The organism is Sphingopyxis sp. GW821-FHT02C12 (assembly GCF_059421785.1).
This window is the reverse complement of the sequence record NZ_JBWKVQ010000001.1, coordinates 1,425,855-1,477,838: the sequence shown is the minus strand read 5'-3', so window position 1 is coordinate 1,477,838 and position 51,984 is coordinate 1,425,855. Positions and strand designations below refer to the sequence as shown.

68 protein-coding genes and 1 riboswitch (2 of these 69 running past the window's edge) are annotated in these 51,984 nt (G+C 66.1%); of the genes, 25 read left to right on the top strand and 43 right to left on the bottom strand.

The window, feature by feature from the left end:
* The 11 genes from AC07U1_RS06970 to AC07U1_RS06920 all read right to left on the bottom strand — a co-directional run.
* A protein-coding gene (locus AC07U1_RS06970) for a putative bifunctional diguanylate cyclase/phosphodiesterase (protein WP_495197670.1) crosses the window boundary here: on the bottom strand, positions 1-943 show its 5' portion. Its footprint begins 1,082 nt before the window's first position; the window shows 943 of its 2,025 coding nt (coding positions 1-943); its start codon is at positions 941-943; its stop codon lies beyond the left edge, outside the window.
* Between the two features lie 136 nt (positions 944-1,079).
* Entirely contained in the window at positions 1,080-1,745 is a 666-nt protein-coding gene (locus AC07U1_RS06965; RefSeq protein WP_495177032.1) for an aquaporin, read from the bottom strand.
* Positions 1,742-2,248, bottom strand: a complete 507-nt coding sequence (locus AC07U1_RS06960) for an arsenate reductase ArsC (RefSeq protein WP_495177033.1) — start codon at positions 2,246-2,248, stop codon at positions 1,742-1,744. The genes AC07U1_RS06965 and AC07U1_RS06960 overlap by 4 nt, the downstream gene beginning before the upstream one ends.
* 4 nt (positions 2,249-2,252) lie before the next feature.
* Positions 2,253-2,729 (bottom strand): ArsI/CadI family heavy metal resistance metalloenzyme, encoded by a 477-nt coding sequence (locus tag AC07U1_RS06955; RefSeq protein ID WP_495177034.1) that lies wholly within the window; start codon positions 2,727-2,729, stop codon positions 2,253-2,255.
* Positions 2,726-3,067: an ArsR/SmtB family transcription factor gene (locus AC07U1_RS06950; protein ID WP_495177035.1), complete on the bottom strand. Its 342-nt coding sequence runs from the start codon at positions 3,065-3,067 to the stop codon at positions 2,726-2,728. The genes AC07U1_RS06955 and AC07U1_RS06950 overlap by 4 nt, the downstream gene beginning before the upstream one ends.
* Before the next feature lie 94 nt (positions 3,068-3,161).
* On the bottom strand, positions 3,162-4,976 hold the full coding sequence (locus tag AC07U1_RS06945) for an ABCB family ABC transporter ATP-binding protein/permease (protein WP_495177036.1): 1,815 nt from the start codon (positions 4,974-4,976) through the stop codon (positions 3,162-3,164).
* A 286-nt stretch (positions 4,977-5,262) separates the two neighbouring features.
* The gene (locus tag AC07U1_RS06940) at positions 5,263-5,415 is read right to left on the bottom strand and encodes a hypothetical protein (protein WP_187139628.1); all 153 of its coding nucleotides are present in this window, start codon (positions 5,413-5,415) and stop codon (positions 5,263-5,265) included.
* A gap of 143 nt (positions 5,416-5,558) precedes the next feature.
* Positions 5,559-6,356: a M15 family metallopeptidase gene (locus AC07U1_RS06935; protein ID WP_495177037.1), complete on the bottom strand. Its 798-nt coding sequence runs from the start codon at positions 6,354-6,356 to the stop codon at positions 5,559-5,561.
* A gap of 130 nt (positions 6,357-6,486) precedes the next feature.
* Positions 6,487-7,071, bottom strand: a complete 585-nt coding sequence (locus tag AC07U1_RS06930; protein ID WP_495177038.1) for an LptA/OstA family protein — start codon at positions 7,069-7,071, stop codon at positions 6,487-6,489.
* On the bottom strand, positions 7,068-7,706 hold the full coding sequence (gene lptC / locus AC07U1_RS06925) for an LPS export ABC transporter periplasmic protein LptC (RefSeq protein WP_056342527.1): 639 nt from the start codon (positions 7,704-7,706) through the stop codon (positions 7,068-7,070). The genes AC07U1_RS06930 and lptC overlap by 4 nt, the downstream gene beginning before the upstream one ends.
* Before the next feature lie 13 nt (positions 7,707-7,719).
* Positions 7,720-8,337, bottom strand: a complete 618-nt coding sequence (locus tag AC07U1_RS06920; RefSeq protein WP_056342525.1) for a ribonuclease D — start codon at positions 8,335-8,337, stop codon at positions 7,720-7,722.
* A 261-nt stretch (positions 8,338-8,598) separates the two neighbouring features.
* Here AC07U1_RS06920 and AC07U1_RS06915 point away from each other — a divergent pair, with 261 nt between their 5' ends.
* Positions 8,599-9,408 carry a cold-shock protein gene (locus tag AC07U1_RS06915; protein ID WP_056342523.1) on the top strand — a complete coding sequence of 270 codons (810 nt, stop codon included), beginning with the start codon at positions 8,599-8,601 and terminating at the stop codon, positions 9,406-9,408.
* A gap of 217 nt (positions 9,409-9,625) precedes the next feature.
* On the opposite strand, the gene AC07U1_RS06910 is transcribed toward AC07U1_RS06915, so the two are convergent.
* The 4 genes from AC07U1_RS06910 to AC07U1_RS06895 form a co-directional block, all read right to left on the bottom strand.
* Positions 9,626-10,081 carry a Dps family protein gene (locus AC07U1_RS06910; RefSeq protein WP_495177039.1) on the bottom strand — a complete coding sequence of 152 codons (456 nt, stop codon included), beginning with the start codon at positions 10,079-10,081 and terminating at the stop codon, positions 9,626-9,628.
* 89 nt (positions 10,082-10,170) lie between these two features.
* Complete coding sequence (locus tag AC07U1_RS06905; protein WP_495177040.1) at positions 10,171-10,743, bottom strand: hypothetical protein; 573 nt, start codon at positions 10,741-10,743, stop codon at positions 10,171-10,173.
* Between the two features lie 25 nt (positions 10,744-10,768).
* Positions 10,769-11,098 carry a hypothetical protein gene (locus AC07U1_RS06900; RefSeq protein ID WP_056342514.1) on the bottom strand — a complete coding sequence of 110 codons (330 nt, stop codon included), beginning with the start codon at positions 11,096-11,098 and terminating at the stop codon, positions 10,769-10,771.
* A gap of 56 nt (positions 11,099-11,154) precedes the next feature.
* On the bottom strand, positions 11,155-11,799 hold the full coding sequence (locus tag AC07U1_RS06895) for a GGDEF domain-containing protein (protein WP_056342511.1): 645 nt from the start codon (positions 11,797-11,799) through the stop codon (positions 11,155-11,157).
* A gap of 188 nt (positions 11,800-11,987) precedes the next feature.
* Between AC07U1_RS06895 and purE the strand changes: the two genes are divergently transcribed.
* From purE to AC07U1_RS06855, 8 genes are all read left to right on the top strand, one after another.
* Positions 11,988-12,485, top strand: coding sequence for a 5-(carboxyamino)imidazole ribonucleotide mutase (purE, locus tag AC07U1_RS06890; RefSeq protein ID WP_492737672.1), 498 nt, complete (start codon positions 11,988-11,990; stop codon positions 12,483-12,485).
* 4 nt (positions 12,486-12,489) lie between these two features.
* Complete coding sequence (locus AC07U1_RS06885) at positions 12,490-13,563, top strand: 5-(carboxyamino)imidazole ribonucleotide synthase (RefSeq protein ID WP_495177041.1); 1,074 nt, start codon at positions 12,490-12,492, stop codon at positions 13,561-13,563.
* Positions 13,560-14,054, top strand: a complete 495-nt coding sequence (locus AC07U1_RS06880; protein WP_492737676.1) for a dihydrofolate reductase — start codon at positions 13,560-13,562, stop codon at positions 14,052-14,054. The genes AC07U1_RS06885 and AC07U1_RS06880 overlap by 4 nt, the downstream gene beginning before the upstream one ends.
* Positions 14,054-15,256 carry a dipeptidase gene (locus tag AC07U1_RS06875; protein WP_492737677.1) on the top strand — a complete coding sequence of 401 codons (1,203 nt, stop codon included), beginning with the start codon at positions 14,054-14,056 and terminating at the stop codon, positions 15,254-15,256. Before AC07U1_RS06880 ends, AC07U1_RS06875 begins: the two co-directional genes overlap by 1 nt.
* Entirely contained in the window at positions 15,253-16,182 is a 930-nt protein-coding gene (locus tag AC07U1_RS06870; protein WP_495177042.1) for a bifunctional riboflavin kinase/FAD synthetase, read from the top strand. Before AC07U1_RS06875 ends, AC07U1_RS06870 begins: the two co-directional genes overlap by 4 nt.
* Before the next feature lie 246 nt (positions 16,183-16,428).
* Complete coding sequence (gene ileS / locus AC07U1_RS06865; RefSeq protein ID WP_495177043.1) at positions 16,429-19,428, top strand: isoleucine--tRNA ligase; 3,000 nt, start codon at positions 16,429-16,431, stop codon at positions 19,426-19,428.
* 3 nt (positions 19,429-19,431) lie between these two features.
* Positions 19,432-19,953, top strand: coding sequence for a signal peptidase II (gene lspA, locus AC07U1_RS06860; protein WP_187139643.1), 522 nt, complete (start codon positions 19,432-19,434; stop codon positions 19,951-19,953).
* 26 nt (positions 19,954-19,979) lie between these two features.
* Entirely contained in the window at positions 19,980-20,399 is a 420-nt protein-coding gene (locus AC07U1_RS06855; protein ID WP_187139644.1) for a DUF3035 domain-containing protein, read from the top strand.
* A 192-nt stretch (positions 20,400-20,591) separates the two neighbouring features.
* Here the strand turns inward: AC07U1_RS06855 and AC07U1_RS06850 are convergent, their stop codons facing one another.
* From AC07U1_RS06850 to dxs, 3 genes are read right to left on the bottom strand one after another with little or no spacing between them, the layout of a single operon-like run.
* Positions 20,592-21,260: a hypothetical protein gene (locus AC07U1_RS06850; protein ID WP_495177044.1), complete on the bottom strand. Its 669-nt coding sequence runs from the start codon at positions 21,258-21,260 to the stop codon at positions 20,592-20,594.
* Complete coding sequence (locus AC07U1_RS06845; protein WP_187139646.1) at positions 21,257-21,685, bottom strand: hypothetical protein; 429 nt, start codon at positions 21,683-21,685, stop codon at positions 21,257-21,259. Before AC07U1_RS06845 ends, AC07U1_RS06850 begins: the two co-directional genes overlap by 4 nt.
* Positions 21,682-23,610 carry a 1-deoxy-D-xylulose-5-phosphate synthase gene (gene dxs / locus AC07U1_RS06840; RefSeq protein WP_187139647.1) on the bottom strand — a complete coding sequence of 643 codons (1,929 nt, stop codon included), beginning with the start codon at positions 23,608-23,610 and terminating at the stop codon, positions 21,682-21,684. Before dxs ends, AC07U1_RS06845 begins: the two co-directional genes overlap by 4 nt.
* A gap of 175 nt (positions 23,611-23,785) precedes the next feature.
* Here dxs and AC07U1_RS06835 point away from each other — a divergent pair, with 175 nt between their 5' ends.
* A complete protein-coding gene (locus tag AC07U1_RS06835) occupies positions 23,786-24,733 on the top strand; it encodes a hypothetical protein (RefSeq protein WP_495177045.1) in 948 nt (315 codons plus the stop codon).
* Positions 24,734-24,838: 105 nt separating this feature from the next.
* On the opposite strand, the gene AC07U1_RS06830 is transcribed toward AC07U1_RS06835, so the two are convergent.
* Complete coding sequence (locus AC07U1_RS06830; protein WP_495177046.1) at positions 24,839-25,090, bottom strand: hypothetical protein; 252 nt, start codon at positions 25,088-25,090, stop codon at positions 24,839-24,841.
* 223 nt (positions 25,091-25,313) lie between these two features.
* On the opposite strand from AC07U1_RS06830, the gene AC07U1_RS06825 reads away from it, so the two are divergent.
* Entirely contained in the window at positions 25,314-26,318 is a 1,005-nt protein-coding gene (locus AC07U1_RS06825) for a MipA/OmpV family protein (protein WP_495177047.1), read from the top strand.
* Between the two features lie 44 nt (positions 26,319-26,362).
* Complete coding sequence (locus AC07U1_RS06820) at positions 26,363-26,794, top strand: DUF3592 domain-containing protein (RefSeq protein WP_162248525.1); 432 nt, start codon at positions 26,363-26,365, stop codon at positions 26,792-26,794.
* Between the two features lie 4 nt (positions 26,795-26,798).
* On the opposite strand, the gene AC07U1_RS06815 is transcribed toward AC07U1_RS06820, so the two are convergent.
* Positions 26,799-27,689 carry a LysR substrate-binding domain-containing protein gene (locus AC07U1_RS06815; RefSeq protein ID WP_056342464.1) on the bottom strand — a complete coding sequence of 297 codons (891 nt, stop codon included), beginning with the start codon at positions 27,687-27,689 and terminating at the stop codon, positions 26,799-26,801.
* Positions 27,690-27,785: 96 nt separating this feature from the next.
* Here AC07U1_RS06815 and AC07U1_RS06810 point away from each other — a divergent pair, with 96 nt between their 5' ends.
* Genes AC07U1_RS06810 through AC07U1_RS06795 form a run of 4 tightly spaced genes read left to right on the top strand, consistent with a single transcriptional unit; the run spans position 27,786 to position 29,520 of the window.
* Positions 27,786-28,412, top strand: a complete 627-nt coding sequence (locus tag AC07U1_RS06810; protein ID WP_492737699.1) for a pyridoxamine 5'-phosphate oxidase family protein — start codon at positions 27,786-27,788, stop codon at positions 28,410-28,412.
* Positions 28,409-28,831 (top strand): VOC family protein, encoded by a 423-nt coding sequence (locus tag AC07U1_RS06805; protein ID WP_495177048.1) that lies wholly within the window; start codon positions 28,409-28,411, stop codon positions 28,829-28,831. The genes AC07U1_RS06810 and AC07U1_RS06805 overlap by 4 nt, the downstream gene beginning before the upstream one ends.
* Before the next feature lie 12 nt (positions 28,832-28,843).
* Positions 28,844-29,065 carry a tautomerase family protein gene (locus AC07U1_RS06800; protein ID WP_495177049.1) on the top strand — a complete coding sequence of 74 codons (222 nt, stop codon included), beginning with the start codon at positions 28,844-28,846 and terminating at the stop codon, positions 29,063-29,065.
* Complete coding sequence (locus tag AC07U1_RS06795) at positions 29,062-29,520, top strand: DMT family transporter (protein ID WP_495177050.1); 459 nt, start codon at positions 29,062-29,064, stop codon at positions 29,518-29,520. Before AC07U1_RS06800 ends, AC07U1_RS06795 begins: the two co-directional genes overlap by 4 nt.
* Before the next feature lie 140 nt (positions 29,521-29,660).
* Here the strand turns inward: AC07U1_RS06795 and AC07U1_RS06790 are convergent, their stop codons facing one another.
* Positions 29,661-30,116, bottom strand: a complete 456-nt coding sequence (locus tag AC07U1_RS06790; RefSeq protein WP_495197669.1) for a DUF6265 family protein — start codon at positions 30,114-30,116, stop codon at positions 29,661-29,663.
* Positions 30,117-30,214: 98 nt separating this feature from the next.
* On the opposite strand from AC07U1_RS06790, the gene AC07U1_RS06785 reads away from it, so the two are divergent.
* On the top strand, positions 30,215-30,901 hold the full coding sequence (locus tag AC07U1_RS06785) for a helix-turn-helix domain-containing protein (RefSeq protein ID WP_495177052.1): 687 nt from the start codon (positions 30,215-30,217) through the stop codon (positions 30,899-30,901).
* Here the strand turns inward: AC07U1_RS06785 and AC07U1_RS06780 are convergent.
* Both AC07U1_RS06780 and AC07U1_RS06775 read right to left on the bottom strand, forming a co-directional pair.
* Positions 30,898-31,176: a hypothetical protein gene (locus tag AC07U1_RS06780; RefSeq protein ID WP_495177053.1), complete on the bottom strand. Its 279-nt coding sequence runs from the start codon at positions 31,174-31,176 to the stop codon at positions 30,898-30,900. The genes AC07U1_RS06785 and AC07U1_RS06780 overlap by 4 nt on opposite strands.
* A complete protein-coding gene (locus AC07U1_RS06775; protein ID WP_187139659.1) occupies positions 31,173-31,562 on the bottom strand; it encodes a winged helix-turn-helix transcriptional regulator in 390 nt (129 codons plus the stop codon). Before AC07U1_RS06775 ends, AC07U1_RS06780 begins: the two co-directional genes overlap by 4 nt.
* 107 nt (positions 31,563-31,669) lie before the next feature.
* Between AC07U1_RS06775 and AC07U1_RS06770 the strand changes: the two genes are divergently transcribed.
* Positions 31,670-32,272 (top strand): flavodoxin family protein, encoded by a 603-nt coding sequence (locus AC07U1_RS06770; protein WP_492737718.1) that lies wholly within the window; start codon positions 31,670-31,672, stop codon positions 32,270-32,272.
* A 48-nt stretch (positions 32,273-32,320) separates the two neighbouring features.
* Here the strand turns inward: AC07U1_RS06770 and AC07U1_RS06765 are convergent, their stop codons facing one another.
* The 5 genes from AC07U1_RS06765 to AC07U1_RS06745 form a co-directional block, all read right to left on the bottom strand.
* Positions 32,321-32,650 (bottom strand): hypothetical protein, encoded by a 330-nt coding sequence (locus tag AC07U1_RS06765; RefSeq protein ID WP_495177054.1) that lies wholly within the window; start codon positions 32,648-32,650, stop codon positions 32,321-32,323.
* Between the two features lie 104 nt (positions 32,651-32,754).
* Positions 32,755-33,054: a transcriptional regulator gene (locus AC07U1_RS06760; protein ID WP_056342434.1), complete on the bottom strand. Its 300-nt coding sequence runs from the start codon at positions 33,052-33,054 to the stop codon at positions 32,755-32,757.
* Between the two features lie 2 nt (positions 33,055-33,056).
* Positions 33,057-33,503: a hypothetical protein gene (locus AC07U1_RS06755; RefSeq protein ID WP_495177055.1), complete on the bottom strand. Its 447-nt coding sequence runs from the start codon at positions 33,501-33,503 to the stop codon at positions 33,057-33,059.
* A 91-nt stretch (positions 33,504-33,594) separates the two neighbouring features.
* The gene (locus AC07U1_RS06750; protein WP_495177056.1) at positions 33,595-34,827 is read right to left on the bottom strand and encodes a cytochrome P450; all 1,233 of its coding nucleotides are present in this window, start codon (positions 34,825-34,827) and stop codon (positions 33,595-33,597) included.
* A 12-nt stretch (positions 34,828-34,839) separates the two neighbouring features.
* On the bottom strand, positions 34,840-35,559 hold the full coding sequence (locus AC07U1_RS06745) for a hypothetical protein (protein WP_495177057.1): 720 nt from the start codon (positions 35,557-35,559) through the stop codon (positions 34,840-34,842).
* Between the two features lie 199 nt (positions 35,560-35,758).
* On the opposite strand from AC07U1_RS06745, the gene AC07U1_RS06740 reads away from it, so the two are divergent.
* Positions 35,759-36,187 (top strand): cupin domain-containing protein, encoded by a 429-nt coding sequence (locus tag AC07U1_RS06740; protein WP_495177476.1) that lies wholly within the window; start codon positions 35,759-35,761, stop codon positions 36,185-36,187.
* Between the two features lie 4 nt (positions 36,188-36,191).
* Here AC07U1_RS06740 and AC07U1_RS06735 read toward each other — a convergent pair whose 3' ends face one another.
* On the bottom strand, positions 36,192-37,943 hold the full coding sequence (locus AC07U1_RS06735) for a hypothetical protein (protein WP_495197668.1): 1,752 nt from the start codon (positions 37,941-37,943) through the stop codon (positions 36,192-36,194).
* A 113-nt stretch (positions 37,944-38,056) separates the two neighbouring features.
* Positions 38,057-38,167: riboswitch (TPP riboswitch) on the top strand.
* Positions 38,168-38,209: 42 nt separating this feature from the next.
* Between AC07U1_RS06735 and thiC the strand changes: the two genes are divergently transcribed.
* The gene (gene thiC / locus AC07U1_RS06730) at positions 38,210-40,096 is read left to right on the top strand and encodes a phosphomethylpyrimidine synthase ThiC (RefSeq protein ID WP_495177059.1); all 1,887 of its coding nucleotides are present in this window, start codon (positions 38,210-38,212) and stop codon (positions 40,094-40,096) included.
* Positions 40,097-40,129: 33 nt separating this feature from the next.
* Here the strand turns inward: thiC and AC07U1_RS06725 are convergent, their stop codons facing one another.
* Complete coding sequence (locus tag AC07U1_RS06725; RefSeq protein ID WP_495177060.1) at positions 40,130-40,546, bottom strand: hypothetical protein; 417 nt, start codon at positions 40,544-40,546, stop codon at positions 40,130-40,132.
* Between the two features lie 282 nt (positions 40,547-40,828).
* A complete protein-coding gene (locus tag AC07U1_RS06720) occupies positions 40,829-41,389 on the bottom strand; it encodes a hypothetical protein (RefSeq protein WP_495177061.1) in 561 nt (186 codons plus the stop codon).
* A 137-nt stretch (positions 41,390-41,526) separates the two neighbouring features.
* Here AC07U1_RS06720 and AC07U1_RS06715 point away from each other — a divergent pair, with 137 nt between their 5' ends.
* Both AC07U1_RS06715 and AC07U1_RS06710 read left to right on the top strand, forming a co-directional pair.
* On the top strand, positions 41,527-42,465 hold the full coding sequence (locus AC07U1_RS06715; protein ID WP_495177062.1) for a hypothetical protein: 939 nt from the start codon (positions 41,527-41,529) through the stop codon (positions 42,463-42,465).
* 27 nt (positions 42,466-42,492) lie between these two features.
* Entirely contained in the window at positions 42,493-43,020 is a 528-nt protein-coding gene (locus tag AC07U1_RS06710) for a 2'-5' RNA ligase family protein (RefSeq protein ID WP_495197667.1), read from the top strand.
* Positions 43,021-43,121: 101 nt separating this feature from the next.
* Here AC07U1_RS06710 and AC07U1_RS06705 read toward each other — a convergent pair whose 3' ends face one another.
* The gene (locus tag AC07U1_RS06705; RefSeq protein ID WP_187139671.1) at positions 43,122-43,538 is read right to left on the bottom strand and encodes a hypothetical protein; all 417 of its coding nucleotides are present in this window, start codon (positions 43,536-43,538) and stop codon (positions 43,122-43,124) included.
* Between the two features lie 203 nt (positions 43,539-43,741).
* Between AC07U1_RS06705 and AC07U1_RS06700 the strand changes: the two genes are divergently transcribed.
* Positions 43,742-44,050 (top strand): hypothetical protein, encoded by a 309-nt coding sequence (locus tag AC07U1_RS06700; protein WP_495177064.1) that lies wholly within the window; start codon positions 43,742-43,744, stop codon positions 44,048-44,050.
* A 6-nt stretch (positions 44,051-44,056) separates the two neighbouring features.
* Here AC07U1_RS06700 and AC07U1_RS06695 read toward each other — a convergent pair whose 3' ends face one another.
* The gene (locus AC07U1_RS06695) at positions 44,057-44,473 is read right to left on the bottom strand and encodes a hypothetical protein (RefSeq protein WP_187139673.1); all 417 of its coding nucleotides are present in this window, start codon (positions 44,471-44,473) and stop codon (positions 44,057-44,059) included.
* A gap of 188 nt (positions 44,474-44,661) precedes the next feature.
* On the opposite strand from AC07U1_RS06695, the gene AC07U1_RS06690 reads away from it, so the two are divergent.
* The gene (locus AC07U1_RS06690) at positions 44,662-45,477 is read left to right on the top strand and encodes a ThuA domain-containing protein (RefSeq protein ID WP_495177065.1); all 816 of its coding nucleotides are present in this window, start codon (positions 44,662-44,664) and stop codon (positions 45,475-45,477) included.
* On the opposite strand, the gene AC07U1_RS06685 is transcribed toward AC07U1_RS06690, so the two are convergent.
* From AC07U1_RS06685 to AC07U1_RS06675, 3 genes are all read right to left on the bottom strand, one after another.
* Positions 45,474-46,316 carry an arylamine N-acetyltransferase family protein gene (locus AC07U1_RS06685; RefSeq protein ID WP_495177066.1) on the bottom strand — a complete coding sequence of 281 codons (843 nt, stop codon included), beginning with the start codon at positions 46,314-46,316 and terminating at the stop codon, positions 45,474-45,476. The two genes, AC07U1_RS06690 and AC07U1_RS06685, sit on opposite strands and share 4 nt — an antisense overlap.
* A gap of 80 nt (positions 46,317-46,396) precedes the next feature.
* A complete protein-coding gene (locus tag AC07U1_RS06680) occupies positions 46,397-47,179 on the bottom strand; it encodes a hypothetical protein (protein WP_495177067.1) in 783 nt (260 codons plus the stop codon).
* Between the two features lie 71 nt (positions 47,180-47,250).
* The gene (locus AC07U1_RS06675) at positions 47,251-47,793 is read right to left on the bottom strand and encodes a hypothetical protein (RefSeq protein WP_200937967.1); all 543 of its coding nucleotides are present in this window, start codon (positions 47,791-47,793) and stop codon (positions 47,251-47,253) included.
* Between the two features lie 130 nt (positions 47,794-47,923).
* Between AC07U1_RS06675 and AC07U1_RS06670 the strand changes: the two genes are divergently transcribed.
* Positions 47,924-48,505 carry a hypothetical protein gene (locus tag AC07U1_RS06670; RefSeq protein WP_495177069.1) on the top strand — a complete coding sequence of 194 codons (582 nt, stop codon included), beginning with the start codon at positions 47,924-47,926 and terminating at the stop codon, positions 48,503-48,505.
* Here AC07U1_RS06670 and AC07U1_RS06665 read toward each other — a convergent pair.
* From AC07U1_RS06665 to AC07U1_RS06635, 7 genes are all read right to left on the bottom strand, one after another.
* A complete protein-coding gene (locus AC07U1_RS06665; RefSeq protein ID WP_056342393.1) occupies positions 48,502-48,930 on the bottom strand; it encodes an OsmC family protein in 429 nt (142 codons plus the stop codon). The genes AC07U1_RS06670 and AC07U1_RS06665 overlap by 4 nt on opposite strands.
* A 132-nt stretch (positions 48,931-49,062) precedes the next feature.
* A complete protein-coding gene (locus AC07U1_RS06660) occupies positions 49,063-49,623 on the bottom strand; it encodes a hypothetical protein (RefSeq protein ID WP_056342390.1) in 561 nt (186 codons plus the stop codon).
* A gap of 96 nt (positions 49,624-49,719) precedes the next feature.
* The gene (locus tag AC07U1_RS06655) at positions 49,720-50,061 is read right to left on the bottom strand and encodes an Mpo1-like protein (protein ID WP_056342387.1); all 342 of its coding nucleotides are present in this window, start codon (positions 50,059-50,061) and stop codon (positions 49,720-49,722) included.
* A gap of 550 nt (positions 50,062-50,611) precedes the next feature.
* Positions 50,612-50,803: a hypothetical protein gene (locus tag AC07U1_RS06650; RefSeq protein ID WP_056342384.1), complete on the bottom strand. Its 192-nt coding sequence runs from the start codon at positions 50,801-50,803 to the stop codon at positions 50,612-50,614.
* 202 nt (positions 50,804-51,005) lie between these two features.
* A complete protein-coding gene (locus AC07U1_RS06645) occupies positions 51,006-51,464 on the bottom strand; it encodes a YaiI/YqxD family protein (protein ID WP_495177070.1) in 459 nt (152 codons plus the stop codon).
* A gap of 31 nt (positions 51,465-51,495) precedes the next feature.
* Positions 51,496-51,627: a hypothetical protein gene (locus AC07U1_RS06640; RefSeq protein WP_262407904.1), complete on the bottom strand. Its 132-nt coding sequence runs from the start codon at positions 51,625-51,627 to the stop codon at positions 51,496-51,498.
* Between the two features lie 93 nt (positions 51,628-51,720).
* Positions 51,721-51,984: the 3' portion of a sulfite exporter TauE/SafE family protein gene (locus AC07U1_RS06635; RefSeq protein ID WP_495177071.1), read on the bottom strand. Its footprint extends 495 nt past the window's final position; the window shows 264 of its 759 coding nt (coding positions 496-759); the start codon falls outside the window, past its right edge; it ends in the stop codon at positions 51,721-51,723.

Sequence of the window (51,984 nt, the reverse complement as noted above, 5' to 3'; positions counted from 1 at the left end):
GCATCCGCTGCGCGATGCGCGCGAGCACCTCGTCGCCGGCCTTGTGGCCGTGGACGTCGTTGATTTCCTTGAAGCGGTCGAGGTCGATCGCGCAGAGACCGACGCGCTCGCCATTGACGATCGCGGCGCCGATCTGCCGCGCCAGTTCGGCACGAAAGGCGGTGCGGTTGGGCAGGCCGGTCAGCGCGTCGTTCATCGCCATATGGGTCAGCTCGCGCATCGCCTCCGAGCGCGTCTGCCGGTCGAGCATCGCGGCGAACACGCCCGCGGCGATGACGATGCCGCCGACGAGCACTGTCGCGAGCGCCAGCGCATTGAACTCGGCCGGACGCAGCGGTGTTTGGTCGAGCGCCATCGGGGTGATGCGCATCGCCGTCATCGCGAGGAAATGCAGCGAGGCGATCGCGAGCACGATCAGCGTCGTGGCGAGCAGGACCCGATGGCGCATCGCGCGCCGCGTGCGCAGCACGGTCAGCGCGGCCGCGGCGAAGACCATGCCGCTGATCACCGCGGCGGCGATATAATTCCGGTCCCAGGCGACGATGCCGTCGACGCGATAGGCGGTCATGCCGGTAAAGTGCATCGCGGCGATCGCGCCGCCGAACAGCGCGCCGCCGATCGCGCCAAAAATATCGTCGCGGCCCCACGCGGCGACCGCGAAACCGATGAACGAGCCGACTATTGCGACCATCAGCGAGGCGATCGTCAACACCGGATCGAGAGTGACGGGGGCTTTCGCTTCAAAGGCGAGCATCGCGACAAAATGGGTGCACCAGATCGTCGCGCTGGCGGCGACGGCGACGAGGAACGCCCATGCGATCCCCTGCGCCCGCTCCGCATCGCGCGCGCGTTCGAACATCTGCACGATGGCAAAGGCACCGACGCCGCAGATCGCGACGGCGAGCGCGACGAGCCACGGATCGTGCTCGATCGCGATGCACATGGCCAGCCTGATCAAAATCCCCACCTCTTGACGCAAAACGGCCCGCGGACAGGGCGGGACGATTGCTGCCGAAATGGCGGTAATTGCTTACAAATTTGTAAATATTGTTGACGGTGGGGGGCTGATCGGGCCGCCCTCAGCTTCCGACCGTCGCGTCGGCTCCGAAAAGCCAGCGACCCAACAACCATCCCGCGAGCGCGCCCGCCAGTTGCGCCGCCACGAACCCCGGGACATCGACCGGTGCGATGCCAGCAAAACTGTCAGAAAGGCTGCGCGCGACGGTAATGGCGGGATTGGCAAAGCTGGTCGACGAGGTGAACCAATAGGCGGCGGTGATATAGAGCGCCACCGCCGGCGCGATCCACCCGGGCCGGTGCCGCACCGTCCCCATGATCGTCAGGATCAGTCCGAAAGTCGCAACAAGCTCCCCCGTCCATTGCCCCGCTCCGGTGCGGGAATGCTGCGAAATTTGCATGATCGGCAGGTCGAACATCAGATGCGCCGACCACACACCCGCGACGCCGCCGGCGAGTTGCGCTCCGACAAAAAGCAGCGCGGTTCGAGGCGCGGTCGCACGATCGAGCATCCTCACCAGCGTGACGGCGGGATTGAAATGCGCTCCCGAAACGGGCCCGAGCGTCGCGATTAGCACGAACAATATCGCCCCAGTCGCGAGCGCATTGGCGAGCAAGGCAATCCCCATGTTCCCAGCCGACAGCGCCTCGGCCATTATTCCCGACCCGACCACGGTCGCGAACAGGAAGAAGCTGCCGACCGCTTCGGCCGCGACGGCGCGCCTCACGCCGCGCCTTCCATCCGGCCGATGTCGTTCAACGCGCCGCGCAGCGCCGCCGCGTCCATCGTTTCGAGCGGCAGCGCGAGCAGCGCGCGCACGCGCATGTCGAGCAGCCGCCAGGTCTCGGCAAAGGCGGCATCCTCGGCCGCTTCACCGCCCTCGACGTCGGCGGGATCGGCCAGCCCCCAATGCGCCCGCACCGGCGCGCCGATGAACAAGGGACAGACCTCGCCCGCGGCATTGCCGCACACGGTGATTGCGACGTCGATGCGCGGCGCGCTCGGCGCGGCGAATTCGTCCCAGCTCTTCGAGCGAAAGGCCGCCACGTCGAAGCCCTCTGCCGCGAGCAACCGCAGCGCTGCCGGATACGGCGCGCCCTTGGGTCGGCTGCCCGCGCTAAAAGCGCGAAGCCGTCCTGCGCCGCGCCGGCCGATCAGCGCCTCGCCCAAGATGCTCCGCGCCGAATTGCCAGTGCACAGCACGAGCACCGCCAGCCCTTCCCCCGCCATGGCGTCAGCAGCAGCCGCTGGCCGCAGGCGCTTTAGTCGCTGCGGGGACGCAGCAAGCGCCTTCGGCGGCAGCGGGCGACGCCAGCGGCGCGAAATCAGGGCTGTCGCCGTAGATGGTCGCCGCGCCATTGGTCAGAAAGGCTTCCCACACCACCCCGTCCGGGTCGGCGATCCAGCTCTTTTCGGATTTGGCGTAGCAGCAGGTCGTCGCGCCCTCTTCGAGCACCGGCGCGCCCGCGTCCTTCAGCCGCCCATAGACCACCGCCAGTTCGGCTTCGTCTTCAACCTGCAGCCCGACATGCTCGATCCCGCGATGCGCGCCATCGCGCACCGAGATCGCGAAATTGATCCGCGGATCGTCGAGCATCCACTTCGCATAATCGGGCTTGCTCACGCTCGGCGCCGCGCCGAACAGTCCCGAATAAAAGGCGATCGACTTGCCCAGATCGGCGACCCCGACATGCATGTGAAACCGGCTCATGCGCTTTTCCTTTCGTCTTGCGGCTGCACGTCGCGCGCGGGCGCGCAGACCGCCCCGCCGCCGCAGCAATTTTCGGTGAGAAAGCCGACGAGCGCGTTCATCGCGACATAATCGGCGGTGTAGATCAGCGAGCGCCCCGCGCGCCGCTGTCCGATCAGCCCGGCGTTCGACAGTTGCGCGAGGTGAAAGGAGAGCGACGACGCGGGCACCCCCAGCGCCTCGGCGATCGCGCCCGCCGCGAGCCCCTCGGGACCAGCCTGCACGAGCAGGCGAAACAGCGCGAGCCGATGCTCCTGCGCCAGCGCGCCGAGCGCGCGAACAACATTGTCCGATTCCATCCCGGCCTCCATGATTCGATAATCGTCGAAATATGGAAACGATCGATGGGCGTCAAGCTATATTTCGAACATCGTCGAAATGTTGGGATGCGGCCTAAACCGTCCCCTCCTCCTTCTCCGCCTGCTGCCGCGCCCACATATCGGCATAGAGCCCGCGCATGCGCAGCAATTGCTCGTGCGTCCCCGTCTCCGCCACCCGTCCCTTGTCGAGCACGATGATCCGGTCCGCCCCCGTCACCGTCGACAGGCGGTGCGCGATCACCAGCGTCGTGCGGCGTTCGGCGATGCGGTCGAGTGTGTCCTGGATCGCCGCCTCGGTGCGGCTGTCGAGCGCGCTGGTCGCTTCGTCGAGGATCAGCACGGGCGGGTTCTTGAGCAGCGTGCGCGCGATCGCGACGCGCTGTTTCTCGCCGCCCGACAGCTTCAGCCCGCGCTCGCCGACCTCGGTGTCATAACCCTGCGGCAGGATGCCGATGAAGGTGTCGATCGCCGCGCCCTCGGCCGCCGCCGTGATGTCGTCGGCGCTCGCATCCTCGCGGCCATAGGCGATGTTATAGCCGATGCTGTCGTTGAACAGCACCGTATCCTGCGGGACGATGCCGATCTCGGCGCGCAGGCTTTTCTGCGTGACCTTGGCGATATCCTGATCGTCGATGGTGATCCGCCCGCCCTGCGGGTCATAGAAACGGAAGAGCAGCCGCGCGATCGTCGACTTGCCCGCGCCCGACGGCCCGACGATCGCCAGCGTCTCGCCCGCGCCGACCGCGAAGCTGACGCCGTTCAATATCGTGCGGTCGGGTTCGTAACCGAACACCACATTCTCGAACGCCACCGCGCCGCCGTTCACCACCAGCGGCCAGGCGCCCTCGGCGTCGCGGACCTCGCTCGGCGTATCGATCAGGCGGAACATCGCCTCCATGTCGATCAGCCCCTGGCGGATAACCCGGTAAACCATGCCCAGCATGTCGAGCGGGCGGAACAGCTGCGCGAGCAAGGTGTTGACCAGCACCACGTCGCCGACCTGATATTGCCCCTTCGACCAGCCCCAGACGGTGTACGCCATCGCCCCCGCCATCGCGGCGTTGGTGACAAAACTCTGCCCGATGTTGAGCCAGGCGAGGCTGTTCTCGCTCTTCACCGCGGCCTTGGCATATTGGTCGGCGACGTCGCGATAGCGCGCCGCCTCGCGCTCCTCGGCGCCGAAATATTTGACCGTCTCGTAATTGAGCAGGCTGTCGACGCTGCGCCCGACGGTGAGGGTATCGAGGTCGTTCATCCGGACGCGCAGCGCGTTACGCCAGTCGGTCACCCGCCGCGTGAAGATGATGTAGACGATCACCATCAGCGCGGTCGCGCTGGCGAGACCAAAGCTGAACTTGGTCCAGAAGATGATCAGCACCGCGAGCAGCTCGACGATCGTCGGCGCGATGTTGAACAACAGGAAATAGAGCATCGTGTCGATGCTCTTGGTCCCACGCTCGATCACCTTGGTGACCTCGCCGGTGCGCCGCGCGAGGTGGAAGCGCAGGCTCAGCGCGTGGAGATGGGTGAAGGTCGCGATCGCCAGCTCGCGCGTCGCATCCTGCCCGACGCGTTCGAACACGACGTTGCGCATATTGTCGAACAACACCCCGGCAAAACGCGCCCCGGCATAAGCAAGCACCAGCCCAATCGCGAGCGCGACGCCCTGCTCCATCCCCGGCGCCATCTTGTCGATCGCGGCGCCATAGAGGAAGCCCATCGACAGCTGGACGCCCTTCGACGCGAGCACGATGAGCCCCGCGGCGATGATGCGGACCTTATGCTCGGTGTGCCCGGCGGGCCACAGATAGGGCAGGAAGCGCCGCAGCGTGTCCAGCACCGGCGGTTCCTTGGCCGCATCGGCGGAAGTTTGCGTATCGGGCGGCATCGGCGCCCCATGTAGGGTGGACGCCGCCCAACGCCAAGCGGGGTTGGTGACGACAGGCTGACTTATGCCTCCGCGCGCTGCGCCATGAATATCTCACGCGAAGGCGCAAAGGCGCGAAGAGGGCAGCGCACGCCACGGGCGCGGCGCGAGGATCGCGCGAAGCGCCTTTGAAAATGTCGCCTGCGGCGACGAGCCGACGCCAGCCGACCAGGCGCGACATCTTTGTGTCTTTGTGTGAGACCCTTTTTCTTTGCGCCTTTGCGCCTTTGCGTGAGATTTTCTTCTTCTACCGCGAATCGCGATATCCCGCCCGCCGCAGCAGGCGGTCGATCAGCCGCCGTTCCTCGCTGGTCGGGCCGGCAAGTTCGGGGGTTTCGATGGTGGTCAGCCGCCGGCCGAACAGCGGGCGGCGCGGCGTGACAATCGGGGAGAACCGCATGGGCGGGGCGCCTTTTACTGCGCGGCGTCGCACCCCCCGGTGCCGCATATGGTCTGGTCCCGCCGCCACCTTGCCGCGCCATGGTATCGGCCGCGTTGACGGAAAAGGTTAGCGCGCCCTTTCCCGTGAATCGCGGCCGCGGATCAGAGCTGGTGCTTGCCCGCCGCGCGCGCCGTCGCCGCCGCCGCGGGACGATGCTCCCAATGCCAGGCCTCGCTCGGCACGGTGCGGATGAAACCGAAGCGCGTCGCATGCTTCGCCAGCCAGTCATAGGTCGGGCTGCCGAGTCCCCCGGCGGTGTCGATGTCGAGCGCGATGCCGTGCTGGTGGTTCGACGACCCGGGCTTAGCGGCCTTGTTGAACCCCGGCCGTCCCGCGACATAGCCCTCATAGAGATATTTCTGGTTGGCATAGGTGCGAAAGCCCGAATTCAGCAGGATCGCGATGCCGTCCGCCGCCGCCGCCGCGACCATCTTCTGATAGGGCTCGACGATCGCCTCCGACAGATATTCGATCTCAAGCGTCCGGTCGACGATCTGGACCAGCGTGATCTGGCCCTGATAGGCGCCGCCCTTCCACGCCGCATTGGGTCCGAACTGCCCCGCTCCCGGCGCGGGAGCGATCTTGCCCAGCGTGACGTTGCGAAAACTGCCGCTGAAATTGCGCGTCGAGGTCCACCCCAGCGCCGCGCCGCCCGCCGCCGGCACGACCAGCGCGAAGACGATCTTCGACTGGCTCCCCGACGGTTCGATCTTGATCTGCTCGACCTTCACCTTGCTGTTCTTGGGGATCGTCTTGAACCCGCCGACCGCGGCGCCGGCGGGCAGCGCGTCGCCCGCCCGCCATGTTTCGAACTCGAACAGCGCGCCCGGCTTGCGCAACCGCGCATCGGGATCGGTCACGGTGAATATCGTATCAAGAAAGCTTTCGGAAATCGACACGACTCGCCTCCCCCACTTCTGAAAAATTACAGGGGAATAGTGACACGAAACCGGGATATCGCAAGTAACGGGCGAAAGTGATGAGCCGCGCTCGCCGCGCGGGTCGGAATTCGTCTTGACTTAGAGGCCGTTACTGCTTGCGTTCGGGAACGGTGAAGGTGCCGGTCACGCGCCCGCCCGCACCCGGGACGACATTGCCGTCGGGTCCGCGCGTCGCGCCGCGCCCATCGACCGTCGCGCGCCCCGAATTGAGGTCGATCACCAGCCGCCCGCCGTTCAGGCGGTTGCCGCGCTGGGTCAGCTGGACATTGCCGACCATCGTGATCAGCCGCTTGTCGAGGTCGTAGATCGCGACATTGCCTGTTGCGCGCTCGTCGCCCTTGGTCACCACGACGCCGCCGGTCGCGTCGAGCCGGTTGACGTCGGTGCCGCCCTGCCGCGAATAAGCGACGGTCATGCGCTGCGAGGTCACGGTCATGCCCGCCTGCGTCACCCGCACCCCACCCGACAGCACGACGCGGTCGGACCGGTCCTGCACCTCGATGCTGCCGGCGCTGAAATCGACGGGGGCGTTGCTGTTGTGGTTGGCGAGCGCCTGGGCCTGCGCGGCCGAGCCGCCGCTGCCGCCCGACAGGATCGCGAGGCTGGTCAGCGCGAAGCTCGCGCCCGCCAAGATCAGGCTGCGCAATCCCCCCAGGCGCGGCGTTGCGGTCATTTCAGCACTCCCTGATTGATCCTCAGCCGGGCATTGCCCGACAGGCGGACGACGCGCGTGTCGAGATCGGCCGACAGCGCGTTGGCCGAAAAATTGCCGATGTTCAATGTGCCATTGACCCCGCCGCGGCCCGTCAGGCTGCGCGACTTCAAATCGATCGCGACATTGCTCGCGTCGATCCGGTATCCGTCGGCGCTGCGCACGCGCACCGCGCCGGGCACCGCGACCTGTTCGGTGTCCATATTATATTGCCCTGCCGCCGCCGCGATCGTCGCAGGCCCGTCGGCGAGGTTGATCGCGCCCGACAATTGCTCCATCCGCACGATCGGTTCGGCCGAGCTTTTCTGGACCGCGCTGCCCGCGACGAGCGCGAAGGGCTGGCCCTTGGTGTCCTGCCCGCGATATTCGGCGCGGGTCACCTTCATCCGCTCCTGCGCCACCTCGACCTTGTCCTTGGCGAGCAGGAAGCTGACCTCGGTCCGCTGGGTGAAGGGCGAAAAAATCATCACCGCGGCGACGACGCCGATCACCAGCGGCAGGCCGAAGCGCAGGATGCGCACGACACGGTCGTGGCTCGACCCGCTGGTCGCCCACAACTGGCGCATCGTGCGATCATGATCGGCGCGGGCGGACATGCGAATCGCCCCCTCAGCTGTGCGCGAAAATATCGGCCTCGGGCCAACCCGCGAGGTCGAGCGCCGCGCGCGTCGGCAGGAAGTCGAAACAGGATTGCGCCAGTTCCATGCGTCCCTCGCGGACCAGCCGCGCGTCGAGGATCTCCTTCATCGCGTGGAGGAAGCGCACGTCGCTCGCGGCATAGTCGCGCTGCGCGTCGCTCAGCGTTGCGGCACCCCAGTCGCTCGACTGCTGCTGTTTCGACACCTCCTGGCCCAGCAATTCGCGGACCAGCTCCTTCAGCCCGTGGCGGTCGGTGTAGGTGCGGATCAGCCGCGAGGCGATCTTGGTGCAATAGACCGGCGCGGTCACGACGCCGAGCGCCTGCTGCAGCGCGGCGATGTCGAAACGCGCGAAATGGAACAATTTCAACCGGTTGGTATCGGTCAATATCGCCTTCAGCACCGGCGCGTCATAGGCGCTGCCGGGACCGAAGCGGACGAGATGCTCGTCGCCCGAACCGTCGCTGATCTGAACCAGGCACAGCCGGTCGCGCAGCGGGTTGAGCCCCATCGTCTCGGTATCGATCGCAACCGCACCTGGACCCAGCACGCCCTCGGGCAGATCCTCTTCATGGAAATAGACTGTCATGGCCTCGCCTTAGGCCAAGCCGCCTTGCGGCTCAATGACTGGTTTTGCCCGCGCCGCGGGCGCGCCGGGCGGGTGCGACGGACGCTGCCCGCATCGCGACGAAGCCCGCGAATTTTCTGTTCGCAGCGGCCGTTCATTTAGGTTATATATTGCGCCGTTAGCGGCACGGGGCGAGTCTGTGCCAAGGGTGAACTGCGTCTCCGTCCGGCGCAAGGAGCCGGTGGTAACGGAGCGTGGACGACCGAAAGCGACTATCAGACAATGAGTTTCAACAAAGACCGCCGTGGCCATCGGGGGCGCGGTAAGCGCGATGATTTCGGCAATTTCGACAGCTTCGAACCGGCGCCCTATGGCGGTGACAGCTATGGCGGCGGCGCGTCGCGCGGCGGCTTCGGCGATCGCAGTGGCGGCGGCGGGGACCGTGGGGGCGGTTTCGGCGGCGGTGATCGCGGCGGCTTCGGCGGCGGCGATCGTGGCGGCGGTGGTGGCTTCGGCGGCGGACGCGGCGGCGGCATGCCGGCGCAGGTCGTCGGCGAAGGCAATGGCACCGTCAAATTCTTCAACCCGTCGAAGGGCTTCGGCTTCGTCGCGCGCGACGACGGCGGCGAGGATGTGTTCGTGCACATCAGCGCGGTCGAACAGGCGGGCCTGCAGGGCCTGGCCTCGGGCCAGCCGCTCGGCTTCACCCTCGTCGAACGCAACGGCAAGGTGTCGGCGATCGACCTGAAGATCGAAGGCGAACCGATGCCGATCGAGGACAGCGCCCCGCGCCGCGACGATCGCGGTGACCGCGGCGGCTTCGGCGGCGACCGTCCCGCACCGGGCGGCGCCCGCGGCCGGCGTCAACTGACCGGCGAACGCACCTCGGGCACGGTGAAGTTCTTCAACACCACCAAGGGCTTCGGCTTTATCGCGCGTGACGACGGACAGGCCGATGCCTTCGTCCACATCAGCGCGGTGCAGCGCGCCGGCATGACCGGCCTCGAGGAAGGCGACCGCGTCGCTTTCGACATCGAAGTCGACGATCGCGGCAAGTTCGCCGCGGTGAACATCCAGCCGCACCAGGACTGATTACGGTCCGAACGGATAAGGAAAAGGGCGGCCGAGAGGCCGCCCTTTTTCGTTGGGGGCGTGGCGGCACATATCTTACGGCGCGAGCCCCCCATCTCCATTCGTGTCGAGCGAAGTCGAGACACCCTGCAGTAATGCATGCCTTCAGGGTGCCCCGACTTCGCCCGACACGAACGGATTAAAGCTGTGTCGGCTATCAAGCGTCGATAGTTGCCGCTCAATAGCCCGCGGTTGCCTCCAGGAACCACACCCGCTGCTCGGTCTCGTCGGCCCAGGCGTCGACCAGGCCGCTCGTCGCGATATCGCCGGCCTTTTCCGCCGCCGCCTTGACCTCCTTGATCTGCGCCAGCAGGGTCTTGTTGTCGGCGGCCAGCGTGCGGACCATCGTTTCGGCATCGACGCCCGCGGCATCGTCGTCGCGGATCAACTGGCGGCGGCCGACGTCGCCGATCGAACGCAAGGTCGCGGCGCCATTCTTGCGCACGCGCTCGGCGATCAGATCGGTGGTGGCGAGTATCTGCGTCGCCTGTTCGTCGAACAGCAGGTGCAATTCGCGAAAATGCGGCCCTTGGACGTGCCAGTGATAATTCTTCGTCTTGAGATAGAGCGCGAAACTGTCGGCGAGCAGCGCGTTAAGCGCATCGGCGACGGCGGGCTGATTATGGTCGGGCATGACACCCTCCTTTCCTGTTCCCGCAATATAGGGATCGGAAAGCACAGGGTCCCACGCAGCCTTTCACGCTGAATGATCGATAAAATCGATTACTGGCCGAGCATCCCGAACGCCGTCATCGCGCTGCGCAGCCCCCAGATCGCCAGAATGAGCGCCGCCGCCCAGCGCACGATCTTCGCGCCCAGCCGGTCGGCGAGCGCGGGTCCAAAAGCCAGGAAGGGCAGCATCGCGATCGTCCATCCGGCCAGCCCGCCCGCCGCGGCCCAATGCCCCGCGCCGCTCGTCGCCGCGAGCGCGCCGATCAGGAAATGGCTGCGGTCGCCGAACTGGATCAACAGCATCCGCGCCGCGAGCAGCGGTACCGGCGCGGTCAGCACGCGATCGTCGGCGAGCGTCCGCCGCCCGCGCCACGCGAGCGCCACCGCCGCCGACAGCAGCGCGAAGGCGACGAGCAGCGCGACGATGCCTTGCCCGATCATCCGGTTGGCGATCGATCCGGCGACCGCCGCGATCACCGCATTGACGACGAACACGCCGACCGCGATCCCGAACACCAGCCGCCGGTCGTCGCGCGCGGCGAGCAGGCGCGACAGGAAAACTCCCGTCCGTCCGTCGGCGTTGGCCAGCGCCACCGCGACGAGCGCCAGCATGATCGCATCCATGAAATTCGGTCCCGAAGCGTTGGAATCAGTGCCCGAGGCGCATCGCGACCGACGCCAGCCAGGCTTCCTGCGCGGCGGGCGCCATCGGCCCGCGCGGTACGCTCGCGGCGTCGCTCATCGCGTCGAGATAGGTCAGGATCGCGGCGCGATAGCCGCCCGCGGCGACCGCCGATTCGAGCCGGCTCGCCAGCGTCTCGACCGCAGCAAAGCCATGATCCCGCGCCAGGCAACGGATGTCGTCGACCCCCTGGACGATCTGGGTCAGCGCGCAATGCGGCAGCGCCTCGGCGAGCGCGCCGATCTGCCCGGTGATCCGGCGCTGGATATCGTGGCTCGGGTCGTTGTGATGCAACATCTGACACCCCCTGGTCCTCAAGGGTGTGACGATGCGCTCATTTGGTTAATGGACGGTTAGCGATGGCCGGCGGGGCCATCCTGCCCCTGCTTGCAGCGATACATGTCGCGGTCGGCCGCCGCGAGGATGTCCGATTCAGTCATGTCGGGCTGGAGCATCGCGACCCCGAAGCACGCCGACAGCGCGATCTCGCGCCCGTCATAGACGGCGGGGGCCGCCATCAGCATATCGCACAGCCGCGTCACCTGCGCCCGCGCGCCTTCCTCGGTCGACTGGTCGAGAATCAGCCCGAACTCGTCGCCGCCGATGCGCGCCGCGACATCGGTCGCGCGGATCGAGGACAGCAACCGATCGGCAATCTGGATCAGCGCGAAATCGCCCGCGGCATGGCCGAAGCTGTCGTTGATGAATTTGAGCTGGTTGACGTCGGCGAAGACCACCGCGGCGGTCTCGGCATGGCGTTCGAAGCGCGCGATGCGCTGGTGGATCGCGGTCAGGAAATAGCGGCGGTTGAACAAGGGGGTCAGCGTGTCGCGTTCCGACACGCGCTCGAGTTCGGCGACCGCGATCTTGAGGACGCGATTTTCGCGGCGCAACGCGTCGCGTTCGCGCCGAACGTCGCGCAACTGGTCCTCGATGGAGTCGACGGGTACGGCGGTCAGGTGATCGACCGCGATCCGTGCCCCCCCTATGCTGTCCATCCCAAACGTCCCCGAAGCGAACCCGTGCCGCCGGCCGGATGCCGACAGTCTCTCGTGACGGGCGATCCTAGAACGGACTTGATACCAATCGGTAAACGGAGCCCGCGATTTGATGGCGTTGCCCGCATCATTTCGACCCGCTAGGGGAGGGGCGCGGCGATGACTCGCCCGGGCAGGGAGACAGAGGGATGGGCGACACGGCGCCAAGCGTTGGCGTGATCATGGGCAGCCAGTCGGACTGGCCGACGATGGCGCACGCCGTCCACATCCTCGAAACCTTCGGCATCGCCCACGAGGTCCAGATCGTCTCGGCCCACCGCACCCCCGACCGCCTTGTTTCCTATGCCAAAAGCGCCGCGACGCGCGGGCTGAAAGCGATCATCGCGGGCGCCGGCGGCGCCGCGCACCTGCCCGGCATGGTCGCGTCGATGACGCGCGTGCCGGTGCTCGGCGTCCCCGTCCAGTCGGCGGCCTTGAACGGCGTCGACAGCCTCTATTCGATCGTCCAGATGCCCGGCGGCATTCCGGTCGCGACCTTCGCGATCGGCAAGGCCGGGGCGACCAACGCCGGGCTGTTCGCCGCCGCGCTGCTCGCGAACACCGATGCCGGCCTCGCGGCAAAGCTCGACGCCTGGCGTGCCGCGCAGTCCGAAGGCGTCGCCCCGATCCCTGTGCGCGAGGGCTGAGCGCTTGCTGCCACCCGGTTCGACCATCGGCATATTGGGCGGCGGCCAGCTCGGCCGCATGCTCGCCGTCGCCGCCGCGCAGCTCGGCTACAAGACGCATATCTATGCCCCCGACGCCGAAAGCGTCGCCGCACAGGTCGCGGCGCAGCACACGCAAGCCGCGTGGGACGACGAATCGCGCCTCGCCGCCTTCGCGGCGCATTGCGACGTCGTCACCTTCGAATTCGAAAATGTCCCGGTCGACACGCTGCGGTTCCTGTCGGGCCATGTCGCGGTGCGCGCCGGCGCCGACGCGCTCGAAATCGCGCAGGACCGGCTGATCGAGAAAAACTTCGTCGCGGGCCTTGGCGGCCGCCCCGCCCCCTTCGCGGCGGCCCCCGACCGCGCCGCGCTCGATACCGCGGTCGCCGCGATCGGCACCCCCGCGATCCTCAAGACCGTGCGCATGGGCTATGACGGCAAGGGTCAGGCGCGCCTCGCCACCCCCGAAGACGCCGACGCCGCGTGGGACGCGATCGACCGTCACGCCGCGGTGCTCGAAGGCTTCGTCGCCTTCGACCATGAATTTTCGGTGCTGATGGTGCGCGGCATCGATGGCGAAACACGCTTCTGGGACAGCCCGGTCAATGTCCATGAGGACGGCATCCTCGCCACCTCGACCGTGCCGCCGCCACCGATCGTCCTCGACCAGCAGGCCGAAGCCCGCGACCTGATGGCGGCGATCGCCGCCGAACTCGATTATGTCGGGGTCCTCACCGGCGAGTTTTTCGCGACCGACAAGGGCCCGGTCTTCAACGAGATGGCGCCGCGCGTCCACAACAGCGGCCATTGGACCATCGAGGGCGCGGTGACGAGCCAGTTCGAAAACCACATCCGCGCGATCGCCGGGCTGCCGCTCGGCGACACCGCCAGCCCGCGGCTGCCCGTCGTCATGCGCAATCTGATCGGCGCCGGCATAAACGACGCGCCCGCCTTGCTCGCCGAACCCGGCTGCCACCTCCACCATTATGGCAAGGCCGAAGTCCGCGCCGGGCGCAAGCTCGGCCACGCGACCTGGGTCGGCACGGAACCCGCATGAACCACCCCGAAATCACCCTGATCGTCGCGCGCGCGACGAACGGCGTCATCGGCGCCGATGGCAAGATGCCCTGGCACCTGCCCGCCGATCTCCGCCGCTTCAAGCAGCTCACCATGGGCCGCCCGATGATCATGGGGCGCAAGACCTTCGACAGCCTGCCCGCGATTCTCGAGGGCCGCCGCCACATCGTCCTCACCCGCGACCCCGACTGGCAGGAGGACGGCGCCGAACCCGTCGCATCGGTCGAGGCGGCGCTGCGCAGCGCCAACGCGCCGCAGGTGATGGTGATCGGCGGCGCCGAAATCCATGCGATGTTCCTGCCCCTCGCCGACCGCATCGAGCTCACCGAAGTCGCGCTCGAACCGTCGGGCGACGCGAGCATCCCCTATCCCGACCCCGCCGACTGGCACGAAGCGGCGCGCGAAAATCATCCCGCCGACGACGCGGGCCGCCCCGCCTATAGTTTCGTCACCTTCACGAGGAAGCGCTGATGCGTCGCTGGCTTACCGGCCTATTGCTCGTCGTCGCGCTCGCCGCGCTCGCTTTCTTCGCCCTCGCCCCCGGCATTCTCGAGCGCGGCATGAACAAGATCGACGGCAAACCGCTGCCAGTCGTCAGCGAACGCGCCAAGACGCTGCACCAGACGCTGACGATCGTCGACCTGCACAGCGACACCTTGCTGTGGAAACGCAGCATCCTCGACCGCGCGGATCGTGGCCATATGGATTTTCCTCGGCTCGAAGAGGGCAATGTCGCGCTGCAGGTCCTGGCGAGCACCACCAAATCGCCCAAGGGCCAGAATTACGACGCCAATGGCGCCGACACCGACAATATCACCGGCCTCGTCATCGCGCAGCTCCAGCCGGTGCGGACGTGGAATTCGCTGCTCGAGCGCTCGCTCTGGCATTCGGAAAAGCTGAAACGCGCGCTGGCCGAGCAACAGGAGGCGATCGGCAATCGCCCGCCATGGTATCTCGTGACCGCGCCCGGCGGCCTCGACGGGCTGAACAAGGAGGTGATCCCCGACCATCCGACCGGCCGGGGCGTCATGCTCAGCGTCGAGGGGCTGCATGTCCTCGAAGGCGACATCGCCAATCTCGACAAGCTCTACGCCGCGGGTTTCCGCATGGCGGGGCTCACCCATTTCTTCGACAACGACCTCGCGGGGTCGATGCACGGGCTCAAGAAGGGCGGGCTGACCGCGTTCGGGCGCCGGGTCGTCACGGCGATGGAAGCCAAGGGCATGATCGTCGATGTCGCGCATTGCAGCAAGGCGTGCGTCGCCGACATCCTCAAAATGGCGCGCCGCCCGGTCGTCTCCAGCCATGGCGGGGTGCAGGCGACGTGCCAGGTCAACCGCAATCTCGACGACGCGCAGATCCGCGGCGTCGCGGCGACCGGCGGGCTGATCGGCATCGGCTATTGGGACGCCGCCGTCTGCGACACCTCGCCCGCGAGCATCGCGAAGGCGATGAAGCATGTCCGCGACCTCGTCGGCATCCAATATGTCGCGCTCGGCAGCGACTATGACGGCGCGACCACCGTCCGCTTCGACACCTCGCACCTCGTCCAGGTGACGCAGGCGCTGATCGACGCGGGCTTCACCGACGACGAAATTCGCGCCGCGATGGGCGGCAACGCGATCCGCGTACTCAGCGCGGGACTCGTCCCGCTCACCCCGCCCGCGCTATGATCCGCCTCGACGGCCACCAGCGGATCGAGGGCGATTTGCGCGGCGGCGTCATCGCGCTCGGCAATTTCGACGGCTTCCACGCCGGGCATCAGGCGGTCGTCGGCCGCGCCGTCCGCCATGCGCAGGACGAGGGCCGCCCGGCGATCGTCGCGACCTTCGACCCGCATCCGGTGCGCTTCTTCAAACCCGACGCCGCTCCCTTCCGCCTCACCGCGCTCGATCAGCGGCAGGAATTGTTCGCCGAGGCGGGCGCCGAGGCGATGCTCGTGCTGCCCTTCGACGCCGCGCTCGCGGGCACGACGGCGGAGGATTTCATCACCGAGCTCTTACTCGACCGCTATGGCGCCAAGGGCGTGGTCACCGGCGCCGACTTCGTCTTCGGCAAGGGCCGCGGCGGCGATGTCGTGACGCTTGCCGACCACGCCCGCCGCCTTGGCTTCTTCACCGAAATGGTCTCGCCGGTCGACGACGCCGACGAGGTCATCTCGTCGAGCCGTATCCGCGACGCGCTGCACGCGGGCGATTGCGCCACCGCCGCGCGCCTGCTCACCCGGCCGTTCATAGTGCGCGGAATCGTCCAGCACGGCGACAAGAACGGCCGCCTGCTTGGCTTCCCGACCGCCAATATCGACATGGGGTCTTATCTCCGCCCGCGCTACGGCATCTACGCCGTCACCGGGCGGCTGCCCGACGGCCGCGTGCTGAAAGGCGCCGCGAACCTCGGCATCCGCCCCAGCTTCGACCCGCCGAAGGAGCTGCTCGAACCGCATTTCTTCGATTTCGCCGAAGACCTGTACGGCCAGGAAATCGACGTCGCCTTCCACGCCTTCCTCCGTCCGGAAGCGAAATTCGACGGCATGGACGCGCTGATGGCGCAGATCGCGGCGGATTGCGACGCGGCGCGGGACCTGCTCGCGCACCTCTAAGGCAGACAATGCGCGCAGAGACGCAGAGGACGCAGAGAAAAACGGTTCAAGCGAAGCCGCGAAGGCGCGAAGAAGAATGATTGGCGGCTTCGCCGCCCTTTCTCGCTATTTCTCTGCGCTCTCTGCGCTCTCTGCGCGAAACTTTTTCTTTCGCGTCTTCGCGTCTTCGCGTGAACCCCTTCTTCCTCAAGATGCCAGCGCCCATTGTCTTTGCTCCCACGCGAATCTGCGCTAAGCGCCGCCCCCATGACCGACAGCACGCCCACCGCCGAAACCCGCGACTATCGCGACACCGTCTTCTTGCCCAAGACCGACTTCCCGATGAAGGCCGGCCTGCCGCAGAAGGAACCGCTGATTCTGGCGAAATGGGTCGAGGGCAATCTGGAAGGCCAGATTCGCGAAAGCCGCAAGGGCCGCGACCAGTTCATCCTCCACGACGGCCCGCCCTACGCCAATGGCGACATGCACATCGGCCATGCGCTCAACCATATCCTCAAGGACATGGTCGTCCGCACCCAGACGCTGAAGGGCAAGGACGCGCCTTACGTCCCCGGCTGGGACTGCCACGGCCTGCCGATCGAGTGGAAGGTCGAAGAGCAATATCGCAAGAAAAAGCTCAACAAGGACGAGGTTCCGGTCGAGGAATTCCGCGCCGAATGCCGCGCCTATGCGCAGCATTGGGTCGATACCCAGCGCGAGCAGCTGAAGCGCCTCGGCATCGGCGGCGACTGGGACCATCCCTACCTCACGATGGATTATGAGGCCGAAGCCACCATCGTGCGCGAGCTGCTCAAATTCGCCGCCAACGACATGCTCTATCGCGGCGCCAAGCCGGTGATGTGGTCGCCGGTCGAAAAGACCGCGCTCGCCGAGGCCGAGGTCGAATATGAGGATATCGTCTCGACCCAGATCGACGTCGCGTTCGAGATTGTTGAGAGCCCGGTTCCCGAGCTGGTCGGCGCTTATGCGGTGATCTGGACGACCACGCCGTGGACGATCCCGGTCAACCAGGCCTTGGCCTATGGGCCGGAGGTCGAATATTGTCTTTATGAGATCACCGCTCACGTCGACGCGCCCCATTTGAATGGCAAACGGGTTCTCATCGCGAAAGAACTCTACGAGGCATTTCGCGCGCGCATCGAGCGCCACGTTCGAATGCTGCCGTCTGCGGCTGACTGGCCCGCGGAAGATCCGATTGTTGAGTTTGACGATTTCCTTTTCGAAACGTCCGTGCTCGATGGCGGCTTCTGCAACGTACGCGGCGCCGACCTCGCCGGCACCGTCGCGCGCCATCCGATGCACGCGCTCGGCGGCTTCTTCGCGCGCCCGCGGCCCTTCCTCGCGGGCGATTTCGTCACCACCGACAGCGGCACCGGGCTCGTCCATATGTCGCCCGACCATGGCGAGGATGATTTCGACCTGTGCAAGGCGAACGGCATCGACCCCGTGTTCGCGGTCGAGGGCGACGGCAAATATCGTGAGGATTGGGGCTGGCTCGGCGGCCAGGGCAGCGTCATCAACCCCAAGTTCAACGCCCCCGACGGCCCGATCTGCACCGACCTGCGCGAATCCGGTGGCCTCCTTGCCGCCAGCGCCGATTACCAGCATAGCTACCCGCACAGCTGGCGCTCGAAGGCGAAGGTCATCTATCGCTGCACCCCGCAATGGTTCGTGCCGATGGACCGGGTGATGACGCATATCGAACCCAAGGCGCCGCGCGAACAGCGCTGGGAATCCGAAGGCGGCGCGATCAACCCCGCCGAGGAGGACCTGTGCGCCGCGCCAACGCTGCGGCAGGCCGCGATGCAGGCGATCGACGACACGCGCTTCGTCCCCGAAAAGGGCCGCAACCGCATCGGGTCGATGGTCAAGGACCGCCCCGACTGGGTGCTGTCGCGCCAGCGCGCTTGGGGCGTGCCGATCACGCTCTTCGTCGACCGCAAGACCGGCCACTATCTCAACGACCCGCAAGTCAACGACCGCATCATCGCGGCGGTGAAGGCGGGCGGCGTCGACGCATGGAGCGACGCGCGTGCGCAGGAGTATCTGGGCGACGCCTATGACGCCGCCGATTACGAACGCATCGTCGACATTCTCGACGTCTGGTTCGATTCGGGCTGCACCCACGCCTTCGTACTCGAAAGCGGCCGCTGGCCCGCGCTCGTCCGCCACGACGGCGGCACTCACAGCGCCGACCTCTATCTCGAGGGCAGCGACCAGCATCGCGGCTGGTTCCAGTCGTCGCTGCTCGAAAGCTGCGGCACGCGCGGGCAGGCGCCGTACAAGGCGGTGCTCACCCACGGCTTCACGATGGACAGCAAGGGCCTCAAACAGTCGAAATCGGTCGGCAACACCACCGATCCGGTCAAGGTGATGCAGACCAACGGCGCCGACATCATCCGCCTGTGGGCACTGTCGGTCGATTTCACCGAGGACCACCGCATCGGCGACGAAATCCTCAAGGGCGTCGCCGACCAGTATCGCAAGCTGCGCAACACCTTCCGCTACCTGCTCGGCGCGCTCGACGGGTTCAGCGAGGAGGAAGAGCTCAAAAACTACGCATCCTTGCCCGAGTTGGAACGGCACATCCTCAGCCGGCTGTCGATGCTGGATAGCCAGCTCAAGCAGGCGGTCGATGATTTCGACTTCAACACATACACGCGGTTGCTGACCGACTTTTGCAACGAGGATCTGTCGGCCTTCTATTTCGACATCCGCAAGGACGTCCTCTACTGCGACCTCGGCCCCGCGGCGCCGCTCGGCACCGACACGCGCCGCGCCTATCGCAGCGTGCTCGACATCCTGTTCCACGCGCTCGTCCGCTACGCCGCGCCGGTACTCGTGTTCACCGCCGAAGAAGTGTGGGGCACGCGCTACCCCGACGGCGGCAGCGTCCACCTGCTCGAATGGCCGGAAATCGCCGACAGCTGGTACGATGACGATCGCGACGGATGGTGGCTCGATATCCGCGAAGCACGCCGCACGGTGACCGAAGCGATCGAACCGCTGCGCCGCGAAAAAATCGTCCGCTCCAGTCTCGAAGCACGGGTCTCGATGCCCGAGGTGCCGAATCTGAGCGCCGAAGCCATGGCCGAAATCGCCATCACCGCCGCGGTCACCTATGGCGGCGACACAGTGACGGTCACCCCCACCACCGACCATAAATGCGGCCGCTGCTGGCGCCACCTGCCCGAGGTCGTCGAGGACGGCGCCTTGTGCAATCGCTGCGACACGGTATTGAGCTAAGCCATGTCCAGCACCCGTTCGCCGCACCTGAAGTTCGGCCTGATCATCGCCGCCGTCGCCTTCCTGCTCGACCAGATCAGCAAGTGGATCGTCATCACCCCGCTCTCGCTCGAGGCGAAGCGCGTGATCGACATCTTGCCGATCTTCCGCCTGACCTGGGCGGAAAATACCGGCATCTCGCTGTCTTTGTTCGCCGACGGGGGCGAGACGATGCGCTGGATCCTCGTCGCGGTCACCGCCGCGGTGGCCAGCGCGGTGTTGATCTGGATGACCCGCGAAAAGGCGCGAGGAGACGTCTTCGCGCTCGCGCTGATCTTCGGCGGCGCGCTCGGCAATATCGTCGACCGCGTCCGCTTCGGCTATGTCGTCGACTTCGCCGACCTGCATTTCGGCGATTTCCGCCCCTTCCTCATCTTCAACGTCGCCGATGCCTGCATCACCATCGGGGTGCTTTTGCTGGTTGCGCGCGCGCTGCTCTTGGGCGAAAAGGCCCCGAAGGCGGGCGACCAGCCCGCCGCCGATTAAACGGGGCGTACAGGAGTGATTTTCAAGTGAACCGGACCACCGCCATTCTTGCCGCCGCCCTGGCCGCATCGACGCTGTCGGCCTGCGGGTCGAACAATCTGTTCAGCCGCGACCGTCCCGACGAAATGCGCGTGTCGCGCCAGGCACCGCTGATCGTGCCGCCCGACTATTCGCTCGTCCCGCCCGCGCCGGGCGCGGCACGTCCCGGCGGCGAAACCACCGCCGAACAGACGCTCCGCACCCTTTTCGGCGGCCCCGCCCCGCGCAGCACGACCGAAAGCGCCGTCATCGGCAGCGCCGACGGCGCCCGCGCCGACCCCGGCATCCGCAGCCAGGTCGGCAGCCCGACCACCGAGGTCGTCGACAAGGGTCTCGTCACCCGCGACATCCTCGTCTCGCCCGAAGGCGACGGCCGCGACGCGCAGGCGGCGATTCCGGGAGCGTAAGGCTCCAAGATTTTCGCGCAGAGAACGCAGAGATAGGAATTGGGCGGCTTTAGCCGCCCTTTTTCATCCCCTTTTCTCTGCGGACTCTGCGCCTCTGCGCGAAACTAAAATCGAGCCGGCCTTTCGGCTCACCCGAACAGCAGCGCGCCCCTCGAAATCTCACACAAAGGCACGAAGAAAATCCGGTATCGATCAGCTGAACAGGCTCGACAGGATGAACATCGCGGCCAGGCTTTCGACCATCGCGCGCGAGGCATGGCCGAAGGCTTTCAGACGCCCGCACACCAGATGCTGGTTGAACCAGGCGGTCTGCAGGAAACCGAACCACAAAAGCCCGAACAGCGCCAGCGCGCCGCCCGCGAGCACCGACCAGTCATGGCCCTGCTTGATCAGGATCACCGCGGTTCCCAGCATCATCGCGAGTACCGCGGCGACATAGCATTGGCTGTAAAAGGGGGCGCGCAGCGTGGCGCGATCGACCTGCAGCCCCTGCGCGCGCACCATCCGCGTCGCCATCATCACCGGGAACAGGCTGTACAGCACGATGCGCAGGAGGATCAGGTCGGTATTCGTGCTGACCAGCGCCGACAGCCCGACCTTGCTCGCCACCACCGCGTCGTTGCCGACCAGCGCGATCTCGGCGGCGTGGACGATGATCAGCGATAGCAGCAGGAACAGCGGCGGGCTCAGCGTGTCGGTATATTGCTGGTCGGACACATCGCCCTGCTCGACGTCCGAATAATCCATCATCTTGAGCGGGTGCACGAGCACCCGCCACAGGGTGACCGGATAGAAGACCAGCCACGACATCACCTCGTACAGAAGCTCGTCGAGCGATTGCAGGAGGTTGAAGAAGTTCATGCGGCATCCTCGACCGGCGACGCTTGCCCTTTGGAAAGCCAGCGCGCGAAATTGCGGACCGTTGTCGGCTGGCTCCGGTCCCAATTCGCCCAGCGTTTCCAGTCGAGGCCGCGGCTGTTGCAATAATGCTCGAGCCAGTCCTGCGGCTCCTCATCGTCGATCGGCAGGTCTTTGAGGAAATCGTCGTCGGGATGCGGGGTCAGCCCCACCGGCCAATAGGCCCATTCGGGCAGCAACTCGTCCCAGAGGAACTCCGCCACGTCGCGCTCGCAATCGCCGGCCAGCATGGCAATGAACCGTTCGCGCCCGACATTGTCGCGCCGGGCCGCCAGCGCCGCCGCCTGCCGTTTGTCACGGCGCGCGGCGATGAGCGAATAGATCAGGAACAGGGCGACGCAGCCGGCGGCGAACCACCAGCCGCTCAAGCCCGGACCCCCGCCTCCTCGACGCCCGCGCTGTTGTGGCGCAGCGCCTTCAGCACCGTGTCGACGATCTGCGGCGCGTTCAGCCCCGCCGCGTCATATTGTTTGTCGGGCGAATCCTGGTCCTGGAAGGCGTCGGGCAGACGCATCGTGCGCAGCTTCAGCCCCGCGTCGATCAGCCCCTCGTCGCTCGCCAGCGTCAGCACATGCGCGCCGAGCCCGCCGACACTATTCTCTTCGATCGTCACGCACACCTCATGGTTCGCGAGCGTCTTGCGGATCAGTTCCTCGTCGAGCGGCTTGGCGAAGCGCAGGTCGATGACGCTGGTCGACAGCCCGCGCGCTTCGAGCGTGTCCGCCGCCTTCAGCGCCTCGGCGAGCCTTGTGCCGAGCGACAGAATCGCGACGGTCTTGCCACTGCGCACGACGCGCCCCTTGCCGATCTCCAGCTTTTGGGGAACTTCGGGCAACGCCACCCCGGTGCCATTGCCGCGCGGATAGCGGAACGCGATCGGCCCATCGTCATATTCGGCGGCGGTATAGGTCATATGGACCAGTTCGGCCTCGTCGGCCGCCGCCATCACGACAAAATTGGGCAAGGTCGCCAGATAGGTGACGTCGAACGACCCCGCATGGGTCGATCCGTCGGCGCCGACCAGCCCCGCGCGATCGATCGCGAAACGCACCGGCAAATTCTGGATCGCGACGTCATGGACGACCTGATCATAAGCGCGCTGGAGGAAGGTCGAATAGATGGCGCAGAACGGCCGCATCCCCTGCGCCGCCAATCCGGCGGCAAAGGTCACCGCATGCTGTTCGGCGATGCCGACGTCGAAGGTCCGGGTCGGATGCGCCTTGGCGAATTTATCGACCCCCGTGCCCGACGGCATCGCCGCGGTGATCGCGACGATGCGCGGGTCGGTGTCGGCGAGCTTCGCCAGCGTTTCGCCGAACACATTCTGATACGCCGGCGGTCCCGGCGGCGCCTTCGCCTGCTCGCCGGTGATCACGTCGAATTTCTGGACGCCATGATATTTGTCGGCAGCGGCCTCGGCAGGGGCATAGCCCTTGCCCTTCACCGTCACCGCATGGATCAGCACCGGGCCATGGTCGCTGTCGCGCACATTCTCCAGCACCGGGATCAGATGGTCGAGATTGTGACCGTCGATCGGCCCGACATAATAAAAGCCGAGTTCCTCGAACAGCGTCCCGCCCATCGCCATGCCGCGCGCATATTCGTCGGTCTTCTTCGCCGCCTTGTGCAGCGGCTCGGGCAGCTTGCGCGCAAAGCGCCGCGCGATCTCGCGCAGCTCGACGAACGGCCGCGACGATACCAGCTTGGCGAGGTACGCGCTGAGCCCCCCAACCGGCGGCGCGATCGACATGTCGTTGTCGTTGAGGATGACGATCAGCCGGTTGCCCGCCGCGGCGGCGTTGTTCATCGCCTCATAGGCCATGCCCGCCGACATCGACCCGTCGCCGATCACCGCGATCGCGCGGCCCGGCTGATCCTTCAGCTTGTTGGCGATCGCAAAGCCGAGCGCGGCACTGATCGAGGTCGAGCTATGCGCGGCGCCGAACGGGTCATACTCGCTCTCGCTACGCTTGGTGAAGCCCGACAACCCGCCGCCGGTGCGCAGGGTGCGGATGCGATCGCGGCGCCCGGTGATGATCTTGTGCGGATAGCATTGGTGGCCGACGTCCCAGACGATCTTGTCGCGCGGCGTCTCGAACACATAATGGAGCGCGGTGGTCAGCTCGACGACGCCAAGCCCCGAGCCCAGATGCCCGCCCGTCGTCCCGACCGCCGAAATCATCTCGGCGCGCAGTTCGTCGGCGAACTGGCGGAGGTCTTCGGGCTTCAGCTTGCGGAGGTCGGCGGGGACATCCACCGTGTCGAGCAGCGGTGTTTGCGGGCGATCGGTCATCGCCCGGTCATACTGGCAAGTGCCGATAGTGTCGAACGAAAAGGGCGCGCGCCGGGGGCCTCCGTCCACCGCGCACGCGGGGCGCACCAAATTGTTTCGAGTTGCATTTCGCGCGCCGATCGCCTCAGATTTGCGGCAGCATCCGCCGACGCGGCGCGGCGAAAAGGATCGGGACATGACGACGGGAAAGACACGGGTTTCGATGATCGGCGCGGCCGGCGCCGCGGCGGCGGCGCTGCTCCTGACGCCGGTGATCGCCGTGGCGCAGAGCGGCGCCGACGATGCCTTTGCCGGCCCCTATGCCGGCGCCAGCTGGTCGCTGAAAAAGGTCAAAAACGGCGCCGGCCAGTGCATGATGATCGTCAATCACGGTGCGATGGGGCTCGACGCGGCGGGGACGAAAACCGTCAAGGAACGTTACGGGTCCGGCGGCGTGGCGCTGATCGAATGGAAGGGCGGCTGCAACGCCGACGGGCTGATCAGCGGACCCGGCACGCTCTACATCGACCTCGACGAGACCGGCGACTTTTTCTCCAAACGCTTCATCGGCACCGCCGACCGCGGCGTGCTGAACGGCCCGGTCGGCTATAACGCCTATTATGACGTCGACGCCGACGAATATGACGAACTCGACCCCGACCAGCCGGTGACCTTCGTCAACGGCTGCAACAACTGGAACGGCAAGCAGCCGAGCAGTTGCGACGCCGGCCAGTCGGACCGGCTGCGCGGCCAGCATATGGCAAGCCGCGGCGGTTCGACCGCCAGGCCGGCCCCTGCGGCCACGAAACCGGTCGCTGCGACACCGGCAAAACCCGTCGGCCCGGTGGCCGTCGACATTCCCCCGTCCGAAACGGGCCATCTCAACGAAGAGCAGAATGCCGCCGCCGCCGCCTGGCTCAAGGCCGACACCGAGGCGCGGCGTATCCAGGCCGAAAAGGTCGCCGATTTCGAACGCAAACAGGCCGACTTCAACAAGAAACAGGCCGATTATGAAAAGCAGCAGGCCGACTATCGCGCCGCCGTCGCCGCGCACCAGGCCGAGGTCGCGCGCGTCGCCAAGGCCAATGCGGACATCGACGCCTGCAACAAGGGCGACCGCTCGCGCTGCCCGGCGCCGAACTGACCCGGCGACGCTGTACGCCGCCTGACCGCGTCGGCCCCTCCGTCAGCCGCTGCGCGGCTGCCAAAAGACCGCCATTCCCCAGAGAGGGCGGTCCTGCCCTGCATCCTATTTGGCGTCGGTGTCCTCGGCGCCATCAGCCGGCGGCCCCGCCCGTTTCGCGACGTCGACCTGCGCATAGAGCCCACGCACCATCAGGTCGGTGAACACCAGCATCACCCCGACCATACCGAGCAACAGCACGACCGCGATGACCGGCAGCGGCCCGACGCTGGCGACCATGCCGCGCCGCTCGAGCAGCGCAAGCCCGGCGGCGCCAGCCATCAGCGCATAGCCGACGAACCGCGGGATCCGGCTCATGCCCATGTTCTTTCGGTGACGTCACGACGGAACAACGGGACAGCCATGGCGTCGGCGCCTATGTCGCGCCGCGCAACATCGGGCGCGGGATTGTAATGATTGCAGGCCATGACACGCTGCATGGGAACTAAATCCCCCGTCGGCAAGTCTCTGTCTTTCCAAGCCCCCATCCTTCGCATACACCCCCTGCACGAGGGGCAAGACCATAGGAACCTAACGCTTTATGCCGATGCCCGCCTTTCTCCCCCGCCTTGCGCTTCCGGCGCTGCTGCTTTGCGGCGCCGCCCCTGCCCAGGCGATGGACGGCCCCGCGCTCGGCTATGACCTCGCAGGCCTGAGCGCCGAGATCGCGCCCGGCCGCCCGGCGCCCCGCACCACGCCCACCGCCTATCTGCAGGACCGCGACATCGACGAGGCGATTCTGCTCCCCGCCGCCTCGCCCGAAGGCGACGACAGCGACCGCAAATGGTCGCGCGACTATATTTCGGTCGCCGGCGGGGTGATCACCGCGCCGAGTTACAACGGCTCCGACGACCGCGTCGTCCTGCCCGCCTTCTACGTGCGCGGCCGGCTCAGCGGCTTTTCCTTCTCGACCCGCGGCACCAATTTGCAGGTCGACCTGATCCGCCAGAAGCGCGGGCAAAAGACCGACCTGAAATTCGGCCCGATCATCAACCTGCGCAGCGACCGCACCGGCCGCATCAAGGATGCCCAGGTCGAGGCGCTCGGCGAAAAGAAGATGGCGGTCGAACTCGGCCTGTCGGCGGGCGTCACCCACACCGGCATCGTCACCAGCGGTTACGACCAGGTCGGTTTCCGCGTCGTCGGGCTCGCCGACATTTCGGGCAAGCACGGCAGCTGGGTCGTCTCGCCGACCATCGATTATGGCACCCCGCTGTCGAAACGGGCCTTCATCGGCATGTCGGCGTCGGTGAACATCTATGGCAAGGGTTTTGGCCGCTATTATTTCGACGTCGACCCGGTCGGCAGCGCCGCGAGCGGCCTGCCCGTCTATACCGGCGCGGGGAACAAGGTCACCGCGGGCAAATATACGATCGGCCTCGCGGGCGCCTATGGCCTGTCGGGCGATTTGCGCAAAGGCTTCGTGCTGATCGGCGGCGCCCAATATGGCCGGATGCTCGGCCGCTACGCCGATTCGCCGATCGTCGCCGACGCGGGCAGCGCCGACCAGTGGCTCGGCGGCATCGGCCTCGCCTATCAATTCTAGACGGGGACCCGTCCGTCCCCATCTTCGTTCCGGGGGGAAGCGAAGTGGCAGAAGACCAGATATTGCGCCTGATCCCGTGGTTCTTCGCGGGGATCGGCCTGCTGTTCGCGAGCATCGGCCTCGCCATGGCCAAAAAGGAAATGCGCGGCCGCCGCTGGCACGAGGTCGAGGGCCGGATCGTCGGCCATGACAGCCATTGGAGCAGCGACAGCGACGGCGACCGCACGCTGATGCACACCGCGACGATCGAATATCGGCTCGCGGGCGTCACGAAACAAATTCCCGACAGCCTGTCGACCAACCACCCCAAAGCGGTCGGCAGCATCATGCGCGTCCGCTACAACCCCGACGATCCCCATGACGTCATGATATGGGCGCCGATGCGCAACGGCTGCTTCATCGGCCTGTTTGTCGGCCTCGGCTCGCTGTTCGCGCTGGTCGGCGGGGTTTGGATCGCCTTCACGATGATCGGCTGACGCGTCAGGCCAGCCCCGCCATCCGCAGCCGCGCCTTCATCGCCGCGACGAACAGCCGCACCGACGGCAGCGCGGCGCGCGACGGTTCGAACAGCAGGTGGACGGGCAGCGCGGGCGGCTGATCACCGGCGAGCAAGGATATCAGCCGCCCGGCGTCGACCGCGTCCATCACCTGGTAACTCAGCAGGTTCGCGATCCCCACCCCCGCTTCGGCCGCCGCCATCGCGCCGTCGACCGTGTTGACCACCAGCCGTGGCCGCGCCTCGAGCTTCAGCCGCGTGCCGGCGAACTGCCATTCGCCCCCTGCGCGCGGCCCGTCCATCGCGATCAGCGCGTGATCGGCGAGGTCGCCGACCACCGCCGGGGCGCCCTGCCGCGCGAGATAGGCGGGGCTCGCGACCAGCATCTGCCGCACCGCGCCGATGCGCACCGCTTTCAGCGCCGAATCGGCGAGCGGCCCGATGCGCAGCGCGACGTCGATCCCCTCCTCGACGATCCGGACGTTGCGGTCGACCAGCATCATCCGCGCGGTCAGCGCATCATGTTCGGCGAGCAGGGCACTCACCACCGGCAGCATATGCAGCCGCCCGAACATCACCGGCGCGGTCAGGTACAGCTGGCCGCGCGGTTCGGCCGCCGCACCGCGCACCGCGCGCTCGGCGCCCGCGAGGTCGCCGAGGATGCGCCGCGCTTCGCCGAGAAACGCCGCGCCGGCGTCGGTCAGCACCACCGCGCGGGTCGAGCGGTGGAACAGGCTCGTCCCCAGCCTGTCCTCGAGCGCGGCGATGCCGCGCGTCACCGCGGGCGGCGAATGGCCCAGCTTGCGCGCCGCGGCGGCGAAGCCGCCCTCGCCCGCGACGGCGACGAACATCTCCAGCGTCAGCAAGCGGTCCATCGATTATTCCATTTTCCGGAATGAAGTTCTGCAATCTTCGCCGATTATCGCCATTCAGGCAACGACCTAGATCGGCGCGGCGAAAGGAGGCGACCGATGGCACGCAATTACCGGACCACCCTCTTCAACGAAGACGTCCGCAAGCTGCAGGAAATCCACGGCTCGCGCGCCGCCTATGCCAAGCTCGACGCGGGCGCCGACGGCACGCCCGATGCGCTGACCGACAAGGAAATCTCGTTCATGGCCCTGCGCGACAGCTTCTACATGGCCAGCGTCACCGCCGACGGCTGGCCCTATATGCAGCATCGCGGCGGCCCCGCCGGTTTCCTGCGCCCTGTCGCGGGCAACCGGGTCGGCTTCGCCGACTATCGCGGCAACAAGCAATATATCAGCACCGCCAACCTGCTGCACGACGACCGCGTCTCGCTGTTCCTGATGGACTATCCGAACAAGGACCGGTTGAAGCTGATCGGCCATGCGCACAGCGTCGAGCTGGCCGACGATCCCGAGCTGGTCACCTCGCTGATGCCCACCGGCTATCGCGCGGTGCCCGAGCGCGCCTTCCTGATCGACGTCGTCGGCTGGGAATGGAATTGCTCGCAGCATATCACCCCGCGCTTCACCGAGGCCGAAATTTCGGCGGCGATCCAGCCGATGGCCGCCGAACTCAACCAGCTGCGCGCCGAAATCGCCGCGCTTCGTTCCGCAAAGGAAGAACAATGACGACAGCCTCGCCGCGCCCGCTCACTTTGGGCGCCCACCATATCGGCCTCGCGGTGCGCGACATCGCCGAGGCGCGCGACTTCTTCGTCGACGCGCTCGGCTTCACGGTCGCCGCCGAACGCCCCGACTATCCCGCGATCTTCGTCTCCGACGGCACCATCTTGCTCACCCTGTGGCAGGTCGCCGATCCCGCATCGGCGACGCCCTTCGACCGCCGCGCCAATGTCGGCCTGCACCATCTCGCGCTGCAGGTCGCCGATCTGCCCACGCTGCGCACCGTCTTCGCGCGCGTCGAAGGTCACCCCGGCGTCCGGATCGAATTCGCCCCCGAACCGATCCGCGAGGGCGCGGCGACGCATCATTTCATCTGTGCGATGCCCGGCGGACTCCGTATCGAGTTCGCGACCCCCTTCGCCTGAAAGGACAAGATCATGCCCTATGTGAACATCAAGATCACCCGCGAGGGCGCGACGCCCGAGCAGAAAGCCGAACTGATCGCCGGCGTCACCGACCTGCTCCAGCGCGTGCTCGCCAAGAACCCCGCGACCACCGTCGTCACGATCGACGAGGTCGAGCTCGAAAATTGGGGCATCGGCGGCCTGCCCGTCCGCGATTACCGCGCCGCGCAGGCGGCGAAGGCGGCCAAGCCATGACCGCGAACAACAGCGCCCCCGCCTTCGCGCTGATCATGCTGCTCACCGGCATCGGCATCCCGATCCTGGCCGCGCTCAACGGCGGGCTCGGTACGCGGCTCGGCAGCCCGATGGCGGCGTCGATGATCCTGTTCGGGCTCGCCTTCCTCATCGCGACGGCCGGTGCGTTGATGACCGGCTCGGTCGGGCAGATTCGCTTCACGTCGGATATCCCGCCGCAATTCTACTTCGGCGGGCTGTTCGTCGCTTTCTATGTGATCGCGGTGACCTTCATCGCGCCGAAGTTCGGGGTCGGCAATGCGATCTTCTTCGTCCTCGTCGGCCAGCTGGTCAGCGCCGCGACGATCGACCATTTCGGCCTGTTCGGCGCGATGCGCTCGGCGATCGACCTGAAGCGCATCGCGGGCATCGGACTGATGGTCGCAGGGGTCTGGCTCGCAAGGCGGACGGTCTAAAATCCTCCCTGTGGCGAAGCCATGGGGAGGGGGACCGTCGCCGAAGGCGATGGTGGAGGGGCCGCAACGCCACGTCATAGCCCCTCCGTCAGCGCTTCGCGCTGCCACCTCCCCATCGCTTCGCGACAGGGAGGATTCAGCTACCGCCGCTTGTAGGTCCAGCGCATCGCCTTCGACCCGTCGATCAGCGAGATCGTCGCGGTCAGCGTTTCGCCGTCGCGCGCATAGGTGATGCGCTGCGGATAATCATGCGCGGCATTATCGAAGGTCGCATGCGCCGCGCCATGCTCGGCCAGCGCGAACGCCACCGCCGAACCGCCGCCGGGCCGCGCGATATAGGTCGGCGTGCCGTCGGTGCCCGGCTGCAGCATCAGGAATTCGAACGCCTGCGCCTTGTCGCCCGCCCCCGACAGGCTGTGGCCGATCATGACCCCGCCGCGCGGGTCCGACCAGCTCTCCTCGCTCCATTCATCGCCCGCGTCCCTGACCCACGCCCCCGCCATCCACGCGAGATCGCCGACCGTGGCGGCCGGGGCCGAACCCGGGGCCGCCGCCATCAGCAACATCGCCGCCATCGCCGCCGTCATGCTTTTCATCATCGCTTCCTCCCCGCCGCAACTCGGCGCTGACCCCGTCTGCCGCCGCCGCCGCCGCGCGTCTTGAACCGATGCGACAAAAAGCGTCTAAAGCGCGCATGGACTATCGCGAGTTCGCCCCGCCCCCCACGCTCGCCGGGCTGGTCAAGGCACGCTGGACGCTCGCGGGCGGCGGCGACCCCGACGCGTGGATCGCCCAGCAGGCGACCCCCGACGGCTGCATCGAGCTGATCCGCCGCACCCGTGGCCGGTCGCGCTGGGACGGCGACCAGCCGACGGATTTCGTCGTCGGGCTGGTCGACCGGCCGCAGGCGTTCACGATCAGCGGCGACGCCGCTTTCGAGGCGCTACGCCTCTGGCCCTGGGCTTGGACCGCGCTCGGCGGCGCCCCGCTCGCCCAGATCACCGGCCGGTGGCAAGCCTGTCCCGCCGCCGATTTTGAGGCCATCGAACGGCGATTGTCCGCCGCTACGGACCTTGGCGTCCTCGGCCTCGCCATCATCGGCGCGCCGACCGTCGCCGCGATGAACGCCACCACCGGCATGGCGCCGCGCGCGCTCCAGCGCTGGTTCGCGGCGCATGTCGGGGTGGCGCCGCGCGCCTATCTGCGCCTGCTGCGCTTCCAGAAAGCCTTCGAGACGCTCCCCGGCGAAACGAGCCTCGCGGGCCACGCCGCCGACGGCGGGTTCGCCGACCAGGCGCATATGGCGCGCGAATTTCGCGAACTGGCCGGGGTCCCCGCACGACAGGCACGGGTGCGGGCGCGCGGGCCGTTCCTGCGCTAGGCGTCGGGGCCGCCCAACCGTTCCTTGTTGTGGCGCGTGCGCGCGACGATCACCCACAAGAGCACCGCCCAGCCGATGCCGAAGCAGATCCATCCCCAGGTCTCGGTCGGCAGCGGCCCCAGCACCAGCGGCCCGCCGTTCTGCGGCCAGGCCCATAACCCCAGCGAGGCGAAGACGAAGATCAGGCCCAGCATGCGCGGGGCGCGGGCGATGCCGCGCAATTCGCTGCGATAGGCGGCGCGCGCGTCGGCATCGGACAGGTCGGGCCGGGTCATGCCGCCACCGCCAGCCGCGCCGCGAACGCCGCGCGCGCCGCCTGCACCGCGCCGAACTGGCGCTCGATCCATTCGAAAAAGGGCGTCATCGCGTCGCCGAGCGACACCCCGAGCGGGGTCAGATGATATTCGACATGCGGCGGCACCGTCATGAAATCGTGCCGCTCGACCAGCCCATTGGCCTCCAACGCCCGCAACGTCTGCGTCAGCATCTTCTGGCTGATCCCGCCGACCCGCCGTTTCAGCTCGCCGTTGCGGCTGTGGCCCTGCGCGATCACCAACAGGATCAGCAGGCTCCAGCGGTCGCCGACGAGGTCGAGAATCTCGCGCGACGGGCAATTCGCGTCGCACGGATCGACTTTGCCTACCCAGTCCGGAACACTCATATCGATAGTTACCTCAAGGTGCGTACTTCACTTTTGGTTCCTACCCTATCATCTCCCGTTGCGCAAGCCGCCGGGACCCTTCCCGGCATCAGCAAAGGACGACAGACATGACCCAGGTAGCGATCATCCATCATTCGGGCTTCGGCCACACCGCGGTCCTCGCCGCCGACGTCGCGCGCGGCGTCGAAGCCGCGGGCGCCACCCCGGTTCTGCTCGCGATCGAGCCCGGCCAGACGAACTTCGACGAATTCTTCGCCATCGCCGCCGAATCGGACGCGCTCATCTTCGGTACCCCGACCTATATGGGCACCGTTTCGGCGCCGATGAAGGCGTTCATGGACGCCAGCGCCGCCGTCTATTTCACCAAGCAGTGGAAGGACAAGCTCGCCGCCGCCTTCACCGTCTCGGGCTCGCCCTCGGGCGATAAGCTCAACACGCTGACGACGCTCGCCATCTTCGCGGCGCAGCACGCGATGCTGTGGATCGGCACCGGCCAGAATCCGGGCAACAACGACGACACCAGCGCCGCGACCGACGTCGAAAACCGCCTCGGCAGCTTCCTCGGCGCGATGGCGCAGGCGGCGAACGACAGCGCCGAGGTCACCCCGAAAGCCGGCGACCGCGCCACCGCCCATTCGCTTGGCCGGCGCGTCGCCGCGGCCGCCGCCCGCTGGCAGGCGGGCGCGCGCGAAAGCGTCGCCGCGGCGTGATCGCGACGCGACCCGCGCGCTGCTCGATCGGCGGCGCGCGGGCGACGGTCACATCTTGTGCGCGGGCGCCGGCACGGCCTTTGCCGCGACCGCGCGATGCGGCGCGGCGCTATGCTTCGCGGCGACGCGATGCTTCGCGACATGATGCTTCGCGGCGTGGTGCTTCACGGCGTGATGCTTCGTCGCGACGCGATGCTTGGCTGCGGCATGATGCCTCGCCGGCGCGCGATGCGCGGCGACGGCATGGCCTTCGCGTTGCATGCAATTGTCGGTCACCGACTTCGAGCAAAAAGGTGTCGCATTCTGCGCGGTTGCGGCCGTGCCCGACAGCGCCAACAGGGCTGCCGCGCCGATTGCCGCGAGTTTGGTCATCTGCATGATAAGCCTTCCTTCATCCTGTGGAGAGGGTGGCATCTATCGCACAGCCATCATGGCGGCAGCGCGTCCGTAACATTACAATCCTGCAATGGAGCCGGCGGCGGCTAGTCGGCGGCCGCCGGCAAATGGGCGACGATCGCGCGCAGCGCCGCGACGTGGCGGTCCAGCGCCTTTCCGCCTTCGCGGGTCAGCGAGGCCCAAGTGCGTTGCCGCCCGCCCTCGGACGCCTTCTTCAGCCGGACATAGCCGGCATCGCTCAGCGCCGAGAGATGCTTCGAAAGCACCGAATCGCTGACCTTGACCAGTTCGCGCAGCCTGGCGAATTCCATATCGCTGACCGTGCTGAGCAGCGCCGCGATCTGCAACCGCGCCGGCGCGTGCAGCAACATGTCGATGCCGTCCATCGTCACGCGCCCTTCAACAGTTCGCGGTCATAGACGCGCGTCCACCACAGGCTCATCGCCAGCGCCACGACAAAGGCGAAGCCCGCGATCCCCAACTTCACGAGCAAGCCGAGACCATAGGATCGCGCGTAAATCTCACCACCCATCGCGCCGAGCATCAACGCGACAAGCGTGAGCGTCAGCGGCAGCGTCCGCCCCTTGCGATAGCCGTTGACGAAGACCCCATAGCGTTTGCGATCGTCGGTGACGAGCCAGGCGACCGCCGCCATCGGGAACACCATCAACAGCAACGACCACGGTTGGCCGAACCCCTGCCCCAGCACCAGCGCCGCCATCACCGCGGCAAAGGCGGCGTGCCGCCACAGCGGATATTTCGGCCCGCTGCGCGCCAGTTCGCGCCGCGCCTCGGCCATCGAGTCGAGCGCCGCCTGGGCTTCGATCGGGTTCATCACAGACCTCCTTTACTTTCCAATATGGAAAGCAATAGGCGTCACTTTCCGATTCGGCAAGTGATAATTTTCCAATTTGGAAAGTGAAGCGTCAGCCGGGCACGATCCGCACCGGCATATGGACGAATCCGTGCAGGAACGGGCTCGCCAGCCGCTCGGCCTCGCCCTGCGGCTCGATCCGGATACCGCGGTCGACGATCTCCTCGATCAGCGTGCACAGCTGGATTTCGGCGAGCCGCGCCCCGACGCAGCGGTGGATGCCGTGCCCGAACGCGACATGCCGCCGCGCATTGTCGCGGCGCACGTCGAAGCGCTCGGCGTCGGGAAACACGCTCTCGTCGCGGTTCGCCGAGATGTACCAGAGGATCACCTTCTCGCCCTTGCGCAAGTTTTGCCCGCCCAGTTCGACATCTTCGGTGCAGGTGCGCCGCATATGCGTCACCGGCGACTGCCAGCGGATGATCTCCTGCGCCGCATTGGGGATCAGCGACGCGTCGGCGCGCAGCCGCTCGAGCTCGCCCGGATAGCGATGCAGCGCCTCGACCAGCCCGCTCATCGAATTGCGCGTCGTGTCGTTGCCGCCGACGATCAGCAGCGCGATATTGGCGAGCCGCTCCATCGGGTTCAGGCTGCCCATCGCCTCGCTGTGCACCATCCGCGACAGCAAATCGTCGCTCGGCGGCATCGCCTTGCGCTTGGCGAATTCGGCGTCGAAGCGCGCGAGCATCGCGGTCATCTCGGCCATCCACTGCGCGCGATATTCCTCGGTCGCGGTCTCGGGCGAGACATTGCCGCCATAGTCCGACCAGCGCTTGAGGTCGTGCCGCTCTTCCCACGGGAAATCGAACAATATGCACAGCATGCCGATCGTCAGCGGCACCGACACGCTTTCGACCCAGTCGAACGTCTCGCCCACCGGCAGCGCGTCGAACAATTCGCGCGTGCGCTGGCGCACCACCTTCTCGCGCTCGGCCATCTGGCTCGGGTTGAACGCGGGGGCGATCACCTTGCGCTGCGCGGTGTGCACCGGCGGGTCGGCGGCGATGAAGTTGGGCAGGTTCGACTGCGGCGGCGGGTCGGCGATGACGATATTGCCATTCTCCCACGACGAAGAAAAGACCGTCGGGTTCAGCTCGACCGCCTGCACCAGCGCATGGCTGACCACCGACCAGTAACCGCCATAGGGACTGTCGGGACACCAGCTCACCGGCATCGCGGCGCGCAGATGGGCAAAGGGTTCGCGCCATGTGTCGTCCGTATAAAGCGCGAGGTCGCTGACATCGACCGGCGCGATCGCCCGCGCGTCTTCGAGTACCGAAGCCATATCTCTCTCCCTTTATGTTTTTCGGTCCGACCCTAACCGTATCGGCTCCAACCGCAAGTCGGCGCATCCGCCCGGCGCCAGGTCGAAACCGTCGGCGCGCTGATAGGTGTAGAGGCTGAAGCGGCTCGTCCAGCCGGGGTCGGCAACCTCCGCGGTCCATCGCCCCGGCGCGGCGCGGAGCAGCGCCTTGCCCGCCGTATCGGTGCGCACGGTCCGCTCGCGCTCGCCGCCCGCATGACGCAGCCGCACGCGAACCCCGCGCATCGCATCGCCCTGTTCGTTCGCGACGAGCAGCGCGATCGTGCCGGGGCCGCGCCGCGGTTTCGCGGCGAGCGCGCGCACCTCGGCTTCGACCGCCGCGCCGCCGCCATTCGGATCGCTCCCGCCGATCGTCAGCCGACCGTTCTCGCGCGTCAGGAACAGGATATTGCGCCGTCCATCGTCGGGCGTCCCGCGCCCGCTGTCGTTCGGCGTATAAATGCGGACGCGCGCCGGGACCGACCCCTTGTAGCGCCGCTCGACGCGCAGCGCCCAGCTCGTCCACTCCCACCCGACCCGCTCATCGGAAAGATGGCCGACAACCACCGCATCGGCGCTCGAAAAGGCCGCGCACACCCGCGGCGCGGGCGTCGCGACGATCGCCGACGACGGCACGGCGAGCGATGCCGCCGCGAGCGCGATGACCGGAGCCAGCACGCGCCACCTGACACCGGGTTTCGACAAGCCCATCATCGCACCAGCTCCCGCCGCCCGCTCGGCGCGGGTCTCGCGAAGGCGACTATGCCACGCTTGCCGAGCGAGTCCAGCGGACGCACGGTCGCGGCCCGTTTCGCCCTCCTTCGTGCCTTTGCGCCTTTGTGTGAGATTATCCTTGTCTCACACAGAGGCACAAAGGCACGACGAAGACGGCCGAATATTTGACGGAGAAATGATGACCGACCCCCGCGCCCTTATCGCCAAGCTCAACCTCGCCCCGCATCCCGAGGGTGGCTGGTACCGCGAGACCTGGCGCGGCCCGCCCGGTCCCGACGGCCGCGCGAGCGGCACCGCGATCCATTTCCTGCTCGAAGCCGGACAAAGCTCGCACTGGCACAAGGTCGATGCCGAGGAAATCTGGCTGTGGCATGCGGGATCGCCGCTCACCCTGTCGCTCGCCGCGACCGACGCCGACAACCCCGCCCTCCACCGCCTCGGCCCCGACGCGCTCGCAGGCGAACAACCGCAGATCCGCGTCCCCGCGCACCACTGGCAGGCCGCTTTCGCCCCGCACGGCTGGGCGCTGGTCAGCTGCCTCGTCGTCCCCGGCTTCGACTTCGCCGGCTTCACCCTCGCCCCGCCGGGCTGGTGCCCCGGCGCGTGACGCATCAGATGCCGTCGTCGCGATCTTTCGGCCGGAAAGGCGTATGCGCCTCCAGCCGGTTGCACAGCTGAACGAACAGCGACTGCCAAGTCGGCGTGTTGCCGAGCCGGGTCTCGATCCAATGCCGGTTAGCAATAAGGAATTGCGTCGCGGGCAAGGCGCTCGTGGCCACGCCGACGACGACCGCAGCGGCACTTATTTGGGGAGCGACCACCGCGGTCGCCGCGATTCCGGCCAGCGTCGTGCGCGGATGGTTCAGCGCCACCGCAAACGCCTCGATCACCAGATTCTGCGCGGTGTCGCTGCTCCATCGCGTCCGCCGGTCGGCGGGGTCGGGGACGGCGGGCGCCAGATCGGCGGCCTCGATCACCACCGCGGCAACGCCTTCGACCAATGCCCCAGCAGCGTCGGCAGCGCGCGCCAGGGTCCGGATCGCGTCGGGCTCCAGCGGCGCCGGCTGGGCGTCAGGACCGCGCTGCGCGGTATCGAGCGCCATCAGCACCGGATCGAGCCCCACCGCCATATTATGCGCCGAACGCCAGCTCTGGCCGTCGAGCAGCACCGCGTCGGCCAGCGGCGCCAGCATCGTGTCGGGACGCGCATAGCCCGCCAGTTCCTGCCGCAGCCGCTCGCCGCGCTGGACGAACAGGCTGGGCCGCATCGTTTCTATGCCGTCGCCCGCAGCCTCCAGATAGGCTTCGAGCATCGCGATCATCCGCGCGCCCGCATTGCTGCCCTGACACTCCGCCAGCATCGCCCGCGCCAGCGCCGCCGCCTCGGCATGCCGATCGCGCGCCTCGGCATCGGTGCGCAAAGTGTCGGCCAGAGCCGCCGCGTCGATCGCGATCCGGCCGTCGGCGGCGGTCCGAAAGCGGACGGCGTGGCGGGCCTGCTCGGGCAAGGCCGCGGCTTCGTCTTTGGGCAGTGGGGTCGCCCGTGCCCTCGCCTCGTCGATCCAGCCCTGCAGCGTGACATTCACATACGCCGCACCATGGTTCCAGAAATCCTCGTCGGTCGCTTGGATCAAGCGATCTAGAATCGCCCGATCTTCAGATGAATCTTGATCCCCGGGGATTTCGAAGCCGGAAGCGTTGCCTAACAATCGTCGTTCAAGCCAATCCGTCCAAACCTCATAGCTTGGATGCAACGTTTTCAGACTGGCTCCGGCTACAAACCAAGCACGCCGCCAGCCAGCGTCGTCGTTCAGAAAAAGCCAAATCGGCGCCGACGCCAGAAGCTCCGGAGCATCTATGGGACTGGATTGGACTTGAAGCCAGTTCTCGTCGCCCCATAGGGCCGCCCAAATGCTATGCAAATCCGTGGCAAGGTGGGCCGCACCTATGAACCCTTGGCCATATCCAACTGCATAGCCATGATCCATTCCCGCTGGCGCGGACGCCACCATGGCGTTGCAGGCGACGGCATAAGCCGTACCCATCGCATCGTGGAAGCCGTCAATCTGGGAATATCTGGCTTCGCCCTGCGCCCGGTAGATTGGCGAGCGCTGAAATGCCTCGTAAGCCCGTCGAGCAGCTTCGCGACAGTCCCACGACGTATGCTTGGCCGCCGTCCATCCGACAATAGCGCAGCGCAGAAGCGATAGCGCCGAATCTTCATCCCAAATTTCATCGGCGTTGGATGGGAACGCAAATGGAATTATGCGGAGCGCCGTTCGCGCCACCAGAGCCTGCGCCCACTCATGCGGCACTGAAAGCAGCAATTCGGTGAGCTTTTGGGTCGAGCCAACCTCAATCATCGCTCCGCCCTCCCCCATTATCGGTATCGGCGCAAGAGCTAGTCTCCGCACTGCCCGACGGTGCGGCCGGCGGCTAAAGCGCTTTCCCTTCACGCCCGCCCCGCCTATAGTCCGCCCCATCCCCGGGGAGCCTGTGTGTGGAAACAGGTTGAGAGCGGAACATCCCGCGACCCGTCGAACCTGATCCCGGTAATACGGGCGGAGGGAGGGTCGGCGTTCCACTCGCGGAATCCGTTCTCGCTCCGATCACAACGGAGCGACTGCACATGGCCGACATCGACGCGAAATTCGAAACCCCCACCCCCATCGGCGTCACCACCGGCCCGATCCGCGGCAGCCGCAAGATCCACGTCGCGACCCAGACCGGCAGCGGCATCCGCGTCGCGATGCGCGAGATCGACCTCGACCCGCATTCGGGCGAGCCGCCCGTCCGCGTCTACGACACCAGCGGCCCCTACACCGACGCCAACGCCACGATCGACATCAACGCCGGCCTCCCCGAACTCCGCCGCGACTGGATCCGCAATCGCGGCGACGTCGAGGAAGTGACGCAGCGCGAAGTGAAGCCCGAGGACAATGGCCAGCTCGGCCCCGACCGCAGCGGCGGCGTCCCCGCCTTCCCCAACGTCCGCCGCCAGGTGCTGCGCGCCAAACCCGGCCAGAACGTCAGCCAGATGCACTACGCCCGCCGCGGCATCATCACGCCCGAGATGGAATATGTCGCCGAGCGCGAAAATCTCGGCCGCGCGCGCCTGTCCGAGTACAAGCGCGACGGCGAAAGCTTCGGCGCGAGCATCCCCGACTATGTCACCCCCGAATTCGTCCGCGACGAGGTCGCGCGCGGCCGCGCGATCATCCCCAGCAACATCAACCACCCCGAAAGCGAGCCGATGGCGATCGGCCGCAACTTCCTCGTCAAGATCAACGCCAATATCGGCAACAGCGCGGTCGCATCCGACGTCGCGGCCGAGGTCGACAAGATGGTCTGGTCGATCCGCTGGGGCGCCGACACCGTCATGGACCTGTCGACCGGGCGCAACATCCACGACACGCGCGAATGGATCATCCGCAATTCGCCCGTCCCGATCGGCACCGTCCCCATCTATCAGGCGCTCGAAAAGGTCGGCGGCATCGCCGAGGACCTGACCTGGGAAATCTTCGCCGACACGCTGATCGAGCAGGCCGAACAGGGCGTCGATTATTTCACCATCCACGCCGGCGTCCGGCTGCCTTACGTGCCGCTCGCGGCAAAGCGCATGACCGGCATCGTGTCGCGCGGCGGCAGCATCATGGCGAAATGGTGCCTCGCGCATCACAAGGAAAGCTTCCTCTACGAACGCTTCGACGAGATCACCGAGATCATGAAGGCCTATGACGTCGCCTACAGCCTCGGCGACGGCCTGCGTCCCGGCAGCATCTACGACGCGAACGACGAGGCGCAGTTCGCCGAGCTCTACACGCTGGGCGAGCTCACCAAGCGCGCCTGGGCACAGGACGTACAGGTGATGATCGAGGGCCCGGGCCATGTCCCGATGCACAAGATCAAGGAGAATATGGAAAAGCAGCTCGAAGCGTGCGGCGAGGCGCCCTTCTACACGCTCGGGCCGCTCACCACGGACATCGCGCCGGGTTACGACCATATCACCAGCGGCATCGGCGCCGCGCAGATCGGCTGGTACGGCACCGCGATGCTTTGCTACGTCACGCCCAAGGAGCATCTGGGCCTTCCCGACCGCGACGATGTGAAGGTCGGCGTCGTGACCTACAAGCTCGCCGCGCACGCCGCCGACCTCGCCAAGGGCCACCCCGCCGCCCAGGTCCGCGACGACGCGCTATCGAAAGCCCGCTTCGAATTCCGCTGGCGCGACCAGTTCAACCTGTCGCTCGACCCCGACACGGCGGAGCAATATCACGACCAGACGCTCCCGGCCGAAGGCGCCAAGACCGCGCATTTCTGCAGCATGTGCGGCCCGAAATTCTGCTCGATGAAGATCAGCCAGGAGGTGCGCGAATTCGCGAAGTTGCAAAATCAGGACAGCGCCGGCTTCATCGCCGCCGAAGAGGCCGAGAAGGGCATGGCGAAAATGAGCGAGGTTTATGAGGAAACCGGGCGCGAGCTGTATATGGGTGCGGGTGGTAGGGAGCATGATTGAAAAGAACGTCGCCCGCAACCGATGGTGACGTTTTTAAAATTTCTGCTTGCGCGCTTCAAAGCGACGTTTTCTTTCTTGTTTTTCTTCCCAGGTAGGCGCGACATAATTCCACATGTCGCGCCTATTTAGCGCGCCCATTAAGTCTGCGAGTTTACCCACTCCGATCTCCGCCGCATTGACCAAGTGTTGCGATGCTCCGCCACCTCCTTCCGGCTTTGCAATGACGATAAAGTCTCCACTCCCTAGCTCTGCTGGTCGATTTATATAGTCCATGTCGGTGAATTTATAAGAATCAGACAACCAAACCAGCACATATCCATACCGCTGACGACGAATACGATAGAGAAAATGTTCATCAGTGCTGATATCTTCTACAGAAAGAACGGCATCATGCTCATGCATCCTTTCTATAAAATACTGCGGAATCGTGTAATATAGGTCTTTCGTCACTTAACTTCCTCCGTAGCGGATGCTCTAGATACAAAAGATTCGATATGATCAGATTGGGATATATGAAATAGTTGAATGTGAAGCCGCAGGCCAAATCGATTATAGAAATCTGACTTTAATCTAGAAACTACTTCCCTAGCATGCCATTCTCTAAAAACCATAATAACGTCAACGTCGTTTATATAAAAACTTTTCAAAATTGAGCCAAATAATATACATTTATCAATCAAATGAAAATTTTCTTCTTTTTCGTTATGGAGCCAATATCTGATTTGCGTTATATCATGCATGAAGATTTACGATATCTGACGCTTCTCTTGGAAACTGATGCTCCCTGTAATCTGCTTCGTCATCCAGCACGTGAGCTCGGAACGCGTCAATATGATCCAGCCAACGATGAAAGATCGGGCGGTATTCAACCGGAACCTCCGACAGATTATCTGTTATTAGCGACCGAATCTGAGCATTGTTCTCGACTATCGTTTCACGCATTTGATACCAAATACCGAGATCCAGTCGAACGATTTTGGGCAATCCGTTGCCACGACCGCTATTAGGTCCGAAACGGGAGAATATCCTATAATTTTCGTCCATGATTGGTTTGATGGAACGACAAAGATTGCGAAATCGACTTCGCCAAAGGCCTCTACTGACTTTGTGGCTATCTAAGTTAGCACCTCGCTTCCGGCGTATTACCCAGCGAACAAAAAACACCGAAGCAGTTACAAGAGCTGTCAGAGCTGCGATCCAAGTCGCGGCATCAAGCCCTAGCGGCTTGCAGTTAGAAAGATCCTGCGCCTCCCATGCGCGTTGGCACACGAACGTAATGTTTTCGCTACTCATGATTCGACTTTAACATCGAGGGCATCATTGCTCCATTTGAAATGGATGTTGAGGCTATTTCGGCAATAGAGCATACAAATAGCATCAGGATAAAGCAGTTGGGAGGCGGCATGGGGTGGCGAGGAACTCTTAGGGCCATGGAAGCGGCTTCACGCCGCGCCAATCGTGAAGCAGACCGCAAGTGGAAGGCTCAGCAGCAAGCGCAAGTCGCAGCCAACGCTGAAGACGCCGTTGACGACTGGCGAACGCATCTGCGGGACATCGTATCGCTACACGTCAATACGATCGACCATATCGATTGGCATGCCCTCAAGCGCCAAGCAGCTCCGCCGTCACCAGTGAGGCAACGCAAGAATGAAGATGCAGCCCAAGAAAAACTCGACCTATTCCGTCCCCGACTGTTCGACTTCGTGTCAGGCGGATCGCAAAAGAGGCAGCAGAAGCTGGTTGACGCTATCGGCGATGCACAAAGATTTGACGAACAGGAGTTTCTGAGATCGGTCGAGCAACATAAGCAGGCACATTCTGAGTGGGAGACAGACAGAGCGTTGGCTACTCGGATGCTGGCAGGAGATATTGCCGCGCAGAGAGATGTGATCGGCGAAATGACCTCGTGGAAGGATGAGGGTCTGATTGGAACGAGCATGTCATTTTCCATCTCGGAGAATTTCTTGCACGCCATTGCGCATGTCCACGATGACGACGTGGTTCCAACGTTCCGCCGCAAGCAGCTTCAGAGCGGCCGGTTGTCCGAAACAAAAATGCCGGTCGGAGAGCGGTACGAACTTTATCAGGATTATGTTTGTAGCGTCGCGCTGAAAGTTGCTGGCGACCTGTTCAGCGTCCTTCCACGCAACGAGATATTCGTTACCTGTTGTGCAAAAATGCTCGACAAATCTACCGGGCATTTATCAGATATGCCCATTCTCTCGGTGCAGATCGTCCGCGAAACCTTCAAAACGCTACGGCTTTCGTCAATCGATCCCTCGGACTCGATGAAAAATTTCAATCACCAAATGAGCTTTAAGCGCACTAGTGGGTTCAGCCCTATCGAAGCGCTTAAACCAATCGGTTGACGAATTGGGGTCATTACACTCACACCGATGCGCGCCCGAAACCCCCTCTACGTCATGGCCAAGCCGCCGCCGGAGGTGCAGACGGCGATCGCCGCGCTGCCGCGCAACGACCCCGGGCGCGGCCCCGACCTTTTCCATGTCACGCTCATCTCGCTCTACGACCTGCACTATGCGCCGCCTGAGTGGCTGCCCGCGACCATCGCCGCGCTGGACGGCTTCGCCGCGCCGCCCTTCCCGCTCCGCTTCGACCGGATCGAGAACCGCAAGGCGGTGACGCTGCGCACGCGCGAGCCGCTGGCCGAGGCGCGGGCGTTCCAGAAGGCGCTGGTCAATCATCTGCTGCGCGAAAAGGCGCCGATCATGGACGGCACCACCCCCGAACCGCATATCACGATCAACTATCGCGGCGACCGGCTGGGGTCCCAGACATTGAACGCGCTGAAATTGCCGCCGATCGGCTGGACGGTCGACGAGATCATCCTGACGGAAAGCATCGTCGGCAAGACCACCCATGTCGAACATGGCCGCTGGCCGCTTGGCGAGGGTGCGGGCTGACGGATTTCAGTAGATCGAACGGCGGGCATAGCCGATGCGCGCGCGGCGTCGACAATCGTCCGTCCGAAGCGCCCCGAAACGACACCGCTCCGGCGGCGCCTTCAGAACACCACGGACTCGGGTATCGAAACCATGGCGCTCGAAACCCGCAGAGTGACGCCTTGCGCGGTGGCATTGTGGTTGGTGATTTCGACCGCCTGAATACCGTGCGCGCCGGGTTTCAGCGTCACCGAACAGCCGAGCGGAAAGGTGGCGAGATTATTGTGCCAGCTATACGTCTTTCGCGCGCATTCCACGCCGTCGACCCGGATCGCAAACACCGTCGTCGCGTTGTCGCCCGCATTGGTCATGACCGATATCGTGGCCTCGATGGCCACAACCTCTTCCTTGTCCACGGTCACCACTGCCTTCACATGCTGGCGATCGACCTCGACTTCGCGATAGGTCGCCGCATGCGCGCCAACCCCGCTCAGAAGCGCGACGGCCAGAATCCCGGCTCTCAATGATGTCATGGTCATTCCCCCCTTTCCCGCGCATCGTGCACGACCGAACGGCCGCCCGGTCGAAGGCCCAACGGGACGAAACTAAACCGCCACCGCCGATGCCGCATCACGGACATCATCCAAAAGGGACCTATTCTCTCCCGCTTGCGGACGCACCGGACCCCGCATTGCCATGCGCCGCCGCGGAGCCTATCCTCGCTCCACGCAAAGGCTGTCCCATGTCGCACCCCTCGAACATCGTCCATTGCACCGGCCCCGCCGACCCGCACGCGCTCGACGGCATTTCGCGGCGCCACCGCAGCGGCGACCTCGACAAGCTTTGCCCGGTCTGCGCCGGTTACGGCCAGTGGAACACGCAGATCGACCTCGTCAGCCACCGCTCGATCCGCCACGCCTGCCCCAAATGCGACGGGCGCGGCTGGATCGAGACCGGCGACGACATGGTCCCTTCGCCCGACATCGTCCGCGACCCCGGCGCCCCACCGCGCTGGACGGTGCGGCTCGACGCGTCCGACGACCGCGAATAGGCGGGGTCAGCTCTCGTCCACAACGGCGACCGCCGGCCGCCAGCGCCAGATCAGCAGCAGCAACGCGGTCAGGATGAAGATCGCGAACCCCGACAGCATCCACGCGTTGACATACCATTGCTCGCCCCAGCTGAACTCGCCGCCCATGATCTTCGCCCAGCCGCGAAAATGCTGCGTGCAGGCGACCGCGAGGCCGAACAAAGCGAAGATCGCCGACAAATATCGCACCAGCCAGTGCGCCGGGTTGGGCAGGATCAGCAGCACGCCCAGCACGCCGATCATCGTGCGCTGCACCCGGCAATAGGGGCAGTGATAGACAAGGTCGGTCAGGTCGACCGTCCAGGTCAGGATCGACAGCAGGATCGCCGCCAATCCCACGGCGCGGCGATGCCGCAACAAGATATCCGGCAGATCGTTCAGCATGATAGTCTCCCCCTCCGGCCCGGCATCCCCCACCCGCCCGCCGGCGTCAAGCCGCAACCCGGGCGCTTTTAACGACGGGAGCGTCCGGCCTCGCCACCGCCCGGCGATGAATAGCAATGCACGCGCCGCTCCCCCCTCGCCGCACGCGCCGAAGCGTGTAAGCTGCGCAAAAATACGGGAGAGTGCCGATGATCGCCGCCTGGCTCGCCGCCGCGCTGCTGCTGGTCCTGCAAGCCGCGCCTGCCGCCCCCGACCCGCGCCGCCCGGCGCCGACCCTCGACAGCGTGCCCCCCGTCGTCCCCGAGCTCACGCACCCCGCGGTGCTGATCGTCAGCAAGACCAACGGCTATCGCCACGACAGTATCGCAGAGGCGGTGCCCGCGATCGAAGGCCTCGCCAAGGCGCGCGGCTGGAGCAGCTTCGCGACCGAAAATGCCGCGGTGTTCAACCCGCGCGACCTTGCGAAATTCGACGTCATCGTCTTCGCCAACGCCAGCGGCGACATCACCACCCCCGACCAGCGCGCCGCTTTCCAGGCCTTTCTCTCGCGCGGTGGCGGCTTCGTCGGGCTGCACAGCGCGGGCGACGGCAGCCATCCGGGCTGGTTCGTGCGGGTGCGCGGCAACGGCAATTTCATCGGCCACCCCGGCGGCGCCGACCAGTTCCAGGCCGCCGACATCGTGGCGCTCGACCGCAGCCACCCCGCGACACGCGCGCTGCCGGCGCGCTGGCGCTGGACCGACGAATATTACAGCTGGGACGCCGAACCCGCCGCCGACGCGCATATCCTCGCGCAGCTCGACGAGAGCGGGATGCGGCTCGAGCCAAAGCTCAAGATGGACACCGGCCACGCGCTGATCTGGTGGCGCTGCGAAGGCCGCGCGCGCATCTTCTATTCGGCGCTCGGCCACCAGGCCGCGGCATGGAGCGACCCCGCGCACCTCGCCATGCTCGACGGCGCGATCGGCTGGGCAGCGCGGCAGGACGGGACGGGCTGCGGCTAGGCCGGCTCGACGACCTCGACCGCCGCCGCGCGCTCGATCGCCGCGCGCCAGCCCGGCTCGACCGTCAGCCCGAAATGCTCCGACAGCGCCGCCGCGATTCCGTCCGCCGACAGGATATGCTGCTCGGCCTCGTGGCCCGGCCGGCGGATCGTCAGCCGGTTGTTGCCCAGCGCGTAACGCGCCTCCGCGGTCGTTCGCGCGACCATCAGCTGGTGGGTGAAATGCGACGCCGGGTGCGTCGCGGTGTACCAGTTGCCGACCTCATAATCGATCGCGGGCGGCGCATGATGCTCGAAGTCGTAGAGCGCCGTCCAGGTCCCGCCAAGGTCGGCCTCGAGCCGCGACACCGCGCCCAGCGGCACGATGCGATAGCGCTCGTGCAGGGTCGGCTGGACCTCTGCGGTGTCCATCGCGAGCGGCCCCAGCGGCACCGCCGATCCGAAACCGACGTCGACCAGCCACGCCTGGCCGCCGAGCATCACGCGCGTCATCTGGTGGGTGCGCGGGGTCGGCGGGGCGTCGTCGGGCAGCATCCAGCGCACCCGCGCGATCCGGCCCTCGGCATCGAAACCGATCGCGCGCAGCACGCGCAGGAACAGGCTGTTCTGTTCGAAACAATAGCCGCCGCGCCCGCCATCGATCAGCTTGGCATCGACCGCCGCGGGATCGAGGTCGACCCCCTTGCCGGTCAGCGGACCCAGCGCCTCGAACGGGATCGCCGCGATATGCGCCGCCTGCAGCGCCGCGAGCACCTCCCATGTCGGGGCGAGCGGGCCGTCATAGCCGATGCGCGCGCAGTAACGCGGCAGATCGACGGCGGCTGGAACATCATGGGGCATTGAAAAATCTCCGGTCGGCGAATCGGGAACCCGCCTTATGAAAGCTCAACCCCGGTTGAGATCAAGCGCCGATCGCGCCGCTATTTCTTGACCCGCCACTCGCGCATATAGGTCGATTGCTCGCCATATTTCTTGCCGTGCGCCACCGCCTGCTCGGCGAGTTCCTCGGTCGTCGAGGCGCGCGCACGATCCTGTTTGATCAGGGTATCGCGGCGGATCGGGATCAGCTGCGCGATCGGCGTCCCCGCGGGCAGCACATGCTCGCCGACCGGCCCGGTCCAGGCGAAGGGCAGGTTCACCGTGGTGTCGAAACGATCGCAATCGACGAAGCCCGAAAAACAGGTGAAGGGCAGGTCGGGCCGGCTCAGCGGCTGGACGAACAGCACCGAATAGCCGCCCGGCACCTTGATCCGCCAGGGATTGATGAACTTCAGCGGCATCACGCTTTCGAACGGCGGTTCGGGCGCCCCGATCTGGCCCGGATGATGCTGTTCGAGCGGCGCGAACGGCACCCCCTCGGCCCAGCCCATCTGGATCGACACCCGGTCCTCGGGCACGACGATCAGCACGTCGAAAGGCAGCGGAATCACGAACCCCAGCGAAAAGGCGTCGGTCATCGGCAGGCACGCCTTGGCGGTCATCGCGGGCAAGCCGTTTTCATAGCTCATGCCCATTTCGCGGTTCAGCCGCTTGAACCAGTCGGGCGCAAAGCGGATCGCGCGTTCGGGCGGCGGAATCTTGCCGGCAAGTTCGGGATCGCAAAGGAATTCGATCACCGGCGCCGCGCTATCCGCCGCCGGCGCTGCCGGCGCGGCCGCCGGCTCCATCCCGCCGATGCCAAAGCTTATCTTATATCCGCTCATCGCCCCGTCCTTCGGCACCACCGTGTCGCAAAAGCCGCGCGCTGACAATCGTCCACACCCGCCGCGCCGCTTCAATAGACGTTGCGTTCGCTCCGCAGTGTCGCCTCGCCATTCTTCCAGTCGATCTCGGCCGCGGGTTCATCGGGGCCGTCGGGCGCGAACAGTTCATAGACCACGCCGCCATCGGCCTGCGTGCTTTCGATCACCCGCGCCGGCGCGAACCGATCGGGCGCGACATCGGCCGCCGCGCGCACCGCGGGGGGGACGTCGGACCAGGCGATATCGCGCTGGATTTCGACGACGCGATAGGCGCCATTTTCCTCGATCACGTCGATTTCGATATCGCTGCCGTCGTCGCGCGATCCTTCGACGTCGTAAAAGACCATGCCGCCGCGTGCCTTGCGCGTCGCGCCCGCGATCGTCATGTCGGGCACGCGCGACAGCACCGCGGCGCGCACCCCTTCGGGCAGGCTCGCGGCATCGATCGCGGTCGTCTCGGCAACCGGGCCATCGGGCAGCACCGCCTTCCCGTTCGCCGGCGGCGGCTCGGATGCGCCGCCGCATCCCGCCAGCCCGAGCATCAACCCCGCCATCACCCACCGACCACGCCGCATCATGTCACTCCCGTCATTGCGTGCGCCCTCCTATCGCCGCGCCGTGCGCAAGTCGACGAAGCATTCCGGATTCGACTCTTCGGCAGGTAGAGAACATAATAAGAACATTGATTCGATTCGGAGACGTCTCATGGCACCCAATTTCCGCTATTTTCTGGGCTACCAGGTGGCCGCCGACCGCGCCGGATGGCTCGCACGGCATCTGCCGCCGGTTTCGCGCGATCTGTTCGTCGGCCTCAGCCCGCATCGCTATCATCTGACCCTCTGCACGATCGCCGAAACCGCGCTGCCGCACCCCTTTTTGCGCCAGCAGGTCGAGCGTGCCTTGGCCGCCGGCTTGCCGGCCGCCGCCGCGATACCCTTTGGCCGCATCGTCGCCCGCGAGGCGGGGGCCGAACTCGTCACGGCGGGCGATATCGGGGCGATACGCGCCCAATATGAAGCGGTGATCGCCCGCCTCGCGCGCGAAGGCATCGCGCCCCTGCATCGAAAATCGGGTCTCCGCCCGCATATCACGCTCGGCTACGGCAAGGCCGACTTCGATCCGGCCCCGCTCGCGTGGACCTGGACCCCGCACGAACTCGTCCTCATCGAAAGCCATGTCGGGCATCGGCGCCACCGTCGGTTGCAGGGCTGGACGCTGCCGCCGCCGGCGCAGGGGCTATTCGACTTCATGGCCGACGAACTGCCGCCGATCCGGCGGGCCGCCTAGTTTTCGAGGCTATGTTCGAGCGTGATCTCGCAATCGAGCAACTTCGACACCGGGCAGTTCATTTCGGCCTCTTTGGCGATTTTCGCGAACTCCTCGGCCGAAATGCCCGGCACCTTGGCAGTCAGCGTCAGCGCCGAACTCGAAATCTCGAACCCGCCCTCGACCGGATCGAGCGTCACCGCGGCGCTCGTCTCGAGGCTGTCGCCGCTATAGCCCGCGCGCGCCAGCCCGAACGACAATGCCATGGTGAAACAGGCCGCGTGCGCCGCCGCGATCAACTCCTCGGGATTGGTCCCCGGCACGCCTTCGAAGCGCGTGCCGAACCCATAGGGCTGCTTGTCGAGCACCCCCGATTTTGTCGTGATCGCCCCCTTGCCCTCCTTGCCGAAACCTTCGTAGCGGGCGGATGCGCGATTGACGGTCATGACATGTCTCCTTGGTCGGACGGAAAAGGGGCGGGACTCGGGGGTTCGGCCCGAACGCTAAGCAGCTTAAGCCACGCCCCCGCGCGCTGCCACGCCTTTTCGTCGAAGAAGCGGCGGCGCCCCGCCACGCGCCTATGGCTTGATCTTGCCGACCAGCGATACCGCCGTCGCCCTGGCGCTGTCGTTCGGCGCGCTGCCGACCGTCAGGATGACGAAGCGGCTGTCGTCGAGGAAGACGTTGAGCTGGTTGATCCCGGGCACGAAAAAGGCGCCCTTGCCTAGCCCCGGCACATCCTCGATCTTCTTGTCCGAAAAGGCCGCCATCGTTTTCGCGGTCGTCGATTTCGCCAGCGCGATCGCCTCGGGCGTATTGTCGGCGATCGGCGATTTGCGCGTCATCAGCGTCGCGCTGCCGCCGCTTGCCAGGCGATAGGTGCATTCCGACGTCGCGGCATTGGCGCCCTCGGCCTTGTTGACGAGGCCAAGGCTCGTTTCGGTGACCTTGTCCTTGAGCGCGTCGCCCACCGCCGCCTTGTCGAGCAGCGCGCAGGCATCGCTCGCATCCCAGCCGTCCACCGCGGCCGCCTTCGCCTCGCCGCCGCCCGTGGCGTCCTCTTTCGCGCCGCCGCCGCAGCCGGCGAGCAGCAATGTGCCCAGCGCCGCGGCGATCACACCCTTCACACTCTTGTCCATCCGAAATCTCCCTGCCGATATCGCGCGACCCGCAGCGACGATGCGCCCAAGCCTGCGCAACCGCAAGATCGTCCGCGATTATAAGATGATGAAGCTTCAGCGGCGCCCCCGTACCACCCCCGCCTTGTCGAGTTCGGGTCCCAATCGTCCGGTCAGCCACAGCGCCCACATCCGGAAATCGGCGGCGAGGCTCCACAACGGATAGGTGAAGGTCGCCGGCCGGTTCTTCTCGACCCCATAGTGCGCCACCCACGCAAAGAAATAGCCCGCAAGCGGCAGCGCGACCAGCCCCATCCAGCGCCCGGTGACGACCGCGGCGATCGCGATCAGCACGACCAGGCTGGTCCCGACATAATGGAGCGCGCGCGTCGACGCCTTGCTGTGCTCGCGCAGGTAAAAGGGCCAGAAGGTCGCGAAGCTGGTGTAGAGCCGGGGCATGGGGCGAGGATGATAGCGTTGACGGCGAGGGTCAAGCCGGCGGGTCCAACAGCGGCATTGGGATGGGAAGCGGACCTTGCCGCTCCTCCCTGTCGCGCAGCGATGGGGAGGTGGCAGCGCGAAGCGCTGACGGAGGGGCTGACGCGGTCAAAGGCTGACGCAAGGCCGCGGCCCCTCCACCACCGCTTCGCGGCGGTCCCCCTCCCCATGGCTGCGCCACAGGGAGGATTTATGCCGCGATCGGTCGACAGCAACCGCCGCAGGTTCGCCAACAAACGCCCATCCCGTCACATTGACGGCCACAACCCCATGCGCGTCGCGCCGCGCGAAGCGCTTCGTTTCCCCGGCCTCGAACCTCGCGGGGCCGGGGAACAGACGGGGGCGGACCGGATCGAGCGAGGCCATGCAAGGAAAAGCCCTCCCGCCGGGGTCGCGTCGGCGGAAGGGCTTCCTTGGACCCGGACCGGGCGGAGGGCCGATCCGGGGACGAAAATATTCTGGTGACGGCCCGCCCCCGGCCGGCCCAATTGCCGGCCGGGTCCTGGGGGTGTCACCGGATGCGGGCGGCGGCTTCGCGGACCTTCTGCACCGCGGGGAGCAGCAGGCCGATCAGCGCGTTCACGGGGCCGTTCGAAATCGTCATGCCGCCGGCGGCGGGCTGCGCCGACTGCGCCATCGCCGGGGTCGCCGAGAGGGCGACGGTGAGCGCGAGAACAGGGGCGAGGATCAGGGTCTTGGTCATCTTATAGTCCTTTCGAACGGGGTCGAACTTGGGTGTCGTGTTTCAAAACTGGCTCGGGGCGTTCCCGATGGCCGGCTTATGGCGGCGCGCGCGCCGGCCGGCCGTGACGCACATCACTGGCCCCGAAAAATGTTCACAACGCTTTGGAAAGGAAGAAGGAAAATCTTCGGATTCTTCTTCGCCGGCGAACCCTAGCCGCGAATTAGCCGCGTTTGAGCTTCACCAGCGCGGTGTCGAGCGCCTGCAGAAAGGCCGAGCGGTCGGCCTTTGAAAAGGGCGGCGGCCCGCCCATGCCGTCGCCCATCCCGGCGCGCAGGTCGGCCATGATCGCGCGCGTCGCGATCGCGGGGCCGATCGACGCGAGCGTGAAGGGCTTGCCCGTCGGCGCGAGCACCGTCGCTCCCGCCTTCAGCGCCCGGTCGGCGAGCAATATGTCGGACGTGACGACGATGCTGCGCGGCGTCGTCGCCTCGGCGATCCAGTCGTCGGCGGCGTCGAAGCCGTCCGACACGGTAATGCGCTCGATCAGCGGATGGTCGGGTACGCGCAGGCGGCTGTTGCTGACGACCTTGACCGCAACCTCGTGCCGCCAGGCGACACGGTAGATTTCGTCCTTTACCGGACAGGCATCGGCGTCGACGAGGATGACGGGCGACGTCATCGCGCCGCCCCCACCCGCCGGTGCCGCGGCCTTATTTCTTCATATTGTCGAGTCCGGCGACCACCCCGGTCTTGGTCGACGGGTTGCTGGCGTTGGGCTTTTTCGGCTTTTCGGCCTTGGGTTTGCGGGTTTCGCGGCTCGATTTCTTCTGGCTCTTGGCCATGGTCAATACCTTGGAGGCGACGGACGCCTGTGCCCGTCGCCCACGACCCTAGGCGCAAGACGCCCGCGCGTCGCCTGTTTCCGGCGCGCGCGGTCATCCGTGGACCCCGTCCCACAGCAATTTTGCGCCGAGCAGCACCATCAGCGCGTAGATCACGACATAGAAGCGCGCCGGATCCATCCGCTTGAGCCAACGCACCGTGAGCAGCGTGCTGACGATCGCGAGCGGCATCAGCAGCAGCGCCGCGACCACCACCTCGTGCGGAAAGGCACCCAAAGCCAGGTATGCGGGCACCTTCATCCAGTTGACGATCGCGAACAGGATCGCGCTGGTGCCGATGAAGGTCAGGTGCGGCAG

Bases quoted from the DNA above. Each gene is read 5' to 3' on its own strand.
- AC07U1_RS06960 (WP_495177033.1), bottom strand. From the start codon at position 2,248: ATGGCGGGGGAAGGGCTGGCGGTGCTCGTGCTGTGCACTGGCAATTCG.
- AC07U1_RS06955 (WP_495177034.1), bottom strand. From the start codon at position 2,729: ATGAGCCGGTTTCACATGCATGTCGGGGTCGCCGATCTGGGCAAGTCG.
- AC07U1_RS06950 (WP_495177035.1), bottom strand. From the start codon at position 3,067: ATGGAATCGGACAATGTTGTTCGCGCGCTCGGCGCGCTGGCGCAGGAG.
- AC07U1_RS06945 (WP_495177036.1), bottom strand. From the start codon at position 4,976: ATGCCGCCCGATACGCAAACTTCCGCCGATGCGGCCAAGGAACCGCCG.
- AC07U1_RS06940 (WP_187139628.1), bottom strand. From the start codon at position 5,415: ATGCGGTTCTCCCCGATTGTCACGCCGCGCCGCCCGCTGTTCGGCCGG.
- AC07U1_RS06930 (WP_495177038.1), bottom strand. From the start codon at position 7,071: ATGACCGCAACGCCGCGCCTGGGGGGATTGCGCAGCCTGATCTTGGCG.
- lptC (WP_056342527.1), bottom strand. From the start codon at position 7,706: ATGTCCGCCCGCGCCGATCATGATCGCACGATGCGCCAGTTGTGGGCG.
- AC07U1_RS06920 (WP_056342525.1), bottom strand. From the start codon at position 8,337: ATGACAGTCTATTTCCATGAAGAGGATCTGCCCGAGGGCGTGCTGGGT.
- AC07U1_RS06915 (WP_056342523.1), top strand. From the start codon at position 8,599: ATGAGTTTCAACAAAGACCGCCGTGGCCATCGGGGGCGCGGTAAGCGC.
- AC07U1_RS06910 (WP_495177039.1), bottom strand. From the start codon at position 10,081: ATGCCCGACCATAATCAGCCCGCCGTCGCCGATGCGCTTAACGCGCTG.
- AC07U1_RS06905 (WP_495177040.1), bottom strand. From the start codon at position 10,743: ATGGATGCGATCATGCTGGCGCTCGTCGCGGTGGCGCTGGCCAACGCC.
- AC07U1_RS06900 (WP_056342514.1), bottom strand. From the start codon at position 11,098: ATGTTGCATCACAACGACCCGAGCCACGATATCCAGCGCCGGATCACC.
- AC07U1_RS06895 (WP_056342511.1), bottom strand. From the start codon at position 11,799: ATGGACAGCATAGGGGGGGCACGGATCGCGGTCGATCACCTGACCGCC.
- purE (WP_492737672.1), top strand. From the start codon at position 11,988: ATGGGCGACACGGCGCCAAGCGTTGGCGTGATCATGGGCAGCCAGTCG.
- AC07U1_RS06880 (WP_492737676.1), top strand. From the start codon at position 13,560: ATGAACCACCCCGAAATCACCCTGATCGTCGCGCGCGCGACGAACGGC.
- AC07U1_RS06875 (WP_492737677.1), top strand. From the start codon at position 14,054: ATGCGTCGCTGGCTTACCGGCCTATTGCTCGTCGTCGCGCTCGCCGCG.
- AC07U1_RS06870 (WP_495177042.1), top strand. From the start codon at position 15,253: ATGATCCGCCTCGACGGCCACCAGCGGATCGAGGGCGATTTGCGCGGC.
- ileS (WP_495177043.1), top strand. From the start codon at position 16,429: ATGACCGACAGCACGCCCACCGCCGAAACCCGCGACTATCGCGACACC.
- lspA (WP_187139643.1), top strand. From the start codon at position 19,432: ATGTCCAGCACCCGTTCGCCGCACCTGAAGTTCGGCCTGATCATCGCC.
- AC07U1_RS06850 (WP_495177044.1), bottom strand. From the start codon at position 21,260: ATGAACTTCTTCAACCTCCTGCAATCGCTCGACGAGCTTCTGTACGAG.
- dxs (WP_187139647.1), bottom strand. From the start codon at position 23,610: ATGACCGATCGCCCGCAAACACCGCTGCTCGACACGGTGGATGTCCCC.
- AC07U1_RS06835 (WP_495177045.1), top strand. From the start codon at position 23,786: ATGACGACGGGAAAGACACGGGTTTCGATGATCGGCGCGGCCGGCGCC.
- AC07U1_RS06830 (WP_495177046.1), bottom strand. From the start codon at position 25,090: ATGAGCCGGATCCCGCGGTTCGTCGGCTATGCGCTGATGGCTGGCGCC.
- AC07U1_RS06825 (WP_495177047.1), top strand. From the start codon at position 25,314: ATGCCGATGCCCGCCTTTCTCCCCCGCCTTGCGCTTCCGGCGCTGCTG.
- AC07U1_RS06815 (WP_056342464.1), bottom strand. From the start codon at position 27,689: ATGGACCGCTTGCTGACGCTGGAGATGTTCGTCGCCGTCGCGGGCGAG.
- AC07U1_RS06810 (WP_492737699.1), top strand. From the start codon at position 27,786: ATGGCACGCAATTACCGGACCACCCTCTTCAACGAAGACGTCCGCAAG.
- AC07U1_RS06805 (WP_495177048.1), top strand. From the start codon at position 28,409: ATGACGACAGCCTCGCCGCGCCCGCTCACTTTGGGCGCCCACCATATC.
- AC07U1_RS06800 (WP_495177049.1), top strand. From the start codon at position 28,844: ATGCCCTATGTGAACATCAAGATCACCCGCGAGGGCGCGACGCCCGAG.
- AC07U1_RS06795 (WP_495177050.1), top strand. From the start codon at position 29,062: ATGACCGCGAACAACAGCGCCCCCGCCTTCGCGCTGATCATGCTGCTC.
- AC07U1_RS06790 (WP_495197669.1), bottom strand. From the start codon at position 30,116: ATGAAAAGCATGACGGCGGCGATGGCGGCGATGTTGCTGATGGCGGCG.
- AC07U1_RS06785 (WP_495177052.1), top strand. From the start codon at position 30,215: ATGGACTATCGCGAGTTCGCCCCGCCCCCCACGCTCGCCGGGCTGGTC.
- AC07U1_RS06780 (WP_495177053.1), bottom strand. From the start codon at position 31,176: ATGACCCGGCCCGACCTGTCCGATGCCGACGCGCGCGCCGCCTATCGC.
- AC07U1_RS06775 (WP_187139659.1), bottom strand. From the start codon at position 31,562: ATGAGTGTTCCGGACTGGGTAGGCAAAGTCGATCCGTGCGACGCGAAT.
- AC07U1_RS06770 (WP_492737718.1), top strand. From the start codon at position 31,670: ATGACCCAGGTAGCGATCATCCATCATTCGGGCTTCGGCCACACCGCG.
- AC07U1_RS06765 (WP_495177054.1), bottom strand. From the start codon at position 32,650: ATGCAGATGACCAAACTCGCGGCAATCGGCGCGGCAGCCCTGTTGGCG.
- AC07U1_RS06760 (WP_056342434.1), bottom strand. From the start codon at position 33,054: ATGGACGGCATCGACATGTTGCTGCACGCGCCGGCGCGGTTGCAGATC.
- AC07U1_RS06755 (WP_495177055.1), bottom strand. From the start codon at position 33,503: ATGAACCCGATCGAAGCCCAGGCGGCGCTCGACTCGATGGCCGAGGCG.
- AC07U1_RS06750 (WP_495177056.1), bottom strand. From the start codon at position 34,827: ATGGCTTCGGTACTCGAAGACGCGCGGGCGATCGCGCCGGTCGATGTC.
- AC07U1_RS06745 (WP_495177057.1), bottom strand. From the start codon at position 35,559: ATGATGGGCTTGTCGAAACCCGGTGTCAGGTGGCGCGTGCTGGCTCCG.
- AC07U1_RS06740 (WP_495177476.1), top strand. From the start codon at position 35,759: ATGACCGACCCCCGCGCCCTTATCGCCAAGCTCAACCTCGCCCCGCAT.
- AC07U1_RS06735 (WP_495197668.1), bottom strand. From the start codon at position 37,943: ATGATTGAGGTTGGCTCGACCCAAAAGCTCACCGAATTGCTGCTTTCA.
- thiC (WP_495177059.1), top strand. From the start codon at position 38,210: ATGGCCGACATCGACGCGAAATTCGAAACCCCCACCCCCATCGGCGTC.
- AC07U1_RS06720 (WP_495177061.1), bottom strand. From the start codon at position 41,389: ATGAGTAGCGAAAACATTACGTTCGTGTGCCAACGCGCATGGGAGGCG.
- AC07U1_RS06715 (WP_495177062.1), top strand. From the start codon at position 41,527: ATGGAAGCGGCTTCACGCCGCGCCAATCGTGAAGCAGACCGCAAGTGG.
- AC07U1_RS06710 (WP_495197667.1), top strand. From the start codon at position 42,493: ATGCGCGCCCGAAACCCCCTCTACGTCATGGCCAAGCCGCCGCCGGAG.
- AC07U1_RS06705 (WP_187139671.1), bottom strand. From the start codon at position 43,538: ATGACCATGACATCATTGAGAGCCGGGATTCTGGCCGTCGCGCTTCTG.
- AC07U1_RS06700 (WP_495177064.1), top strand. From the start codon at position 43,742: ATGTCGCACCCCTCGAACATCGTCCATTGCACCGGCCCCGCCGACCCG.
- AC07U1_RS06695 (WP_187139673.1), bottom strand. From the start codon at position 44,473: ATGCTGAACGATCTGCCGGATATCTTGTTGCGGCATCGCCGCGCCGTG.
- AC07U1_RS06690 (WP_495177065.1), top strand. From the start codon at position 44,662: ATGATCGCCGCCTGGCTCGCCGCCGCGCTGCTGCTGGTCCTGCAAGCC.
- AC07U1_RS06685 (WP_495177066.1), bottom strand. From the start codon at position 46,316: ATGCCCCATGATGTTCCAGCCGCCGTCGATCTGCCGCGTTACTGCGCG.
- AC07U1_RS06680 (WP_495177067.1), bottom strand. From the start codon at position 47,179: ATGAGCGGATATAAGATAAGCTTTGGCATCGGCGGGATGGAGCCGGCG.
- AC07U1_RS06675 (WP_200937967.1), bottom strand. From the start codon at position 47,793: ATGCGGCGTGGTCGGTGGGTGATGGCGGGGTTGATGCTCGGGCTGGCG.
- AC07U1_RS06670 (WP_495177069.1), top strand. From the start codon at position 47,924: ATGGCACCCAATTTCCGCTATTTTCTGGGCTACCAGGTGGCCGCCGAC.
- AC07U1_RS06665 (WP_056342393.1), bottom strand. From the start codon at position 48,930: ATGACCGTCAATCGCGCATCCGCCCGCTACGAAGGTTTCGGCAAGGAG.
- AC07U1_RS06660 (WP_056342390.1), bottom strand. From the start codon at position 49,623: ATGGACAAGAGTGTGAAGGGTGTGATCGCCGCGGCGCTGGGCACATTG.
- AC07U1_RS06655 (WP_056342387.1), bottom strand. From the start codon at position 50,061: ATGCCCCGGCTCTACACCAGCTTCGCGACCTTCTGGCCCTTTTACCTG.
- AC07U1_RS06650 (WP_056342384.1), bottom strand. From the start codon at position 50,803: ATGACCAAGACCCTGATCCTCGCCCCTGTTCTCGCGCTCACCGTCGCC.
- AC07U1_RS06645 (WP_495177070.1), bottom strand. From the start codon at position 51,464: ATGACGTCGCCCGTCATCCTCGTCGACGCCGATGCCTGTCCGGTAAAG.
- AC07U1_RS06640 (WP_262407904.1), bottom strand. From the start codon at position 51,627: ATGGCCAAGAGCCAGAAGAAATCGAGCCGCGAAACCCGCAAACCCAAG.